Origin of the sequence: Acidovorax sp. NO-1 (assembly GCF_000238595.1) — a bacterium.
GTDB lineage: Bacteria > Pseudomonadota > Gammaproteobacteria > Burkholderiales > Burkholderiaceae_C > Acidovorax.
This window is the reverse complement of sequence record NZ_AGTS01000078.1, coordinates 55,770-113,440: the sequence shown is the minus strand read 5'-3', so window position 1 is coordinate 113,440 and position 57,671 is coordinate 55,770. Positions and strand designations below refer to the sequence as shown.

43 protein-coding genes (1 of these 43 only partly in view) are annotated in these 57,671 nt (G+C 65.9%); 19 read left to right on the top strand and 24 right to left on the bottom strand.

From position 1 onward, the window contains the following. The first annotated feature begins 98 nt into the window (after window positions 1–98). The 3 genes from KYG_RS11380 (at window position 99) to KYG_RS11370 (ending at window position 5,856) form a co-directional block, all read left to right on the top strand. Entirely contained in the window at window positions 99–3,722 is a 3,624-nt protein-coding gene (locus KYG_RS11380; RefSeq protein ID WP_034694342.1) for an ATP-binding protein, read from the top strand. Next, window positions 3,722–4,792, top strand: coding sequence for a response regulator (locus KYG_RS11375; RefSeq protein WP_008905048.1), 1,071 nt, complete (start codon window positions 3,722–3,724; stop codon window positions 4,790–4,792). The genes KYG_RS11380 and KYG_RS11375 overlap by 1 nt, the downstream gene beginning before the upstream one ends. 125 nt (window positions 4,793–4,917) lie before the next feature. Next, complete coding sequence (locus KYG_RS11370) at window positions 4,918–5,856, top strand: DMT family transporter (RefSeq protein ID WP_008905047.1); 939 nt, start codon at window positions 4,918–4,920, stop codon at window positions 5,854–5,856. A gap of 85 nt (window positions 5,857–5,941) precedes the next feature. Here KYG_RS11370 and KYG_RS11365 read toward each other — a convergent pair whose 3' ends face one another. Further along, on the bottom strand, window positions 5,942–6,628 hold the full coding sequence (locus tag KYG_RS11365) for a DUF3334 family protein (RefSeq protein WP_008905046.1): 687 nt from the start codon (window positions 6,626–6,628) through the stop codon (window positions 5,942–5,944). 329 nt (window positions 6,629–6,957) lie between these two features. Between KYG_RS11365 and KYG_RS11360 the strand changes: the two genes are divergently transcribed. Next, window positions 6,958–8,019: a sensor domain-containing diguanylate cyclase gene (locus KYG_RS11360; RefSeq protein ID WP_008905045.1), complete on the top strand. Its 1,062-nt coding sequence runs from the start codon at window positions 6,958–6,960 to the stop codon at window positions 8,017–8,019. Between the two features lie 15 nt (window positions 8,020–8,034). On the opposite strand, the gene KYG_RS11355 is transcribed toward KYG_RS11360, so the two are convergent. The 3 genes from KYG_RS11355 to KYG_RS11345 all read right to left on the bottom strand — a co-directional run bounded on the left by KYG_RS11355 (window position 8,035) and on the right by KYG_RS11345 (window position 12,883). Then, window positions 8,035–9,336 carry a UDP-N-acetylglucosamine 1-carboxyvinyltransferase gene (locus KYG_RS11355; RefSeq protein ID WP_008905044.1) on the bottom strand — a complete coding sequence of 434 codons (1,302 nt, stop codon included), beginning with the start codon at window positions 9,334–9,336 and terminating at the stop codon, window positions 8,035–8,037. A gap of 798 nt (window positions 9,337–10,134) precedes the next feature. Then, entirely contained in the window at window positions 10,135–10,593 is a 459-nt protein-coding gene (locus tag KYG_RS11350; RefSeq protein WP_008905043.1) for a (2Fe-2S)-binding protein, read from the bottom strand. Between the two features lie 19 nt (window positions 10,594–10,612). Continuing rightward, a complete protein-coding gene (locus KYG_RS11345; RefSeq protein ID WP_008905042.1) occupies window positions 10,613–12,883 on the bottom strand; it encodes a xanthine dehydrogenase family protein molybdopterin-binding subunit in 2,271 nt (756 codons plus the stop codon). Between the two features lie 349 nt (window positions 12,884–13,232). On the opposite strand from KYG_RS11345, the gene urtA reads away from it, so the two are divergent. The 5 genes from urtA (at window position 13,233) to urtE (ending at window position 19,943) form a co-directional block, all read left to right on the top strand. Continuing rightward, the gene (gene urtA / locus KYG_RS11340; protein WP_008905041.1) at window positions 13,233–14,504 is read left to right on the top strand and encodes an urea ABC transporter substrate-binding protein; all 1,272 of its coding nucleotides are present in this window, start codon (window positions 13,233–13,235) and stop codon (window positions 14,502–14,504) included. Window positions 14,505–14,663: 159 nt separating this feature from the next. Further along, window positions 14,664–16,244 carry an urea ABC transporter permease subunit UrtB gene (gene urtB, locus KYG_RS11335; RefSeq protein ID WP_008905040.1) on the top strand — a complete coding sequence of 527 codons (1,581 nt, stop codon included), beginning with the start codon at window positions 14,664–14,666 and terminating at the stop codon, window positions 16,242–16,244. A 21-nt stretch (window positions 16,245–16,265) separates the two neighbouring features. Next, on the top strand, window positions 16,266–17,405 hold the full coding sequence (urtC, locus tag KYG_RS11330; RefSeq protein WP_034694225.1) for an urea ABC transporter permease subunit UrtC: 1,140 nt from the start codon (window positions 16,266–16,268) through the stop codon (window positions 17,403–17,405). Continuing rightward, window positions 17,402–18,277, top strand: a complete 876-nt coding sequence (gene urtD / locus KYG_RS11325) for an urea ABC transporter ATP-binding protein UrtD (RefSeq protein ID WP_008905038.1) — start codon at window positions 17,402–17,404, stop codon at window positions 18,275–18,277. The genes urtC and urtD overlap by 4 nt, the downstream gene beginning before the upstream one ends. Before the next feature lie 973 nt (window positions 18,278–19,250). Next, entirely contained in the window at window positions 19,251–19,943 is a 693-nt protein-coding gene (gene urtE, locus KYG_RS11320; protein WP_008905037.1) for an urea ABC transporter ATP-binding subunit UrtE, read from the top strand. Window positions 19,944–19,947: 4 nt separating this feature from the next. Here the strand turns inward: urtE and KYG_RS11315 are convergent, their stop codons facing one another. After that, window positions 19,948–20,793 (bottom strand): phosphatase PAP2 family protein, encoded by an 846-nt coding sequence (locus KYG_RS11315; protein WP_008905036.1) that lies wholly within the window; start codon window positions 20,791–20,793, stop codon window positions 19,948–19,950. Window positions 20,794–21,130: 337 nt separating this feature from the next. On the opposite strand from KYG_RS11315, the gene KYG_RS11310 reads away from it, so the two are divergent. The 3 genes from KYG_RS11310 to KYG_RS11300 all read left to right on the top strand — a co-directional run bounded on the left by KYG_RS11310 (window position 21,131) and on the right by KYG_RS11300 (window position 24,304). Continuing rightward, window positions 21,131–22,201, top strand: coding sequence for a diacylglycerol kinase family protein (locus KYG_RS11310; protein ID WP_034694223.1), 1,071 nt, complete (start codon window positions 21,131–21,133; stop codon window positions 22,199–22,201). A 40-nt stretch (window positions 22,202–22,241) separates the two neighbouring features. Then, the gene (locus tag KYG_RS11305) at window positions 22,242–23,033 is read left to right on the top strand and encodes a metallophosphoesterase (protein WP_034694221.1); all 792 of its coding nucleotides are present in this window, start codon (window positions 22,242–22,244) and stop codon (window positions 23,031–23,033) included. Window positions 23,034–23,221: 188 nt separating this feature from the next. Beyond that, window positions 23,222–24,304, top strand: coding sequence for an adenylate/guanylate cyclase domain-containing protein (locus tag KYG_RS11300; protein ID WP_008905033.1), 1,083 nt, complete (start codon window positions 23,222–23,224; stop codon window positions 24,302–24,304). A gap of 21 nt (window positions 24,305–24,325) precedes the next feature. Here KYG_RS11300 and KYG_RS11295 read toward each other — a convergent pair whose 3' ends face one another. From KYG_RS11295 to KYG_RS11270, 6 genes are all read right to left on the bottom strand, one after another. Continuing rightward, entirely contained in the window at window positions 24,326–25,072 is a 747-nt protein-coding gene (locus tag KYG_RS11295) for a haloacid dehalogenase type II (protein WP_008905032.1), read from the bottom strand. Between the two features lie 59 nt (window positions 25,073–25,131). Continuing rightward, complete coding sequence (locus KYG_RS11290) at window positions 25,132–25,977, bottom strand: urease accessory protein UreD (RefSeq protein ID WP_008905031.1); 846 nt, start codon at window positions 25,975–25,977, stop codon at window positions 25,132–25,134. A 135-nt stretch (window positions 25,978–26,112) separates the two neighbouring features. After that, complete coding sequence (locus KYG_RS11285; protein ID WP_008905030.1) at window positions 26,113–26,880, bottom strand: ABC transporter permease; 768 nt, start codon at window positions 26,878–26,880, stop codon at window positions 26,113–26,115. Between the two features lie 17 nt (window positions 26,881–26,897). Next, window positions 26,898–27,722: an ABC transporter ATP-binding protein gene (locus tag KYG_RS11280; RefSeq protein WP_008905029.1), complete on the bottom strand. Its 825-nt coding sequence runs from the start codon at window positions 27,720–27,722 to the stop codon at window positions 26,898–26,900. A 96-nt stretch (window positions 27,723–27,818) separates the two neighbouring features. Next, window positions 27,819–28,850, bottom strand: coding sequence for an ABC transporter substrate-binding protein (locus KYG_RS11275; RefSeq protein ID WP_008905028.1), 1,032 nt, complete (start codon window positions 28,848–28,850; stop codon window positions 27,819–27,821). Window positions 28,851–29,098: 248 nt separating this feature from the next. Then, window positions 29,099–31,405, bottom strand: coding sequence for an NADP-dependent malic enzyme (locus KYG_RS11270; protein WP_008905027.1), 2,307 nt, complete (start codon window positions 31,403–31,405; stop codon window positions 29,099–29,101). Between the two features lie 367 nt (window positions 31,406–31,772). Between KYG_RS11270 and KYG_RS11265 the strand changes: the two genes are divergently transcribed. Further along, window positions 31,773–33,107, top strand: a complete 1,335-nt coding sequence (locus KYG_RS11265; protein WP_008905026.1) for a glycerate kinase — start codon at window positions 31,773–31,775, stop codon at window positions 33,105–33,107. A gap of 180 nt (window positions 33,108–33,287) precedes the next feature. Here KYG_RS11265 and KYG_RS11260 read toward each other — a convergent pair whose 3' ends face one another. The 4 genes from KYG_RS11260 to KYG_RS11245 form a co-directional block, all read right to left on the bottom strand. Further along, a complete protein-coding gene (locus tag KYG_RS11260; RefSeq protein ID WP_008905025.1) occupies window positions 33,288–34,529 on the bottom strand; it encodes an ArgE/DapE family deacylase in 1,242 nt (413 codons plus the stop codon). Next, the gene (gene uraD / locus KYG_RS11255; RefSeq protein WP_008905024.1) at window positions 34,526–36,304 is read right to left on the bottom strand and encodes a 2-oxo-4-hydroxy-4-carboxy-5-ureidoimidazoline decarboxylase; all 1,779 of its coding nucleotides are present in this window, start codon (window positions 36,302–36,304) and stop codon (window positions 34,526–34,528) included. The genes KYG_RS11260 and uraD overlap by 4 nt, the downstream gene beginning before the upstream one ends. A gap of 64 nt (window positions 36,305–36,368) precedes the next feature. Next, window positions 36,369–37,343 carry an allantoinase PuuE gene (puuE, locus tag KYG_RS11250; RefSeq protein ID WP_008905023.1) on the bottom strand — a complete coding sequence of 325 codons (975 nt, stop codon included), beginning with the start codon at window positions 37,341–37,343 and terminating at the stop codon, window positions 36,369–36,371. Window positions 37,344–37,356: 13 nt separating this feature from the next. Further along, the gene (locus KYG_RS11245; RefSeq protein WP_008905022.1) at window positions 37,357–38,025 is read right to left on the bottom strand and encodes a GntR family transcriptional regulator; all 669 of its coding nucleotides are present in this window, start codon (window positions 38,023–38,025) and stop codon (window positions 37,357–37,359) included. 109 nt (window positions 38,026–38,134) lie between these two features. Here KYG_RS11245 and uraH point away from each other — a divergent pair, with 109 nt between their 5' ends. Beyond that, a complete protein-coding gene (gene uraH, locus KYG_RS11240) occupies window positions 38,135–38,485 on the top strand; it encodes a hydroxyisourate hydrolase (protein WP_008905021.1) in 351 nt (116 codons plus the stop codon). 106 nt (window positions 38,486–38,591) lie between these two features. Here uraH and KYG_RS11235 read toward each other — a convergent pair whose 3' ends face one another. Next, a complete protein-coding gene (locus KYG_RS11235) occupies window positions 38,592–39,074 on the bottom strand; it encodes a hypothetical protein (RefSeq protein ID WP_008905020.1) in 483 nt (160 codons plus the stop codon). A gap of 147 nt (window positions 39,075–39,221) precedes the next feature. Here KYG_RS11235 and xdhC point away from each other — a divergent pair, with 147 nt between their 5' ends. Both xdhC and KYG_RS11225 read left to right on the top strand, forming a co-directional pair. After that, window positions 39,222–40,046 (top strand): xanthine dehydrogenase accessory protein XdhC, encoded by an 825-nt coding sequence (gene xdhC, locus KYG_RS11230; protein ID WP_034694218.1) that lies wholly within the window; start codon window positions 39,222–39,224, stop codon window positions 40,044–40,046. Window positions 40,047–40,240: 194 nt separating this feature from the next. Further along, complete coding sequence (locus KYG_RS11225; protein ID WP_008905018.1) at window positions 40,241–41,479, top strand: urate hydroxylase PuuD; 1,239 nt, start codon at window positions 40,241–40,243, stop codon at window positions 41,477–41,479. 32 nt (window positions 41,480–41,511) lie between these two features. Here the strand turns inward: KYG_RS11225 and KYG_RS11220 are convergent, their stop codons facing one another. Beyond that, window positions 41,512–43,338, bottom strand: a complete 1,827-nt coding sequence (locus KYG_RS11220; RefSeq protein WP_008905017.1) for a phosphodiesterase — start codon at window positions 43,336–43,338, stop codon at window positions 41,512–41,514. 262 nt (window positions 43,339–43,600) lie between these two features. Between KYG_RS11220 and KYG_RS11215 the strand changes: the two genes are divergently transcribed. Together KYG_RS11215 and KYG_RS11210 are read left to right on the top strand one after the other, a co-directional pair. Further along, window positions 43,601–44,224, top strand: coding sequence for a Crp/Fnr family transcriptional regulator (locus KYG_RS11215; protein ID WP_008905016.1), 624 nt, complete (start codon window positions 43,601–43,603; stop codon window positions 44,222–44,224). Window positions 44,225–44,444: 220 nt separating this feature from the next. Continuing rightward, a complete protein-coding gene (locus KYG_RS11210; RefSeq protein WP_034694216.1) occupies window positions 44,445–46,547 on the top strand; it encodes a diguanylate cyclase domain-containing protein in 2,103 nt (700 codons plus the stop codon). A gap of 78 nt (window positions 46,548–46,625) precedes the next feature. Here the strand turns inward: KYG_RS11210 and KYG_RS11205 are convergent, their stop codons facing one another. From KYG_RS11205 to KYG_RS11190, 4 genes are all read right to left on the bottom strand, one after another. Next, complete coding sequence (locus tag KYG_RS11205; protein ID WP_008905014.1) at window positions 46,626–48,278, bottom strand: Na/Pi cotransporter family protein; 1,653 nt, start codon at window positions 48,276–48,278, stop codon at window positions 46,626–46,628. 432 nt (window positions 48,279–48,710) lie between these two features. After that, complete coding sequence (gene lspA, locus KYG_RS11200) at window positions 48,711–49,223, bottom strand: signal peptidase II (protein WP_008905013.1); 513 nt, start codon at window positions 49,221–49,223, stop codon at window positions 48,711–48,713. Beyond that, complete coding sequence (gene ileS / locus KYG_RS11195) at window positions 49,224–52,091, bottom strand: isoleucine--tRNA ligase (protein ID WP_008905012.1); 2,868 nt, start codon at window positions 52,089–52,091, stop codon at window positions 49,224–49,226. Between the two features lie 109 nt (window positions 52,092–52,200). Continuing rightward, window positions 52,201–53,250 (bottom strand): bifunctional riboflavin kinase/FAD synthetase, encoded by a 1,050-nt coding sequence (locus KYG_RS11190; RefSeq protein ID WP_008905011.1) that lies wholly within the window; start codon window positions 53,248–53,250, stop codon window positions 52,201–52,203. A gap of 257 nt (window positions 53,251–53,507) precedes the next feature. Between KYG_RS11190 and KYG_RS11185 the strand changes: the two genes are divergently transcribed. Next, window positions 53,508–54,065: an HNH endonuclease gene (locus KYG_RS11185; protein ID WP_008905010.1), complete on the top strand. Its 558-nt coding sequence runs from the start codon at window positions 53,508–53,510 to the stop codon at window positions 54,063–54,065. A gap of 115 nt (window positions 54,066–54,180) precedes the next feature. On the opposite strand, the gene KYG_RS11180 is transcribed toward KYG_RS11185, so the two are convergent. The 3 genes from KYG_RS11180 to KYG_RS11170 form a co-directional block, all read right to left on the bottom strand. Then, window positions 54,181–55,491, bottom strand: coding sequence for a tetratricopeptide repeat protein (locus KYG_RS11180; protein WP_008905009.1), 1,311 nt, complete (start codon window positions 55,489–55,491; stop codon window positions 54,181–54,183). A 127-nt stretch (window positions 55,492–55,618) separates the two neighbouring features. After that, complete coding sequence (locus tag KYG_RS11175; RefSeq protein WP_008905008.1) at window positions 55,619–57,013, bottom strand: hypothetical protein; 1,395 nt, start codon at window positions 57,011–57,013, stop codon at window positions 55,619–55,621. Window positions 57,014–57,101: 88 nt separating this feature from the next. Then, window positions 57,102–57,671: the 3' portion of an acyl-CoA dehydrogenase family protein gene (locus KYG_RS11170; protein ID WP_008905007.1), read on the bottom strand. Its footprint extends 546 nt past the window's final position; the window shows 570 of its 1,116 coding nt (coding positions 547–1,116); the start codon falls outside the window, past its right edge; the stop codon is at window positions 57,102–57,104.

Sequence of the window (57,671 nt, the reverse complement as noted above, 5' to 3'; positions counted from 1 at the left end):
CCGTGCCCGCCATACGTCATCTGGCGCAGGGCCGTGCTCGCTGGCGTGCGCAGTGGCATGGAAACTGCACCTGCAGTGCTTGTTGTCATCCCATGCCCATGCCACTTTCCACTGCGCCCCTTGCTCCCGCCGATGCTGCGCCGGTGCAGCCGTCGGGGCAGGACGTAGATGCGCAGGCCCCCCAGCAGGTCGTCAAGGTGCGCCGCGACTACAACAGCTGGGTAGCCACCGAGACCATGGAGGACTACGCGCTGCGCTACACGCCCCAGCGCTTTCGCAAATGGTCTGAATGGCGTGTGGCCAACACGGCGTTTGGTGCGGCCTCCTTCCTGATCCTGGAGGCTGTGGGTGCCACGCTGCTGGTGCAGTACGGCTTCATCAACGCCTTCTGGGCCATCGTGGCCACGGGGCTCATCATCTTTCTGGCGGGGCTGCCCATCAGCGTGTATGCGGCGCGCTACGGGGTGGACATGGACCTGCTCACGCGCGGCGCGGGGTTTGGCTACATCGGCTCCACGCTCACCTCGCTGATCTACGCCAGCTTCACCTTCATTTTCTTCGCGCTGGAGGCCGCCGTGATGGCCTATGCGCTGGAGCTGGCGCTCGACATCCCGCCCACCTGGGGCTATCTGATCTGCGCCGTGGTGGTGGTTCCGCTGGTCACGCACGGCGTGTCGGCCATCAGCCGCCTGCAGGTGTGGACACAGCCGCTGTGGCTGGTGATGCTGGTGGTGCCGTTTGCCTATGTGCTGCTGCGCGATCCTGGTGCGTTTGCGGGAGTGATGCACTACGGTGGTGAATCGGGGCGCCATACGAGTTTTCAGTTGCCCTTGTTTGGTGCGGCGCTCACGGTGGGCATTGCACTCATCACCCAGATGGGGGAGCAGGCCGACTACCTGCGTTTCATGCCCGCATCCACCCCCGCCACGCGCGGGCGCTGGTGGCTGGGCGTGCTGGTGGGCGGGCCGGGCTGGGTGGTGCTGGGGGTGCTCAAGATGCTGGGCGGCGCGCTGCTGGCCTGGCTGGCCATCTCCCACATGGTGCCGGTGGACCGCGCGGTGGACCCCAACCAGATGTACCTGGTGGCGTACGAGTATGTGTTCCCGCATTACGGCTGGGCGGTGGCGGCCACGGCGCTGTTCGTGGTGGTCTCGCAGATGAAGATCAACGTGACCAATGCCTATGCGGGGTCGCTGGCGTGGTCCAATTTCTTCTCGCGCCTCACGCACAGCCACCCGGGGCGCGTGGTGTGGGTGGTGTTCAACACACTCATCGCCTTCATGCTGATGGAGATGAACGTGTTCCGCGCCATGGGCGAGGTGCTGGGGCTGTACTCCAACATCGCCATCGCCTGGATCATGGCCGTGGTGGCCGACCTCGTCATCAACAAGCCGCTGGGCCTGTCGCCCAAGGGCATCGAGTTCAAGCGCGCGCACCTGTACGACATCAACCCCGTCGGTGTGGGGTCGATGGCGCTGGCGTCCATCGTGTCCATCAGCGCGCACCTGGGGTTTTTTGGCCCGCTGCCGCAGGCGTTCTCGGCCGTGATCGCGATGGCCGTGGCGTTTGTGGCCGTACCGCTGATTGCCTGGGCCACGCGGGGCAAGTACTACATCGCACGGCAGAGCGAGCCGGTGGCTGTGCCCATGCAAGGCCCCGTACCATGCGGTCGGGCTTCAGACATAGGCAGCTACCAGCGCCTCACGGTGCACCGCTGCGTGATCTGCGAGCGCGAATACGAGGCGCCCGACATGGCGCAGTGCCCCGCCTACCGGGGCGCCATCTGCTCGCTGTGCTGCACGCTGGACGCGCGCTGTGGCGACCTGTGTAAACCCCATGCGACCATGGCCGTGCAGTGGTCTGCCGCGCTGCGGTGGGTGCTGCCGCGTGCCGTCTGGCGCTACCTTGACACGGGCCTCGGCCACTTCCTGCTGCTGATGCTGGTGATTGCGCCGCTGCTCGCGGCCGTGATGGGGCTGCTCTACCACCAGGAGCTGAACACGATTGCCCAGGCCATGACGGACACCGAAGTGGCAGCGGCCCCCGAGGTGGCGTTGCGCTCCGGCTTGCTCAAGGCCTATCTTGCGCTGCTGGTCATCTCGGGCATCGTGGCCTGGTGGCTGGTGCTGGCGCACAAAAGTCGCCAGGTCGCCCAGGAGGAATCGAACCGGCAGACGGGCCTCTTGGTGCGCGAGATCGACCTGCACCGCCAGACCGACGAGGCCCTGCAGACTGCGCGCAGCGTGGCCGAGCAGGCGCGCCAGGTGGCCGAAGAAGCCAAGCGCGCCGCCGACCAGGCCAACCAGGCCAAGAGCCGCTACATCAGCGCCATCAGCCACGAGATCCGCACGCCGCTGAACTCCATTCTGGGCTACGCGCAGCTGATGGGAGAAGACGCAGGCGTGCCCCCGCACCGCAAGCAGGCCGTGCACGTGATCCGGCGCGGAGGTGAACATTTGTTGTCGCTCATCGAAGGCACGCTGGACATCGCGCGCATCGAGTCCGGCAAGCTCACACTGGATGTAGCGCCCATGCGCTTTGCCGACGGGCTGCACGAGATGGCAAGCCTGTTCGAGCTGCAGGCTGCCGCCAAGGGCTTGGCGTTCACGTTCGATGTGTTGGGGGTGATCCCGGAGGTGGTGCGCGCCGACGACAAGCGCCTGCGCCAGATCCTCATCAACCTGCTGGGTAACGCCGTCAAGTTCACCGCGCACGGCACCGTCACGCTGCGCGTGCGCTATGCGCGCGAGATGGCACGCATCGAGGTGCAGGACACCGGGCCGGGCCTGACCGCCGACGAGATCGAACGCATCTTCGAGCCGTTTACGCGCGGTGGATCGGGCGGTAACGGGTCCGCCGCAGCCCCTGGCGCAGGGCTGGGCCTGACCATTGCCAAGATGCTCACGGCACTGATGGGCGGGGAGCTGACGGTGACCAGCACGCCGGGCGCGGGCTCGGTGTTTCACGTCAAGCTCTTCTTGCCCGAGGTGCATGCCGACGCTTTGGGTAAAACCGCCCCGCCGCCCGCCGCATTGGCTGCCCTTGCACAGCGCGCCCGCAAGGGCTACGCAGGCGAGCGCCGCCGCATCCTGGTGGTGGACAACGAAGAGCCCGACCGCGAACTGCTGGTGCAACTGCTCGAACCCCTGGGGTTTGAGTTGCGCCAGGCGGCCAGCGGGCACGACGCGCTGGACCTGCTGGCCACCGGCTACCGGCCTCACGCGATCTTCATGGACCTGGCCATGCCGGGCATTGATGGGTGGGAGACGCTGCGGCGCGTGCGGCAGATGCATTTGCCTGAGGTCCACAGCGCCATCGTGTCTGCGAATGCCTTTGATAAAGCATTGGACAACGACGTGAACATCCGCCCCGAGGACTTCATCGTCAAGCCCGTGCGCCACAGTGAGCTGCTGGGCTGGCTGGAGCGCCGTCTTGGCCTGCAATGGTTGTATGAAGAGCCACCCGCCGCACACTTGCCCGGCGCACCTCAAGCCACTGCGGCGCCCGCCACTCCCGCACCGCTGACCTACCCCGACGCCGCCGCACTCGCGGCGCTGGCGCAGGTGGTGGCGCTGGGCTATTACCGTGGCATCCTCAACACCCTGGACGACATCGAGCGCAGCCAGCCCGCGCACAGCGCTTTTGTGGGCACCATGCGGCAGCTGGCCAAGCAGTTCCAGTTCGATGCCATGGGCCAGATCCTGGAGCAGGCCCCCTCTTGATGACCACCGCCAACCCATCTTCCTTGCACGCGCCTGCAGCGCCCGGTGCAGCGTTGGACCGCACCGACAGCGACGTGGTGCTGATCGTGGACGACGTGCCGGACAACCTGGCCGTGCTGCATGACGCGCTCGACGAATCCGGCTACACCGTGCTGGTGGCCACGCATGGCGAGGCCGCCTTGTTGCGCGCCGCGCAGGCCCTGCCCGACATTATTTTGCTCGACGCGATGATGCCCGGCATGGATGGGTTTGAAGTTGCACGGCGGCTCAAGGCCAACCCCGCCACCGCGCACATCCCCATCATCTTCATGACCGGGCTGACGGAGACCGAGCACCTGGTGGCCGCGCTGGAGGCCGGCGGCATCGACTACGTCACCAAGCCCATCAAGCCGCGCGAGGTGATGGCCCGCATGGGCGTGCACCTGGGCGCAGCCCGCAAGGCCCGCCAGGACGCGCGCCAGGCGCGCGAGGCGCGCAATGCACTCGATGCGTTTGGCTACGCCAGCATCACCGTGCGTGCGTCGGACGGCCGCATCGTGTGGCAGACCCCGCTGGCGCGCGAGCTGCTGCAAAGCTACTTTGGCGAGGTGGGGTCCGATGGCGCGCCCACCGCATTTGGCCAATGGGCGCCCGAGCCCGTGCAGGCCTGGCTGCGCCGCCACGTGCTGGCCGACAACGCCGCCGAGCTGCTGGCTGCATCGCTGGCCGAGCCTCCCCGCCTGGCCGTGGAGCAGGGCGCGCGCCGCCTCACCTTCCGCCTGCACCAGCAGGCAGGCGACAGCGAGGGCGGCGGTGACTGGCTGCTGGTGATGCGCGAGGTGTCCGACGCCAAGATCATCGAATCCATGAGCCTGTCGTTCAAGCTCACAGCACGCGAGGCCGAGGTGCTGTACTGGGTGGTCAAGGGCAAGATCAACCGCGACATCGGCGACATTCTGGGTGCCAGCCCCGCCACGGTGAAGAAGCACCTGGAGCGCGTGTTTGCCAAGCTGGGGGTGGAGACGCGCACTGCGGCGGCGGGAATGGCGATGAACCGTATCCGGCAGTTGCACCCGCAGTTTGAGGGGTAGGCGGCTGCGCGTGCGGAGCCGGGCGCATGACGGCATGCCCGCCTGCGCGGCGGGCCGGCAGCCTGTCTGGCGGTGTGTGGTGGCGCGGGATCGGGTGTGCTGTGGCGATTTGCTACGCTCAGCCCATGTCCGCATCTCCCTCTGTTGCTGCGCGCGGGGCCTTCCTGCGCGGGCTGTACCGGCGCCCGGCGCTGCTGCTGGTGGTCACCACCCTTATCTGGGGTAGCAATGCGGTGGCGGCGCGCCTGGCCGTGGGCCATGTTTCTCCGATGATGCTCACCACGGCGCGCTGGGGCATTGCTTGTATCGCGCTGTGGTTTGTGGCGCGCCAGCAGGTGGCACAGCAGTTGCCGGCGCTGCGCGGCCGCTGGATGTATCTGGCGCTGATGGGCGTGAGCGGGTTCACCGCTTTCAACGCGCTGTTCTATGCAGCGGCACACCACACCACGGCCGTCAACCTTTCGCTGATACAGGGAATGATCCCCGTGCTGGTGTTGCTGGGCGGTGTGATGTTTTTCGGGTTGCGGGTCACCGCTCTGCAGATGGTGGGTGTTGTCATCACGCTGGCGGGCGTGGCGGTGGTGGCCTCGCGCGGCTCCTGGGCTGCGCTGGCAGCGCTGGACATCAACCTGGGCGACGCCTGGATCTTGCTGGCCTCGCTGCTGTACGCCGGCTACACGCTGGGGCTGCGCTCCCGGCCTGCGGTGCCGCCGCTGGTTTTTTTCTCGGCCGTGGCGGGTGTTGCGGCACTGGCATCTTTGCCGCTGCTGGCGGCCGAAGTGCTGTCGGGGCGCTTTTTCTGGCCTACGCCGTGGGGCTGGGCCATTCTGGTCTACATCGGTCTGCTGCCATCGTTTGTCTCGCAGATCCTCTTCATCCGCGCTGTGGAAATGATCGGCCCCGCACGCGCCAGCGTGTTCCTCAACCTCAACCCTGTCTTTGGCCCCGCACTGGCCGTGGGCGTGCTGGGCGAGCCGGTGGGCTGGTACCACGCCGTGGCACTGGCAATGGTGCTCGGCGGCATCTGGATCGCGGAGCGGCTGGGCACGCGGCGCCCGGTTTGAGGGCTGCCGAACCGCATGGTTTCAGGTATTTTTGGCCGCTTGCGCTTGCCAGTAAAGCGCCAGAAGCTATTATTTTGATAGCTATTTACATCCCCAGCGACTTGAGCAGCGCATCGGTATCGTCCTGCCCCGCAGGCGGTGGCGCAGGCACCGGGGGCGCGGCCTGCGACTGGGCCATCAGCGCGTCGGGGTCGGGTGCTTCCTGCGCTTCAAAGTCATAGAGCTTGATGAACTCGGTGCGGTCGATGGCGAGTTCCAGGTAGAAGATGTTGTTGTTGCTGGTGTAGAAGGTCACGCGCCGGGCTTCGGGCTTGTCAAGGTTGGCGTCCACGCTCAGCTGCACCTGCTTGTTCAGCACCAGCATCTTGGGCTGGTTCTGGGTGATGTGGGTCTGCAGCTCGCGCCGCACCTTGCCGGTGAAGTCGCCCACCACCTGGTTCATCAGCTCGCCCATCACGTTGCTGACCTCGTCCGAGGTGTACGAGCTGACCAGGTCGTCCTTGGACATGCCCATGTTCAGCAGGTAGTTGGCATACAGCTCCATCGCCGCCTGGCCCGAGAAGTTGATGATCACCAGCCCCGAGAAGCCGCCGTCAAACAGCACAAAGCAGCCGATGTCGGGCTTCAGGCAGGTCTTGCTGATGCGCTGCACCATGCCGGAGTAGTGGATCTGGCTGTGGGTGGCCACGCCCAGCACGCGGGTGACGGAGTTGCACAGGCTGATCAGCAGGTCTTCGGTGCCGTAGACGGTGGATTTTTCGGGGGTACTCATGGTGCGTTCAGGAGATGATGGTGGCAGGTTGACGTGGTGCAGAGCATAGGCGAAGGCGCCGAGACCGGCCAGCGTGCTTTCCCGTGCCGTTACCGACGTGTCGCCCACAGTGCGTGGGAGGCTGAGAGGGAAGCCGTCGATTGACAAGGAGGCGCGTGGGCGTATCGTGCCAGGGAGGCGGCAGAGGTGGTGCCAGGCGCATCCATCACCGTGGGCAGGACGGGTGCGACATGGCAGGGGGCCACGTTGCCATGGCTTTGGGCGGCGGTGGCCTTTGCCACCACTGGGGGCTTTCAACAGGGCGGGGCTGACACAAGGTGCCAATGGCGATGGGCGACACTGAAAAAGACCTGAACAAGGACCGTCTGGCACTGGTGCTTGAAGCCGCCGGTCTTGATCTTTGGGAGAACGACCTGGTCACTGGCCAGGTCACGTACAAGGCGACCAAGACCTTCCGGGAGCTGGGCTTTGCCGAGGACGAAATGGCGTCCGGCCTGGAGGATATCTTTGCCCTGTTTCATCCCGGTGATCTCGAAAGGGTCCGGCAGGCGGTGGCCGACCATGTGGCGGGCGCCACGCCGCAGTACCGCGCCGAGTTCCGGCTGCGCTCCAAGGCGGGCGAGTGGATCTGGTTTGCCAACTACGGCCGCATCATGGACCGCAACACGGACACGCCGGGCAAGCGCCTGATCGGCGTGACGTTCAATATCCACGACCGCAAGCAGCAGGAAGACGAGATCGCGCAGATCAACCGGCAGCTGGTGGAGCAAAACCAGCTGCTGCAGGAACTGAATGCGGCGCTGGAACTGCTGGCCGCCCATGATGCGCTGACCGGCCTGTCGAACCGGCGCACCCTTATGAACCTGGGCGCGAACGAGTGCAAACGCTCCGAGCGGTTTGGGCACCCGGTGTCCGTGCTGGTGGTGGACATCGACCTCTTCAAGGCCGTCAACGACGCGTGGGGCCATCTGGCAGGCGACCGCGTGATCTGCGCCGTGGCCAGTGCCTGTGCAGCGCGCAAGCGCAGCGGCGTGGACATCGTGGCGCGGTTTGGCGGGGAAGAGTTCGTCATCGTGCTGCCCGAGACCGGGGGCACCAGCGCGCTGCATGTGGCCGAGACGCTGCGGCGCGAGATCGCCGCAATGCGAGTGCCCGTGAACGACGCAGGCGCATGCGTTTCCGTCACCGTGAGCATTGGCGTAGCCACGCTGCAGCAGGGCTGCAGCTATGACTTTGAAGCGCTGATCAACCGCGCCGACACGGCCCTCTACCGTGCCAAGGGCACGGGGCGCAATGCCGTGTACTGCGCCGATGCGCCGCCGGGTGTGCCCGCTGCAGTGCACGTGCTCAGTGAGCCAGACAATGGCGTGGGCGGCGGCCTCACGGCGTGAGGCGCGCAGGCCCGCTCATTCCTCGCTCGTCCACTCCACCTGCACGCCCAGGCTGCGCAGGTTCTCCACAAAGTGCGGGTGGGCGCGGCGGATGGGTGCGGCGTTGCGGATCTCCGAGCGCCCGGGCGTGCTCGCCGCCACCATGAAGAGCGCAATCGCCACGCGGATGATGTAGGGGCTCTCCACCACCGCTGGCGTGAGCGCATTGCCGCCAAAGGTGACCAGCCGGTGCGGGTCGGACTGGAACACATGCGCGCCGAATTTGGACAGCTCGCCCGCCCAGCCCAGGGCGCCGTCGTACACCTTGTTCCAGAACAGCGCATTGCCTTCGGCCCGCACACCCAGGGCGATGAAGATGGGCAGCAGGTCCACCGGAAAGTACGGCCAGGGCGCCGCCTCCACCTTGGTCAGCACGTTGCTGGTGAACGGCGTCTGCACCTTGAGGGGCCCCGCGCAGTGCGCGCGCGACCAGCCGTCCTCGTGCGCGATCGTGACGCCGAACTTGGCAAACGTGCGGTCGATGAGCGGAAAGTTCTCGGGTGCGCTGTTCTTCACCACCACGTCGCCCCCCGTGATCGCACCTAAGGCGAGGAAGGTGGTGATCTCGTGAAAATCTTCGTCAAAGCGGAACTCGCCACCGCGCAGGGTGGTGCCGCCGTGCACCGTGATGCGCGACGTGCCCATGCCCTCGATGCGCACGCCGATCATGGTCATGAAGCGGCAGAACTCCTGCACGTGGGGCTCCGACGCGGCGTTCGTCAGCACCGACGTGCCCTCGGCCGTGGCGGCGCACAGCACGAAGTTCTCGGTGGTGGTGACCGATGCGTAGTCCAGCCAGTGGTGGTTGGCCTGCAGCCTGCCGTCGCAGCGGATCAGCAGCGAGCCCTCGGCCCGCTCCACGCGGCCACCAAAGCGGTAGAACACCTCCACATGCGGATCGATCTCGCGCACGCCCAGCGTGCAGCCCTTGACGTTGTCCTCCAGCCGCGCCACGCCAAAGCGCGCCAGCAGGGGCGGCACCAGCATGATGGACGAGCGCATCTCCTCGGGCAGGCGGTGGTGGGCTGCGTCAAACGTGGTGGCGTGGTGGTGCAACTCCAGCGTGCCGGTGGTGTGGTCCATCTGCACATCGCTGCCCAGCGTGCGGAAGATGTCGAGGATCTTGCGCACATCGGTGATGTCGGGCACGCCCAGCAGCCTGAGTGGCTCGTTGGTGAGCAGCGTGGCGCAGAGCACGGGCAGCACGGCGTTCTTGTTGGCAGATGGCGTAATGCGGCCCTTGAGCGGGGTGCCGCCGTGGACGACGAGGTTGGACATGGGGAGGGAGGAGAAGAGGCCTGGGCGGGCGAGGGGTTGCGCGAGGTCGATACTCTAACTGGGTTGGCGTTTTGGGTACTTGCGTGCGGCCTGCCTGTGCCGAGGGCGGAGGCCGGGAGTCGCCCGGCGTGCGAGTAACTTTCTTTTGCTTCGCCAAAAGAAAGTCACCAAAGAAAAGGCGACCCCCAGTCTGCGACCCCAACGCCTTGCGGCGTTGGGGCAAACCTGCGTCGGGGCGCTTGCGGGGTGCGCCGTGGAACTCACTGCGCGCCGTTGGCGCTACGTTCGATCAGCCCCGGCGAGCTAGACAACGAGGCATGCGCGCTTCGACGCGCATGCTCACCCCGCAACCGCCCCGCCGCAGGCGCAGCCAGCAGGGGTGGGACAGCCGAACATCCGAACAGCCACACGGGCCATTGCTTCGCTCGGCCCAGTCTGCGCAGCGAGGCGCTTGCGCCCGCGCGTTTGGGGCCGAGCGCAGCGCAGCGAAGCAATGGCCCGGGTGGATGTCCGATCCCCGGGTTCCCTTCAGGATGCGCCGAGGAGCGGAGGTTTTGGCGGATCAGGGCTCGCGTCTGTTTGAGTGACGCGAAGCGGCACGAGTTTAGCGAGATCCCGCCAAAACCGAGCACCGCAGGTTGCCCGCAGCGAAGCGAAGGGACGCAGCGTGTAGGGTCGCCTTCTTTTTGGTGACTTTCTCTTGGCGAGGCAAGAGAAAGTTACTGCGCCGCCGGGCGCACACCCCGGCTCCCGCCCTTCAATTAGTCATGCAGCTCAGATCAGCGAGCGAACCAAAAATCAACCCCGCCCCTCAGCCGCCCGATGAATCGCCGCCCGAATCCTCGGATACGTCCCGCACCGACACGCATTCCCGCCCATCGCCGCATCAATGTCCGCATCGCTGGGCTTCGGGGTTTTCTTCAGTAGCGCGCAGGCCGACATCAGCTGCCCGCTCTGGCAGTAGCCGCACTGCGCCACATCCAGCACCGTCCACGCGCTGCGCAGGGCGGTGGCCTCGGGGCCTTGCAGGCCTTCAATGGTGGTGATGTCGGCGTCACCCACGGCCGACAGGGGCGTGATGCAGGCGCGCACGGGTTCGCCGTTCAGGTGCACGGTGCAGGCGCCGCACAGCGCCATGCCGCAGCCAAACTTGGTGCCGTTGAGGTGCAGCTCGCCGCGCAGCACCCACAGCAGCGGGGTGTCGGGTTCGGCGGTGACGGAGATGGCTTTGCCGTTGATGCGCAAGGTCGTGGACATGGTGGTTCCTTGAATCGATTCAGGCCAGCTTCAGCGGCAGGGCGCGCAGGCGCTGGCCGGTGAGTGCGAAAAGGGCATTGGCCACGGCGGGCGCAATGGGCGGCACGCCCGGCTCGCCCACGCCCTCGGGCGGCTCGGCGCTGTCGATGATGTGCGTTTCCACACGCGGGCAGTCGGCCATGCGCAACAGCGGCACGTCGTGAAAATTGCTTTGCTGCACCTGCCCGTCCTTCAGCGTGATCTCGCCATACAGCGCCGCCGTGAGGCCAAACACCACGCCGCTTTCCATCTGCTGCGCAATCAGGTTGGGGTTGATGGCGGCGCCGCAGTCGACAACGCACACCACGCGGTGCACGCGGATGGTTTTGTCGGCCCCCACCGACACCTCGGCCACCTGCGCCACGATGGAGCCGAACGACTGGTGCAGCGCCACGCCGCGCGCACGCTTCTCGCCCGCTGCACCCGGTGCCAGCGGTTGGCCCCAGTCCGCCAGCTCGGCCGCCTTTTGCAGCACCTTCAGATGGCGCGGGTGCTTTTGCAGCAGTGCGGCGCGAAACGCCACCGGGTCCTGCTTGGCCGCTGCTGCGGCCTCGTCCACAAAACTTTCCTTGAAAAATGCCTGGTGCGAGTGCCCGACCGAGCGCCAGAAGCCCACCGGCAGCGGCAGGTCAACGATCTCGTGCGCAAGGCGCGCATGGGGCCATTCGTAGGGCTGGTCGAACGCGCCTTCGGACGTGGTCTTGTCCGGCCCTGCGCCTGCGAGGCCAAAGGTGCGCACCAGCACCTGCGGCACGATGGCCTGGCCCACCGACACGTTGTGCCACGCCACCAGCTGGCCCTGTGCGTCAAAGCCCGCTTTGAAGCGGGCCATGCAGGCCGGGCGGTAGAAGTCGTGCTGCGTGTCCTGCTCGCGGCTCCACAGCGTTTGCACCGGCGCACCACCCGCCGCCTTGGCAATGGCGGCGGCCTGGGCCACGTAGTCGGCCTCCAGCCGGCGGCCAAAGCCGCCACCCAGCAGCAGCTGGTGCACGGTCACTTTTTCATCGTCGATGCCCAGCGCCTTGGCCGCCGCGCGGCGCGCCAGGCCCGGCACCTGGGTGGATGTCCACACGGTGGCAGCGCCGTCTTTGAACTGCACTGTGCAGTTGATCGGCTCCAGCGCGGCGTGGGCCAGGTAGGGCGCGCGGTAGTCGGCGGTGATGGTGGTCGCAGCGCCTTGCATGGCCGCGTCCACATCGCCCGCGCTGTGGTAGCCAAAGCCCTTGGCTTCGTCCAGCGCCTGGGCCAGCCGCGCCATCACGGTATCGCTCGACAAGGTGGCGGCGGGGCCGTGGTCCCATTCCACGGTGATGGCCGCAGCGGCCTTTTTGGCGTGCCAGGGCGTGTCAGCAATCACCGCCACTCCGCCCGTGCCGCCGTGGTAGGGCGCCACTTCCACTACGTGCTTCACGCCGGGCAGCTTCTGGGCGGCGGCCGCGTCAAAGCGGGCCACCTTGCCACCGCGCGTGGGGCACATCACGAGGCTAGCGTGCAGCAGGCCGGGCGGGTTGGCGTCGATGCCGAACACGGCCGTTCCATCGAGTTTGGACGGCGCCTCGATGCGCGTGAGCGGCTTGCCGATCAGCTTGAACTGTGCGGGTTCTTTCAGCACGACCTTGCCCGGCATTTGCTGCTGCGCGGCCAGAGCGGCCAGTTCGCCAAAGGTGGCGCGCTGCCCTGCGGTGTGTTCCACCCAGCCTGCGTTGGCCGTGCACTCGGTCGCCTGCACGCCCCACTGCGCGGCAGCGGCGCGGATCAGCATCGCACGCGCATGGGCGCCAGCTTCGCGCATGGGCAGCCACAGGTCCTTGATGCTGCTCGATCCGCCCGTCATCATCACGCCCACCTCGCGCATCGTCTTGGCGGTCAGCCAGCCCGCCACGGCCTTCATCGAGCCGTCGTTGTCGGGGTGAAAGGGCAGGCCGTCCACCACCGTGGCCAGGTTGTTGTAGATGTCGTCGATGGGCGTCATCTCGATCCGCACCTGCGCCCAGTCAGCGTCCAGCTCTTCGGCCAGGATGGCGGCCAGCCCGGTGTGTGCGCCCTGGCCCATTTCGGACTTGGCCATCATCACCGTCACGGTGTTGTCGGCCCCCACTTTGACCCAGCCGTTCAAGGCGGCCTGCCCGCTGGTCTGCGGCAGGGGGTCGGCGGGGTGCAGGCGCTGGCGCGGCGGCATCACGCCCCAGCCAATGACCAGCGCGCCCGCCGTTGCGGCGCCGCCGAGGAGCACTGTGCGTCGTTTCACCATCGTCTATTCCTTTTGGGGTGAGCGGGGGAGGGCCGTTGCTGCCCATCGTAATTCCCAGGGGCGTTTGTCCACCACCGGGATTGCCGCAGATTTTGAGTGTTTTTGGCCTCTAGCGCTTATATATCAAGCGCTATTAGCTACTAATTGCATAGCGTTTCGCCTACCCGACACAACGCGGGTGAACAGGCTCTGCGCGTTCGCGCCGGGCCGCCGTGTACGCCACCCGGCGTATTTCCGAAGCAGGCCCCGCTCTCCAGAATCCATTCCATCGCTCGATCACCCAGGGCCCTGCAAGGGACCGGCGAGCGAAGCGGTTTGATTGATTGAAACCACCACCGGAGAAGCACACATGCAACGTCGTTATTCCCTCAAGGCCCTCGCGGCCGTCGCTACGCTCGCTGGCCTGTCTGCGCTGCCAGCCCACGCCCAGGACACGATCAAGGTCGGCATCCTGCACAGCCTGTCGGGCACCATGGCCATCTCCGAAACCGTGTTGAAAGACACCGTGCTGATGGCCATCGACGAGATCAACGCCAAGGGCGGCCTGCTGGGCAAGAAGCTCGAACCCGTGGTGGTGGACCCGGCCTCCAACTGGCCCCTGTTCGCTGAAAAAACCAAGCAGCTGCTGGGCCAGGACAAGGTTTCGGTCATCTTCGGCTGCTGGACCTCGGTGTCGCGCAAGTCGGTGCTGCCCGTGGTTGAAGAAATGAACGGCCTGCTGTTCTATCCCGTGCAGTACGAAGGTGAAGAGCTGTCCAAGAACGTGTTCTACACCGGCGCCGCGCCCAACCAGCAAGCCATCCCTGCGGTGGACTACCTGATGAGCAAGGACGGCGGCTCTGCCAAGCGCTGGGTGCTGCTGGGCACCGACTACGTGTACCCCCGCACCACCAACAAGATCCTGCGCGCCTACCTCAAGTCCAAGGGCGTGAAGGATTCCGACATCGACGAGAAGTACACCCCATTCGGCCACTCTGACTACCAGACCATCGTGGCCGACATCAAGAAGTTCAGCCAGGGCGGCAAGACGGCCGTGGTGTCCACCATCAACGGCGACTCCAACGTGCCCTTCTACAAGGAATTGGGCAACGCGGGCCTGAAGGCCAAGGACGTGCCAGTCGTCGCATTCAGCGTGGGTGAAGAAGAACTGCGCGGCGTGGACACCAAGCCACTGGTCGGCCACCTGGCTGCCTGGAACTACTTCCAGTCCATCAAGAGCCCTGAAAACACTGCCTTCATGAAGAAGTGGGGCGACTACGCCAAAGCCAAGGGCATTGCGGGCCACAAGGACAAGCCGCTCACCAACGACCCGATGGAAGCCACCTACATCGGCATCAACATGTGGGCGCAAGCCGTGACCAAGGCCAAGAGCACCGACACCGACAAGGTGATTGCCGCCATGGCCGGTCAGACCTTCAAGGCACCATCGGGCATCGTGAGCAAGATGGACGAAAAGAACCACCACCTGCACAAGAGCGTGTTCATCGGCGAGATCAAGGCCGACGGCCAGTTCAACGTGGTGTGGAAGACGCCGGGCCCGGTGAAGGCCAAGCCATGGTCTCCATATATCGAAGGCAACGACAAGAAGAAGGACGAGCCGGACGGCAAGTCGAAACTCTGAGCACCCCCCTGAGGCGCTTGCGCGCCTTCACCCCCTCTCTCACGCTTGCGCGTGGGAGGGGGGACGCCGCCAGCGCGGCGGGGCGGCCCTTGCGCGGCGGCCCTCGCTCTTAGATCGCGCCTGCTCTGCGGCCCACTGCTTTTTCACACAGCCCTCGTCATGCTTGCTTCCATTTTTTCTCGCCTGATCGCCTGCCTGCTGCTGTGTGCAGCCGTGCAGGCGCACGCACTCACGGCCGAGGCGGCGCGGGCCATGGCCAGTGGCGATACCGACGAGCGCATCGCCGCGCTGCAGCAGGCCATTGCCACCCCCGACGACGCCACGCTGGCCTTTATCCGCGCCATGGGTGAAGACGCCGTCAAGATCGCAGGCGACAAGGCCATCGTCATGAAAGACGACAAGGGCTACGACCCGGTGAGTGGCGCCGAGGTGCCCGTGCCCGACGATGCCGAAGACATCGTCAACAACAACCGCATGCGGGGCGAGTTCGACGCAGCACTGGCTTCGCTGCAACTGCTGTCGCCCGATGTGGCCCAGCGCCGCACCGCCATCGACGCGCTGCGCGAAGAGACCGACGAGGCGCGTCTGCCCCTCATCGAGAAGGCCCTGGCCGCCGAGAACAACGCCGACCTGCAAGCCCGGCTCGAAGCCATCCGCGCGCGCATCCTGCTGGCCAGCAGCGACGCGTCGCAGCGCCTGAAGGCCGCGCAGTATCTGGCCACCAGCGGCAACCCCGGCACGCGCACCGTGCTGCTGGAGCAGCTGCGCAATGAACAGGATCCTCAGGTCAAAGCCGCCATCCAGGCCGCGCTGACAGCGGTGGAAGGCCGCCTGCAGTGGGGCGAAAAACTGGCCGCGCTGTTCACCGGCATCAGCCTGGGCTCCATCCTGCTGCTGGTGGCGCTGGGCCTGGCCATCACCTACGGGCTGATGGGCGTGATCAACATGGCCCACGGTGAGCTGATGATGATCGGCGCCTATGCCACCTATGTGATGCAGGGTGTGTTCCAGCGGTACTTTCCGGGTGCGTTCGACTGGTACCTGGTCGCGGCCGTGCCGGTGGCATTCATGGCGTCGGCCCTGATGGGCGCGGTGCTGGAGCGCAGCGTGATCCGCTTCTTGTATGGCCGCCCGCTGGAGACGTTGCTTGCCACCTGGGGCATCAGCCTGATGCTGCAGCAGCTGGTGCGCACCGTGTTCGGTGCGCAAAACGTGGGCGTGGAAAACCCCGCGTGGATGAGCGGCGGCGTGCAGCTCATGGAAAACCTGCAGCTGCCCTGGAACCGCGTGATCATCGTCGCCTTCGCGCTGGCGGTGCTGGCCGGTGTGGCCTTCCTCATCAGCAAAACGCGCCTTGGCCTGTTTGTGCGCGGCGTGACGCAGAACCGGCCCATTGCCTCGTGCATGGGCGTGAACACGGCTCGGGTGGATACCTATGCCTTTGCACTGGGCTCGGGCATCGCGGGTCTCGCGGGCTGCGCGCTGAGCCAGGTGGGCAACGTGGGGCCCGACCTGGGGCAGAGCTACATCGTGGACTCGTTCATGGTGGTGGTGCTGGGCGGCGTGGGTCAGCTGGCCGGCACCGTGTATGCCGCGCTGGGCCTGGGTGTGCTCAACAAGTTCCTCGAAGGCTGGACGGGCGCCGTGCTGGCCAAGATCGCCGTGCTGGTATTCATCATCATCTTCATCCAGAAGCGACCGCAGGGCATCTTTGCGGTCAAGGGGCGTACGGCCGATTGAGGCCGATAGAGACAGACTGATATGACTACGCCATCTCCTATCCAACTTCCTGCTCCGGCACCGCTGCTTACCCGCAGCGGCTGGTCAGCCTTTATCGTGGCGCTCATCGTGGTGTGCGCCGTGGCGCCCGTACTCAATCTGTGGGTGCCCGCAGGCAGCGCTTTCCACCTCAGCGACTACGCCGTGGCGCTGCTCGGCAAGATCATGTGCTACGCCATCTGCGCACTCGCCATGGACTTGATCTGGGGCTACACCGGCATCCTGAGCCTGGGCCACGGCCTGTTCTTCGCTTTGGGTGGCTATGTGATGGGCATGTACCTCATGCGCCAGATCGGCCGCGACGGCAACTACCAAAGCGACCTGCCCGACTTCATGGTGTTCCTCGACTGGAAGGAGCTGCCCTGGCACTGGGCGCTGTCCGACAGCTTTGTGGCCACCTTAATCCTCATCGTGGCGGTGCCCGGCGTGATCGCGTTTGTGTTCGGCTACTTCGCCTTCCGCTCGCGCATCAAGGGTGTGTATTTCTCCATCATCACCCAGGCCATGACCTATGCGGCCATGCTGCTGTTCTTTCGCAACGAGACGGGCTTTGGCGGGAACAACGGCTTTACCGACTTCAAGCGCATTCTGGGCATGCCACTGGCCACACAGAACATGCGCATGACGCTGTTCGTGCTCACGGGCGTGACGTTGCTGGTGTTCTTTTTGCTGGCCCGCTGGCTGGTGCGCAGCAAGTTTGGCCGCGTGCTGCAGGCGGTGCGTGATGCCGAAACGCGCGTCATGTTCTCGGGCTACTCGCCGCTGCCCTACAAGCTCACCATCTGGACCATCAGCGCCATGATGTGTGGCGTGGCGGGCGCGCTGTATGTGCCCCAGGTCGGCATCATCAACCCCGGCGAGATGAGTGCCGCCAACTCCATCGAGATCGCGGTGTGGGCTGCAGTGGGTGGCCGCGCCACGCTGATCGGGCCCATCGTGGGGGCGTTCATCGTCAATGGTGCCAAGAGCTGGCTCACCGTGACGGCGCCAGAGTTCTGGCTGTACTTTCTGGGCGCGCTGTTCATCGCCGTCACGCTGTTCCTGCCCGATGGTGTGGTGGGCCTGGTCAAGAAATTGAAGAAGAACAACAACCAAAAGAAGACCGAAGGAGCCGCGCCATGACGCCTGATCTGATGGACGAAGGCGCGCGGCGCATTCAGGCCAAGCTGGCACCTGCTGCCCTGGGCCAGACCGAATCCGGTGGCCGCACTGCAGGCTTCTCGCGCATCGCCACGCCCGGCGAGGTGGATATCACGCACGGCCGCATCCTGTATTTGGAAGACGTGAACGTGAGCTTTGACGGCTTCAAGGCCATCAACAACCTGAGCCTCGATATCGCACCCGGCGAGTTGCGCTGCATCATCGGCCCCAACGGTGCGGGCAAGACGACGATGATGGACATCATCACCGGCAAGACGCGGCCGGACAGCGGCACGGTGTATTTCGGCTCGACCATCGACCTGCTGCGCCACAACGAGCCGGAGATCGCCAGCCTGGGCATCGGCCGCAAGTTTCAGAAGCCCACGGTGTTTGAGCAGCTCAGCGTGTTTGAAAACCTGGAACTGGCCTTGAAGACGCACAAGGGTGTGACGTCGAGCATGTTCTTCCGTCTCGATTCAGCGCAGTCGGACCGGCTGGCCGAGATCCTGCACACGATTCATCTGGCGGACAGCGTGGCGCGTATGGCGGGGAATCTGAGCCATGGGCAAAAGCAGTGGCTCGAGATGGGCATGCTGCTGATGCAGGACCCCAAGTTGTTGTTGCTGGATGAGCCGGTGGCGGGGATGACAGATGAGGAAACTGCGCGCACTGCGGAGCTGTTTTTGACACTCAAGGGCAAGCACTCGCTGATGGTGGTGGAGCACGACATGTCTTTCATTCGCACCATTTCTGAGATCGTGACGGTGTTGTGCGATGGGTCTGTGCTGGCGCAGGGGACGCTGGACCAGGTGCAGGCGGATGAGCGGGTGATTGAGGTTTATTTGGGGCGGTGATATGGTGGTCTGCCGCTCTTCGCTTTGTGGTCGTGCAACTGAACCCCATCCGTTCGGGCTGAGCCTGTCGAAGCCTGGGCGCTCCCCATCCGTTCTGGCTGAGCTTGTCGAAGCTGGGGCGTGCTGGTTGAGAAAGCATGCCCGTGTTGAGGGCGGAGGCCGGGAGTCGCCCGGCATGCGAGTAACTTTCTTTCGCTTCGCCAAAAGAAAGTCACCAAAGAAAAGGCGACCCCCAGTCTGCGACCCCTTCGCTGTGCGAAGGGGCAAACCTGCGTCGGGGCGGTTGCGGGGTGCGCCGTGGAACTCGCTTTGCGCTGGCGCGCGCCGCTCGGACAACCACGGCGAGTCAGATTACGAGGCATGCGCGCTCCGACGCGCATGCTCACCCCGCAACCGCCCCGCCGCAGGCGCAGCCAGCAGGGGTGGGACAGCCGAACAGCCGAACAGTCCACACGGGCCATTGCTGCGCTCGGCCTCGCGGTCGCGGCGCGCAGCGCCTGCGCCTGCGCCATCCAGGCCGAGCGCAGCAATGGCCCGTGGGGTTGTCCGGTTGCGGGTTCCCTTCTGTGCGTGCCGAGAAGCGCAGGGCAGGGGGTGCGTGCGTGTGCCGAAGGACACACGCACTTCGTGCACTGACTCGCCGCAGTTGTCTGAACGGAGCGCGCAGCGCGCAGTGAGTTCTGCGGCGCACCCCCTGACCGAGCATCGCAGGTTGCCCGTAGCGCAGCGAAGGGACACGCACAGTAGGGTCGCCTTCTCTTTGGTGACTTTCTCTTGGCGAGACAAGAGAAAGTTACTGCGCCGCCGGGCGCACACCCCGGCTCCCGCCCTCAAACCAGGCATGCGGCTTATCCAGCACCCGAGCCCCGGCTTCGACAAGCTCAGCCCGAACGGTCAGTGGAAACTATCAAAAACATAGCTGCTGGCGCTTACTGAATAAGCGCTAGAGGCCAAAAACACCCAAAAAACCACCATGCTCACCGTCCAAAACATCAACCAGTACTACGGCGGCTCCCACATCCTGCGCGACGTGAGCCTCACCGCTGCCCCCGGCAAAGTCACCGTGCTGCTCGGTCGCAACGGCGTGGGCAAGACCACGCTGCTCAAAAGCCTCATGGGCCTCGTCCCCATCAAGAGCGGCACCATCACCTTCGACGGCCAGCCCATCGATCAGGCCAAGCCCTACGACCGCGCCCGCGCAGGCATCGGCTTCGTCCCCCAGGGCCGCGAGATCTTCGGCCGCCTCACCGTGGAAGAAAACCTGCGCATGGGCCTGGCCTACAAAAGCGGCTCCACGCCTGTGCCCCCGCACCTGTACGAGCTGTTTCCCGTGCTCAAGCAGATGCTCAAGCGCCGTGGAGGGGACCTGTCAGGTGGCCAACAGCAACAACTGGCCATCGCCCGTGCCCTGGCCCCCGGCCCGCGCCTGCTGATCCTCGACGAGCCCACCGAAGGCATCCAGCCCAGCATCATCAAGGACATTGGCCGTGTCATCCGCATGCTGGCCGACAAGGGTGAGATGGGCATCCTGCTGTGTGAGCAGTACTACGACTTTGCCGAGGAGCTGGCCGACGAGTACCTGGTGATGGAGCGCGGCGAAGTCATTGCGCGTGGGCCCGGCACCGAGATGCAAGCCAAGGGGATCCGCGGTCTGGTCGCCATTTGACGCATCAGGCCAGCTTCATGTGGCGACCCACAGTGCTGCGCCAGCGCGAGACGCTTTCCATGACCACCACAGTGCACACCATCCAGGTGGCGCCCAGCAGCCAACCCGCCAGCACGTCGCTGGGGTAGTGCACCTGCAGCACGACGCGGCTCCACCCGGTGGTGAAGATCAGCATGCCAGCTGCCACCACGGCGGGCAGGTGCCAGGCGCGTGGCAGGAGCCGCGTTGCAAGGTAGGCCAGCATGGCGTAGGCCACCATCGATGCACTGCTGTGCCCGCTTGGAAAGCTGTAGCCATCCGCCTGCGCGATGCCATGCAGATGTTCGGGCCGCACGCGTTCAAAGACATTTTTCAGAATCTTGGTGAGTGCGCCGTTGCCGGCCATGGCCACCAGCCAGCCCGTGGCCAGCAGTCGGCGCCGCTGCCGCCACAGGGCCCCCGCCACGGCCAGCGTTAGCGCCGTCAGCACCCAGGTGTCCCCCAGGTGGGTGAGCATGGCAAACCCCTGCAGCACGGCGGTGTCGGCCCGGTCGCGCAGGGCCATGGTCACTGCGTCGTCCAGTGCCCCCCAGGGGCCCTGGGTGCGCCCGCTTTCGGCCAGCGCTGCCATCGTTGCGCCCGCCATCACCAGGGTGCAGGCCGAGGCGCCCATGGCCACCAGCATCAGCCACCGTGCCTCCAGGCGCGGCAGCAGCCGATGCAGCGGCGGACTTGCACGCCGCAGGGCGCGCAGGCCTTGCAGTGCCACCATGCCCAGCAGGGCGAAAGCACCCATGCCAGCGAGCCACCAGCCCACAGGGTGCTGGGCCAGTACGGCGCCAAAGTCGGCGGCGGCGGTGTTCGTCGTCATCAGGCGGGTCTTTCTCTGCGGTCGGTTGGTAAACAGCAAGGGAGCCCAGGCTGCAGCCTGAGTTCCCGCATTCGGTACAGCGCAGAGCGTAGCGTCGCAGTTGTCGGCGGGTGCTGACAACGCAAAGGCGCGACTGCTGGCTGAACGCTGACGCAGCGGCCGTAACGATAGGCAGGCTGGCGTGCGTTGCCACGGCATGCGAGGGCCGAGATTCGGCCTTCATCTGCATCTGCATCTGCATCTGCTTCTGCATCTGCTTCTGCTTCTGCTTCTGCTTCTGCTTCTGCTTCTGCTTCTGCTTCTGCTTGCCAGGCCACACGCGCTTTGCCCGCTTTTTATGACCACTTCGAACCCACCGCTTTCTTCTGCCAAACCCCACGGTCCCATTCATCTGGTGGTACCCCGGCGCCCGGGTGCCGACCTGGACGCACTGCGCGCCAGGCTGGAGGGTATTGCCCCACTGCAGGACCACGACGTGGTGTGGCATGTTCCCGACCAGCGTGGCGACATCGTGCAACTGGCCCGTGATGCGGCGTATGCCGCGCGCGCCGATGGGGGGCTGCTGGTGGCCGCTGGCGGAGATGGCACCATCAATGCCGTTGCCGCCGCAGCGTTGCGCGTGGGCGTTCCCATGGGCGTGGTGCCCATGGGAACGTTCAACTATTTCAGCCGCGAGCATGGGCTGGCGCTGGAGCCTGAACAAGCCGTGCAAGAGCTTTTGCAGGCACTGCACGATGGGGATATGCGCCCGGTGCAGGTAGGGCATGTCAACAACCGGCTGTTCATGGTGAACGCCAGCGTGGGGCTGTACCCGAAGCTGCTGGCCGAGCGTGAGAAGGCCTCCCGGCGGTTTGGCCGGTCACGCCTGGTGGCTGTTGCGTCGGCCGTGTGGAGCATGTTCCGGCCGGCAGCCGGCCGCCGCTGGCGTGTGGTGATGAAAACCCACCGCGATGCCACGGCCCAACCGGAGGAGCATCTGGTGTCCACCCTTTTTGTGGGCAACAACCCGCTGCAGCTGGACCGCATGGGCCTCCCCCAGGCGCAGATGGTGGCCGATGGCGGCAAGCTGGCGGTGGTACTGCTCAAGCCGCAGGGCCGGTGGGCTGTGGCGCGCACGGTGTGGCATGCCGCCACCGGCCAGCTCGACAAGGACACTGCCGTGCTGAGCATGGCATGCGCGGAGCTGACCGTGGAGCCTGCCAGCTGGCGGCCCCCGCAGGTCAAGGTGGCGTTTGATGGAGAGCGCGAATGGATGGAGCCACCGCTGCATTTTCGCCTGAGCGACCGCCCCCTGTGGCTTGTGGCGCCCAGCCCCCTCGTGCGTGAGGATGCGCTGACGCATCTGCAGGCCAGCGAGCCGCCCACCGAGGCGCTCGCGACCGCATCGGGCGGCCTGGTGCCCGCCTGAGACGGCTCTGACCCCGTCGGTCTTGTAGCGACTGCCCGCCATGAATGTCCTGATGCACCTGTCGGACCTGCACTTCGGGGCACACGACCCGCAGGTGTGCACTGCGGCGCAGCGGCTGGCGCAGCGCCTCGGCGTGGAGATGGTGGTGGTGTCGGGCGATCTCACCCAGCGCGCCACCGCTGCGCAGTTTGAGCTGGCCGCCCGGTTTTTGCAGGGGCTGCATGCCCGGTCCACGCTGGTGCTGCCCGGCAACCACGACTTGCCACTGTTTGCCTGGTGGATGCGCTGGGGGCGTTCGTATGAGCGCTTTGCGCAGCAGTTTGGGCTGGACCAGGAGCCCGTGCGGCAGATGGGGCCCTTCTATGTGGTGGGGGTCAACACCACCAGGCCCTGGCGCCACGAACGCGGCAGCCTGTCCGCCGCGCAGATCGAGGAGGTGGCGCGAAGGCTGGCGCACGCGCCACCCGGCGCGTGGCGCATTGTGGCCAGCCACCATCCGTTGGTACCCCGCGATACGGCCGACCAGGCCCACCGCCCCCGTCGAGCCGATGTGGCGCTGCAGCGTTGGCAAGCGGCAGGGGCGCAGATGTTGCTGTCCGGCCATGTGCATGAGCCGGGCCTGGTGCAGCCTTCGCCGGGCCTGTGGGCCAGCCGCGCGGGCACCGCGGTGTCCCGGCGTGTGCGGCACGGCAGCCCCAACAGCCTGCTGGTGCTGAGCGTGGAAGCCACTGGCGCCGTGGCGAGCGGCCAGGCCCGTTTTGCCGCGCGGTGGGACTACGACCACCCCAAGGGCGAGTTTGCTTGCGTGAGCCGCACGCTGCTGGCCCCGTGACTCCGGGAAATTGGAGGCACCAAGGTGCCGCAACGGCGCAGCAGCGCGCGCAACCGGCACATCCGGGCCCCCGCGTTTCACCGGCTTGACCGGCTGCAGGCCCCCGTCTATTCTGGGTTGAACTGCCCCAACCCGCACGCCCACGGGGCTGCGCGGCACAAATGCCCCTTTTGGTTTTCACCGCTCTTATGCACAAAGAATTTCACAACGACGCCGTGCAGCGCCTGCAGGCCCTGATCGAGCGGGAGACAGGGGCGCCTCTTGGCGAAAACGCGCAGGCCGAGATGGAAACCATCCTGCGCGGCCCCGATTGGCCCCATGGCACGGCCAGCGATGGGCTGGGCGTTGCGCCGCGTGAAGTCACCATCCTGCTGGCAGACCTGCGCGGGTTCACGGCGCTGGCGGGCTCGCTGCCGGCGGCGGTGGTCATCGCAGCGCTCAATCGTTGCCTTGCCCGGCTGAGCGAGGTGGTTTTCAAGTACCAGGGCAGCATCGACAAGTTCATGGGCGACTCGATCATGGTGCTGTTCGGCGCCCCCGTGGCCCGCGACGACGATGTGGACCGTGCCCTGCTGTGCGCCGTGGAGATGCAGATGGCCATGCGCGAGCTCAACCTGGCGCACCTGCAGGAGCGGCTGCCAGAGGTGTTCCTGGGCATTGGCGTGAACACCGGCACGGTGATGGCCGGGCGTTTTGGGTCGGATGTGTATTCCGAATACACCGTGATCGGCGAGGCCGTCAACCTGGCCTCGCGCATCGAGGCGCTGAGCCTGCGCGGCCAGGTGCTCATCAGTGACTCCACCTACCAGCGCTGCTGGGGTCTGGTGTCGGCATCGGCGCCCATGCAGGTCTATGTCAAGGGCCGCACACAACCTGTCAACCTGCGCGAGCTGATCGCCATACCCTCCCACAAGCTCAAGGTGCCGCGCCAGGAGTTCCGGCGCAGCCACCGGGTGGATGCGCGCCTGCCCTGCCTGTGCCAGCGTGTGCAGGACAAGATCGTGGTGCCCCACATCGTGCATGGCGCCATCCAGGACATCGGCTATCACGGCCTGCTGGTGGAGCTGGTCGAGCCGCTGGAACCCCACAGCGAGATCAAGCTGGAGTTCGAGCTGCCGCTGGTGGACTACCGCGTGGCCGATGTGTATGCGCGAGTCATCACGCTCAAGCGCGATGGCGACGAATGGGTGGCCGGGCTGGAGTTCACCTCCATCAGCCCGGAATGCCGCGCCAAGGTGCAGATGTTCGTGCAGCTGCTGGTGGCGCGTTGAGGCAGCCGCGCGCGGAGCGCCTCAGCATCCCAGCATCTGAGCGAGCGCGTTGAGGTCTGTGGCATGCAGGTCATTGCCCGGCTGGGGCGACACATCCTTGGGCTGTGCCGCGCCAAACTCATGCGGCCGCTCAATGTACGCCGTGCGCAGACCACAGCCCCGCGCAGCAGCCAGGTCATCGTGGTGTGCGGCCACCAGCGCCACCTGGTGCGGCGCCAGGTCAAACACCCGCGCCACGCCCAGGTAGGTGTCGGGATGCGGCTTGTAGGCCTTGAACACCTCGGCGCTCAGCACGCAGTCCCAGGGCAGCCCTGCGCGTTTGGCCATGGCGGTCAGCAGACCGATGTTGCCGTTCGACAGCGTGGTGATGGTGTAGCGCTGCTTGAGCCGTGTGAGGCCCTGCACGCTGTCGGCCCAGGCATCCAGCCGGTGCCACACGCGGTTGAGCTGGCGGCGCTCGGCCTCGCCCAGGTGTGCGAGGCCAAAGCGCGGCAGGATTTCGTCCAGTATTTGCCGGTGCAGTGCATCGATCAGCGTCCAGCCCTGTTCGCCGCGCATCACGCGCGCCATGGCCGGCTGGTAGCCCGCGCGCCACGCCAGAGCGAAAGCGTCGGCATCCACCTGGGGGTACAGCGCCCGCACCTCGCGTGCGATGCTGCCGTGCCAGTCCACCACCGTGCCAAAGATGTCGAAGGCCAGCACCTGCACCTGGGCAAAGGGGTGGTCGGCGGGCAGGGCGGACGGATTGGCGGGTGTGTGCGGGTTCATGCGGCATCGTACGGGGCCGGGACCCCTCCCGCTGTCGCGTGTGCAGCAAGGACAACGCCCTACATCGCCCAGATCCTGGGCGCCTCCCCCTCCAACCCCCACAACACCTCCCGCCAAGCCACCCGCACCGCCTTGAGCAGCTTCATCGCAGGCTCCACCTGCGGCGCCAGCACGCGCACCACCACCATGCGGTCGTTGGGGCTGGTGGCGCCTGCTGTTGCCTTGACCTGGGGGTGTTGCTCCATCACAGCACGTGCGGCGTCCAGGGCCGCATCGCGGCGCGTGCGGTTGAGGGACGTGCCTGCGGCAAAGAACATGCTGGCCATGCAGCGGTGACCTGCCAGGCCCGAGGGGCTGGTCAGCAGCCGGTCATCGGCGGCGTCGATCACGCCGCGCTCCAGCCAGAGGCCCGGCACTTCCACGTGCTGGGTGAATCGGCCTTGGTCAAACGGCTGGCCCGCGTGCGGCAGGCCCAGTGCCGTCACGTCCCAGGCGATGCATTCGGCGCCGGGGGCGAGGTTCAGCGTAAGGTGGTTTTCGGCGTGGCAGGCGCTGTAGCACAGGGCTTCGAGCGGCAGCCATTCCAGCCGAGCGCCTTCAGCCAGGGTGAGGTGGCTGCGCTGCAAAGCCAGCGGGCCGGTGGAGCGGTAAAAGCGTGTGGCGCCGGGCGTGGTGACCAGGCCATGGGCGCCGGGGCCCACGGTGGTGGTGATGTCCAGCGTGTCCCCGCCCACCAGGCCGCCAGGCGGGTGCACCAGCACGTTGTGGCAGATGCCGTCGCCCTCGGGGTACAGGCTTTGCAGGATGCGCAGCGGCCCGTGGTGTGCATAGCGGGCCACGGTGCGGGAGCTGCCAGCGGGGGGCTCTGCCGTGTAGTCGAGTTGCAGGCGGGCGTGCCAGGACATGGGTGGGGGGCGGTCGATATCAGTGTGCAGGTGCCTGGGGCCTGGGGCCAGGTCATCGTGACTGCCCGGTGTGCCCGCTGCCAAGGCGGGCGCGGCACCAGGCGCGGCATCCCAAGGCGCTCAGGATGGTTGTGGTTACTCGCCCTGCGAGCCCCGGTGCGCCCACCCTGTGGTGCGCTTCTCGATGGCGCTGAACAGCTCGTACATCACCATGGCCATGGCGCCCACCACCATCAGGCCGGCAAAGGCCAGGCCCATCTGCATGGACGAACCCGCGCTGATGAGCAGGTAGCCGATGCCTTCATTTGCGGCCGTCATCTCGCTCACCGTAGTGCCCACAAAGGCCAGGGTGATGGCCACCTTGAGCGAACCGAAGAAATACGGCATGGAGCGGGGCAGGCCCACCTTGGTCAGCACGTCCCAGCGCTTGGCGCCCAGCACGCGCAGCACGTCTTCGAGCTCGGGCTCCAGCGTGGCCAGGCCCGTGGCGATGTTGACCATGATGGGGAAGAAGCTGATGAGGAAGGCCGTGAGGATGGCCGGGCCCACGCCAATGCCGAACCACACCACCAGGATGGGCACGAACGCGGCCTTGGGCAGTGCGTTGAACGCGGTCATCAGCGGGTACACGGCGGCATAGGCCAGGCGTGAGCTGCCGATGACGAAGCCCAGCAGCACACCTACCACGATGGCAATGCCAAAGCCCGCCATGGTGACCCAGTAGGTGCGCCAGGCATGGGCGGCGATCACACCACTGAACTCGACCAGCTGCGTGGCGATGACCCAGGGGCTGGGGAAGAGGTATTCAGGGACGCTGAAGGCCGAGCAGATGATCTGCCACAGCAGGATGATGGCCACCAGCAGGATCCACGGTGACCAGCGTTCTACGGTTTTCTTGTGCATGAAAAATGGAGTGGGCTCTATTGCGAAATGGGTGCACCGACTTTGCGCAGGGCGCCGATGTGGCCCCGCAGCTCGTGCACGATGTCCGTGAATTCCTTGGTGTAGGTGACTTCCAGCTCGCGCGGGTGGGCAAGCTCGATCTCCTTCTTCACCACAAAGCGGCCCGGGCTCTTGCTCATCACGTACACGGTGTTGGCCAGAAACACCGATTCGCGCAGGTCGTGCGTGACCAAGATGACGTTGAATTTCTGTTCGGCCTGCAGGTCGCGCAGGATGCACCACAGCTCTTCCCGCGTGAAGGCATCCAGCGCTCCGAAGGGCTCGTCCAGCAGCAGCATCTTGGGTTCGTGGATGAGGGCGCGGCAGATGCTGGCGCGCTGCTGCATGCCGCCCGACAGCTGCCAGGGGAACTTGTCCTCATAGCCCGCCAGCCCCACCTTTTGCAGCAGCTTGCGGGCACGGTCTTCGTATTCCTTGCGCTTTTGCTTGAAGTTGCTGCGGTAGGGCTCGACGATTTCGAGCGGCAGCAGCACGTTATCGACCGTGGTGCGCCAGGGAAGCAGCGAGGGCGCCTGGAACGCCATGCCCGAGATCTTCAGGGGCCCGGTCACCGGCTGGCCGTCGATCAGGATCTTGCCCATGGACGGCATCTTCAGGCCCGTGGCCAGCTTCATGAAGGTGGACTTGCCGCAGCCCGACGGGCCTACGATGGCAATGAACTCACCCTGGCGGATCTGCAGGTCGATCGCCTCGACAGCGAAGTGGTTCTGCGCGCGCAGCTCGTCGTTGTAGGCGAGCCAGACATCGCGGAAGTCCACAAAATAGGAATCAGCAGCCTGCATGAAGAAAATTTGACTAAAAATGGCCGCCAGCGCTTTTACGGTAAGCGCAAGCAGCTATAAAAAATATAGTAAACGTGCCGCGGCGCGCGGAGCCGTTTACTTCTTCGGCAGGATGTTCAGCTCTGCGGCGGGCGGCAGGAAGCTGCCGTTCCACACATCGTCGGCGTTCACGCGCGTCTTGGTGTTGAACGCGTCCGACACCTGCGAGGCCATCAGGGACAGGCGAGCGGGCTTGACCTGGCCAAAGCCTTCGGCGCGCGCGTCGGCACTGTTGATGACGGTGTCGATCGCCAGTTGCAGGCGGCGGGTTTCCAGCGGCACGTTGACGATGCCGTCGCGGGCCTTCACATGCTCGATGGACGCGGCCGGATTGGCCAGCACTTCCTTGGCGCCCTTGGTAAAGGCCGACAGGAAGGCCTTGATGGCGGCCGGGTTCTCCTTGATGAGCTTCGGAGACGCGATGATCACGTTGCCATACAGCTTCACCCCAAAGTCTGCATAGGGCAGCACCACCACGTCGGCCGCCTTGGCGCCGCGGGCCTCCAGGTTCAGCAGGCTGGTGAAGGTAAAGCCCGTGATGGCGTCCACGTCACCGCGCACCAGCATGGTTTCGCGCAGCGGCGGGTCCATGGCGGTCCAGGTCACGGCGCCCACGCCGTTGGCCTTCTGGAAGATGGGGAAGGCGCGGCGGCCGGCGTCAAACACGGGTGCGCCCAGCTTTTTGCCTGCCAGGTCGGCGGGCTTGGCAATGCCGCTCTTCTTGAGCGCCATCACCGAGGCAGGAGTGTTGTTGTAGACCATCATCACCGCCACGGGCTTGTTCTGCGCGTTGGGGTTGTTGGCGTGGAATTCCATCACGGCGGCCAGGTCGGCAAAGCCCATGTCATACGTGCCCGAGGCCACGCGCTGCACGGCGCCGCCCGAGCCGTTGCCGGCGTCCACCGTCACGTCCAGCCCTGCGGCCTTGAAATGGCCCTTGGCCACAGGCTGCAGAAACAGCGCTGCAGGGCCTTCAAAGCGCCAGTCGAGCTGGAACTTGATGGGCGTGGGGGTCTGCGCTTGCGCCAGCGAAAAGGTACTGGCAGCGGCCAGCAGTGCGGCGGTCTGCAGGAACGAACGTTTTTTCATGGGGGCTCCTGTCGGAAAAGGCTGGGGAAGGTGCCGTTGGCACAGCGGGGTGTCGCCATGGACTCAGCAAAATCGATGCCTGCTTTCGCGCGGACGCGGTCAGGCATGCAGCCATTGTTCCCTGAAGTGGTGCGTGCGGGCATGCAGGGTTTCCCCACATGGTGCACGCCCGGGCGGCGGTGCACCACCCGGGGGATACGGCCGGGGCGCAGGCGGGTTGGTTGCCTGCCGCGCCCCTCCCGGCGCCCTTACTTGGGGCGCGCCGCTGCGCTGGCCACGGCCAGGGCCGTCATGTTGAGCACACGGCGCACGGTAGCAGCAGGCGTCAGGATGCAGGCCGTGGCGGCGGCGCCCATGAGGATGGGCCCCACCGTGACACCGCCGCTGGTGGTCGTCTTGAGCACGTTGTAGAGGATGTTGGCGGCATCCAGGCTCGGGCAGATCAGCAGGTTGGCCGAGTCCGTCAGGGTCGAATCCGCCATGTAGGCGCTGCGGATGTTCGGCTCCAGCGCGGCATCGCCATGCAGCTCGCCATCGCACTCGATCTCGGGGTGGGCGGCCACGAACAGGTCGCGCGCCTCGCGCATCTTGCGGGCCGATGCGCGCTTGGACGAGCCATAGCTCGAATGCGACAGGAAGGCCACCTTGGGTGGGATGCCGAAGCGCTGCACCTCCTGCACCGACATCCAGGCGATGTCTGCCAGCTGCTGGGCCGTGGGGTCTTCGTTCACGTAGGTGTCGGCAATGAACAGCGTGCCCCGGTTGGTCATCAGGGCGTTCAGGGCCGCGTAGTCGCTCACGCCGCTCTGGCGGCCGATGATGCTGTGGATGCGTTCCAGGTGCGTTTCATACGTGCCCACCAGGCCGCAGATCATGGCGTCGGCATCGCCCAGCTTGACCATCAGTGAGGCAATGATGGTGTTGGAGCGGCGCACGGCGGCCTTGGCCACTTCGGCCGTTGCGCCATCGCGCTTGAGCAGCTGGTGGTAGTGCTCCCAGTACTGGCGAAAGCGTGGGTCGTCTTCGGGGTTGCAGACCTCCACGTCCTTGCCCAGCTGCATGCGCAGGCCGGCCTTGGCAATGCGGGCGGCAATCACTGCGGGGCGGCCGATCAGGATGGGCACGGCGATCTTGTCGTCGATGGCCATCTGTGCGGCGCGCAGGGCGCGCTCGTCTTCACCATCGGCATAGGCCACGCGCTTTTGCGCGTCGGGCAGGGCCTTGGCGGCCATGATGACCGGGCGCATCAGCATGCCGGTCTGATAGACAAAGCGGGACAGCGTGTCCTTGTAGGCCTCCATGTCCTCGATGGGACGCGTGGCCACGCCCGATTCCGCAGCCGCCTTGGCTACCGCAGGCGCAATCTTGAGGATCAGGCGCGAATCGAACGGCGTGGGGATGAGGTAGTCGGGGCCGAAGGTGAGTTCCTTGCCCGCATAGGCGTTGGCCACTTCCTCGCTGATGTCGGCCTTTGCCAGGTCGGCAATCTGGCGCACGCAGGCGAGCTTCATGGCCTCGGTGATCTTGGTGGCGCCGCAGTCGAGCGCGCCGCGGAAGATGTACGGGAAGCACAGGACGTTGTTCACCTGGTTCGGGTAATCCGAGCGGCCCGTGGCGATGATGCAGTCGGGGCGGATGGCCTTGGCCAGCTCGGGGCGGATTTCGGGCTCGGGGTTGGCCAGCGCCAGGATGATGGGCTTCGGCGCCATGGTTTTCACCATCTCGGCCGTGAGCACGCCGGGGGCCGAGCAGCCCAGGAACACGTCGGCGCCATTGACCGCATCGGCGAGCGTGCGGGCGTCGGTCTTTTGCGCGTAGATGGCCTTCGATTCGTCATAGCCGCCGGGGCGGCCTTCGTAGATCACGCCCTTGGAGTCGCACACGAAGATGTTCTCGCGCTTGACGCCCAGGCCCACCATCACGTTCAGGCAGGCAATGGCGGCGGCACCCGCGCCGGACACGGCCACCTTGACCTCGCCGATCTGCTTGCCCACCAGCTCCAGGCCGTTGAGCAGCGCCGCGCTGCTGATGATGGCCGTGCCGTGCTGGTCGTCATGGAACACCGGGATGTTCATGCGCTTGCTGAGTTCGCGCTCGATGTAGAAGCACTCGGGCGCCTTGATGTCTTCCAGGTTGATGCCGCCCAGCGTGGGCTCCAGTGCCGCAATGATCTCGATGAGCTTGTCGGGGTCGCGCTCGGCCAGTTCGATGTCGAACACATCGACACCGGCAAATTTCTTGAACAGGCAGCCCTTGCCTTCCATCACCGGCTTGGCGGCCAGCGGGCCGATGTCGCCCAGGCCCAGCACGGCCGTGCCGTTGGTGATCACGGCCACCAGGTTGCCGCGCGAGGTGAAATCGAACGCCTTGGAGGGATCGGCCGCGATGTCCAGACACGGATAGGCCACGCCCGGCGAATACGCCAGCGACAGGTCGCGCTGGTTGGACAAAGGCTTGGTGGGGGTGACGGCAATCTTGCCCCGGGTGGGGTTGCGGTGGTACTCGCGCGCGGCGTCGCGCAGGGCCTGCTCGGCGGCGGAAATGTTTTGGGTCATACGGAAATCCTGGAAGTCCTGGGCGGAAAGCAAAAACAAGGGTACCCGATGGCGTGGCGGGCTGGCATGCACGTTTATGCGTATGCAGCATGGGCCGCAACCCCAGGGGCCGCAATGGCACACGGGGCGTGTGGTCACGCAGGTTGTGGCCCGGGGGCGGGCCGGGTAACGGGTTCCTGGCAGCGCGCAGGCGGGACGCTCGTGGGCGTCGGCCTGGCGTGGGGCGTGGACAGCGGCGGAAGGTGTCGCGGCTGGCGCCATGGAAGCAACGTTCAGGGCCACAGCCTTGATCGAGGCCCGCAGGATACCGGATTCGGCGCCGTGCAGGAGAACGCCACGCGTCACAATCGCCACCGGAGAAACGCCCATGACCACCCCTGCACCCGATCCTGCCCGCCAGCCCGGCGAATTCCTGCAACACCTCTACCGCGTGGCCGTGCGCCGTGCGCTGCCGCTGCACAACACGGCGGCATTCCTGCCAGCGCCACCTACCCCGGATAGTGGTGGCCGCACCCTGGTGCTGGGCGCGGGGAAGGCGGGTGGCGCCATGGCGCACGCGGTGGAGGCGCTGTGGCCCGCCGATGCGCCCCTGTCGGGCCTCGTGGTCACGCGGTACCACCACACGCCGCCGCGGCCTGAAGGGCTGGTGCAGCGCATCGAGGTGGTGGAAGCGGCGCACCCCGTGCCCGACGCGGCAGGGCTTGCCGCCGCGCAGCGCATGCTGGCGCACACGCAGGGCCTGACCGAAAACGACCTGGTGCTGTGCCTGATATCGGGCGGCGGCTCGGCCCTGCTCACCTTGCCGGCCGATGGCCTCACGCTGGAGGAAAAGCAGCGCATCAACCAGGCGCTGCTGGCCAGTGGCGCCGCCATCGACGAGATGAACTGCGTGCGCAAGCACCTGTCGCGCATCAAGGGCGGGCGGCTGGCCGCGGCCTGCGCGCCGGCGCGCGTGGTCACGCTCACCATCAGCGATGTGCCGGGGGACGACCCTTCCGTGATCGCCAGCGGCCCCACGGTGCCCGACGCCACCACCTGCTCCGATGCGCTGGCGATCCTGGACCGCTATCGCATCGAGGTGCCCGCCGCGGTGCGCTCGGCGCTCGAAGCCGGCACGCTGGAAACACCCAAGCCCGGCGACGCCGTGTTCGCTGGCCACGCCGTACACCTCATCGCCACGCCCCGGCAGGCGCTGGAAGCGGCGGCCGAGGCTGCTCGCGCGGCGGGCGTGCAGGCGCACATCCTCTCCGACGCTATGGAAGGGGAATCGCGCGAGGTGGGCAAGGTGCACGCCGCGCTCGCGCGGGCCGTGGCACAGCATGGCCAGCCCTTCGCGCGGCCCTGCGTGATCCTCTCCGGTGGCGAGACCACGGTCACGGTGCGGCCGCAGCCGCCCGGTACACCCCGGGGGCGGGGCGGCCGCGCGGGCGAGTTCTGCCTGGGGCTGGCGCAGGCGCTGCAGGGGCAGCCGGGCGTGTGGGCGCTGGCGGCGGACACCGATGGCATTGACGGCGTGGAAAACAACGCCGGCGCCCGCGTGGCGCCGGACACGCTGGCGCGGGCCGAGGCGGCGGGTCTGCGCATCGCCGCCCACCTGGACCGCAACGACGCCTACGGCTTCTTTGACGCCCTGGGAGATCTGGTGGTGACGGGGCCTACCCACACCAATGTGAATGACTTCCGGGCGATCTTGGTTTTGTAGTTGTCAGCGTGTGTTTTTTGTGGGTGGCAGCAGCTATTTTTTGATGGTTTGCCTGTTTTGCGGGCGGGAGCCGGGATGTCGCCCCGGCCTCCGCCCTTCAATACATGCACGGCGAAGACTATAAAATCGATAGCGCATAACGCTTTATAGGTAAGCGCCTGAGGCGGGTTTTAACCAGATCTACGCCATCAAATCATGCAACGACCGCGCAATCACCTTGGTGGCGCGGCGCAGGTCTTCCAACTGCAGGCGCTCGTCCGCCCGCTTGGCGTGCGACTCCAGCACCGTGCGCGGCCCGGCGCCGTAGATCACGCCGGGAATCCCACGCTCCACATACAAGCGCACGTCGGTGTACAGCGGCGTGCCCACGGCGGGCACGGGCTCGCCGATCACGGCCTCGGCGTGTTTCTGGATCGCATCGACCAGCGGTGCATTGCCCGCCAGCGGCGTCATGGCGTTGGCCAGCAGCAGGCGCTTGATGTCCACGCGGATACCGGCGCGTTCGCCCGCTGCCTGCTCGATCACGCGGCGGATGTTGGCTTCGACCTCCGCCGGGTTCTCTTCGGGGATCATGCGGCGGTCGAGCTTGAACATCACCTTGCCTGGCACCACGTTGGTGTTGGTGCCGCCTTCGATGCGGCCCACGTTCAGGTAGGGGTGCTTGATGCCCGTGACGTTGGACGTGACCTTCTTGTATTCGTCGTTCTGCGCGTACAGCGCGTTCAGGATGTGTACCGCGCCCTGTAGCGCGTCCACACCCGTGTGCGGCACGGCGGCGTGTGCCATCTTGCCGTGCACGGTCACTTCCATCTGCAGGCAGCCGTTGTGGGCGGTGACCACTTCGTAGCTGAAGCCTGCGGCGATCATCAGGTCGGGCTTGGTCAGGCCTTTTTGCAGCAGCCAACCGGGGCCGAGTTCACCGCCAAATTCTTCGTCGTAGGTGAAGTGCAGTTCCACCGCGCCTTTCGTGGGCTTGGCTATGGCTTCCAGCGCACGCACGGCGAAGGTGAACGATGCAAAGTCGCCCTTGCTCACGGCGGTGGCGCGGCCGTACATGGCGCCATCCACGATCTCGGCGCCGTAGGGGTCGTGCGTCCAGCCCTCGCCGGGGGGCACCACGTCGCCGTGCGCGTTCAGCGCAATGGTCTTGCCGCCACTTCCATACGTGCGGCGCACGATGAGGTTGGTGATGGACTCCATGCCGTAGGCCTGCACCTCGGCGGCGGGCACGGCATGTTTTTCGGCTTCGTAGCCAAAGTCCTTGAGCAGCTCTGCCGTGCGTTCGGCATGGGGCGCGTTGTTGCCGGGCGGTGTGTCGGTGGGCACGCGCACCAGGGCCTGCAGAAAGCGCACTTCCTCGTCAAAGTGCTGGTCGATCCAGGCGTCGAGGGCGGCGTACGAGGGCTGTGTGGGTGCGGTCATGTTTGGTGTTCCTTGGCGAGCTGCTCCAGGACCTGGGCAAAGGCCTCGATGGTCAGCTGGATGTCGTGGTTGGTGGTGGATTCGAGCGGGTTGTGGCTGATGCCGGAGTTCTGGCCGCGCACGAACAGCATGGCCTGCGGCATGATTTCGTGCAGTTTCATCGCGTCATGCCCGGCGCCGCTGGGCATGCGGAACACGGGCAGGCCCAGCGCGTCCACGGCGCGCTCCCAGTGGTGCTGCCAGGCGGGTGCGCTGGGTGCGGCCGCTGCGCGCATGGATTCTTCCAGCGTGTAGCGTAGGCCCCTGCGCCCTGCAATGCGGGCCAGTTCGTCCAGCACGTCCGTCACCATCGCGTCGCGCTGCGCGTCCGTGGGGGCGCGCAGGTCCAGTGAAAAAAGACAGCGCCCCGGCACCACGTTGATGGAGCCGCCGGGCACGTTCAGCAGGCCAATGGTGCCCACCGAGTCGCCGTCTTGCGCTGCGCGCTTTTCGATGTACAGCGCCAGCTCGGCCACGGCCACGGCGGCGTCGCGGCGGCGGTCCATGGGGGTGGTGCCGGCGTGGCTGGCCATGCCGATCATCTCGCCCAGGTAGCGCACACCGCCGTTGATGGAGGTGACCACGCCCAGGGGCAGGTCCAGCTCGTTGAGCACGGGGCCCTGCTCGATGTGCACTTCAAGGAAGCCCAGGTACTGCGCCGGGTCGCGCTGGAGTTTTTCTATGTCGTCAATGCAAAGCCCCGCGTGCTGCATGGCACTGCGCATGGTGATGCCGTCGGCGTCCTTCTGGTCGAGCCAGGCGGGGTTGAAGTGGCCGATGAGCGCGCCCGAGCCCAGGAAGGTGGCCTTGTAGCGCTGGCCTTCTTCTTCAGCAAAGGCAATCACCTCGATGCCGAATGGCAGGCGGCGCCCGGCGCGGTGCAGCTCGCGCACGCAGGCCATGGGCACGAAGATGCCCAGCCGCCCGTCGTACTTGCCGCCGTTGCGCACGGTGTCGTAGTGGCTCCCCGTCATCAGGTAGCGTGCACCGCTGGTGGCCGGGTGGTAGCGCCCCACCACGTTGCCCACGGCGTCGATCTCCACCTCGTCAAAGCCGCAACCGTGCATCCAGTGGCTGATGCGCTGCGCACAGGCGCGGTGCGCGTCGGTGAGGTAGGTGACGGTGAGCTGGCCTTTTTCGGCAAAGCCGGGGTCAGAGTGTTCGGCCAGTTGCTCGTGCCAGTCCCACACGTCGTTGCCCAGCACCGGCTCGGCGGCAAACTTGTTGGCCAGGCGGATCTCGGCAATGCGGTGGATGTTGCGCAGCGCCTCGGCCAGCTCGAACTCGGGGTGGTTGTCCAGCCGCCGGGCAAAGGTGTCGATGATCTCGCGCTTGCTGAGGCCCGTGCCGCGCGGGCCGCGCACGGCCAGGATGAACGGGAAGCCAAAGCGCTCGTTGTACGCGGCGTTGAGCTGCTGGATGCGCTCGAACTCCTCGGGCGTGCACTGCGTGAGGCCCGCCTTGCTCTGCTCGTTGGTGGACTCGGCCGTGAGGCTTTTGGCCACCATGGCCTTGCCTGCCAGTTCGGGGTGGGCGCGGATCAGGGCCAGCTTGGCGTCCAGCTCCGCGGTGCGCACCACCTGCGCCAAGGCGTGCTTGAGGTGCGCCAGCGTTCGGAAGGGCCGCTGCGCCAGGGCCTGCTCGGCAATCCAGGGCGAGTGTTCGTACAGGCTGTCCAGCAGCGCCAGGGCCTCGGCGGCGCTGGCGGTGTTGAGTTGTTCCAGTGTGAGGGACATGGTATTTGCTTCTAAAAAGTGAGCTGCTGGCGCAATACAGATAAGCGCTGGAGGCCAATTTGGCTTAAAAAACTGGGGCAGGAAAGTGCTGCTTCCAATGGCGTGCGATGTCGATCCGGCGGGCCACCCACACGTGGCTGTGCTGCCCGATGTGGTCCAGAAACCGCTGCAGCGCCGTGATGCGCCCGGGCCGCCCCAGCAGGCGGCAGTGCATGCCGATGCTCATCATCTTGGGCGCGTTGTCACCAGCCGGGTCGCCTTCGGCATACAGTGCGTCGAAAGTGTCCTTCAGGTACTGAAAGAACGGGTCGGCGTGCGAATAGCCCTGCGGCAGGGCAAAGCGCATGTCGTTGCAGTCCAGCGTGTAGGGCACGATGAGCTGGGGCACCACGCTGCCGTCGGTCTTGCGCACCTTCATCCAGAAGGGCAGGTCGTCGCCGTAGTAGTCGCTGTCGTATGCAAAGCCACCGTAGTCGGCCACCAGGCGGTGGGTGTTGGGGCTGTCGCGGCCGGTGTACCAGCCCAGACCATGCACATGGTCTTGCGAGCTTCCGCGTTCTCCCGTCATGCGCTGGAGGATTTCCATGGCCTCGCGCATGTGGGCGCGCTCCACGTCCTCTGGCACGTTCTGGTAGTGGATCCATTTCAGGCCGTGGCAGGCGATCTCGTGGCCCAGCTCCACGAAGGCGGCCGTGAGCTCGGGGTGGCGCTGCAGCGCGGTGGAGACGCCAAACACCGTCAGCAGCAGTTGGCGCTTTTCAAACTCGCGCAGTATGCGCCACACGCCCGCGCGCGAACCGTATTCGTAGATGCCTTCCATGCTCATGTGCCGCTCGGGGTAGCTGGCGGGGTTGAACATTTCAGATAAAAACTGCTCGCTGCCCGCGTCGCCATGCAGCACGGCGTTCTCCCCGCCTTCCTCGTAATTCAGCACAAACTGCACCGCAATGCGGGCGCCGCCGGGCCACTGCGCGTGGGGCGGGTTCGGGCCGTAGCCGATCAGGTCGCGGGGGTAGGGGGCGGTGGCGTCGTAGGTCATGGTGGTGCTGTGTTCAAGAGGTCAGCGCGGCGGCCAGGTCGCTGGCGGGGCGTTTGCGGTCGAAGGCCAGGCTGGCCTCCACATGTTCAAGATGGCTTTGCATCAGTTGCACGGCGCGCTCTTCATCGCGCGCGGCCAGAGCGGCCACGATGGCGGCGTGCTCCTCGTGCGAATGTTCTGCCGCGCTGGCCGACTGGTACATCAGCGTGATGAGCGCGCAGCGCGAGATCAGGTCGCCCAGCATCTGCGCCAGCACCTCGTTGCCCATCAGCTCGGCCATGCGCACGTGGAAGTCGCCCAGCAGCTCGGTGCGGCTGCTGGCATCCTGGCTGCCCACGGCGGCCTTCTCGGCGGCGACATGGGCGCGGAGGGCGCGCAGCTTGGCGGGCGTCACCTGGCGCACAAAGGCGCGGGTCATTTCGCTTTCCAGCATGCGTCGCACCGCAAACACCTGGCGGGCCTCTTCGGCTGAAGGCGTGGCCACAAACGCGCCGCGTGCGGGCTCCAGCGTGACCAGCCGGTTCTGCGCCAGCTGGAACAGCGCCTGCCGCACCAGCGTGCGCGACACGCCAAAGTGGTCGGCCAGCTTCTGTTCGGCCAGCTTGGTGCCCGGCTGCAGGCGGTGCTCCACGATGGCGCGGGTCAGCGCTTCAACAATCGCGCTGGTGGATGAGGATTCCATGGCGGCATGATAGGGTAGATGGCGAAAAGTGTATACACTTTTGGTCTACACACTGTGGTCTGGCAATCGCCGCCGATTGGACAGCCTCTTACCTTGCAGGAGATTCACCATGGGATTGAGCACCCACGTTCTGGACACCATGAACGGCTGCCCCGCCGCTGGAATGGAGGTGGCCCTGTACTCCACCGATGGCGACAACGCCACCCTCATCAAGCGCCTGGTGTTGAACCACGATGGCCGCACCGATGTGCCGCTGTTTGACAACGCCAGCTTGCGCACCGGCACCTACCGGCTGCGGTTTGATGTGGCAGGGTACTTCAAGGCCCGGGGCGTGCAGCTGCCCGAGCCGAACTTTCTCAACCAGGTGAGCCTGGACTTCGGCATTGCGCACGCCGACCAGCACTATCACGTGCCACTACTGGTTAGCCCCTGGAGCTATTCGACCTACCGCGGGTCATAAGGAGTCCGGCTGCGAAGTGCGGCAAGCGACATGGCGGTGACAGGGGCGCGGCCCAGGCCAAGGATGCCAGGCAAGGGCCGCCCCGCAGCGCCTCAGGGGGAAGTCCCTACAGCTGACCTTCGGTCAACGTGTCGAGCTGGAAGTTGCCGCTCTTGTCCCAGAGCCAGGTGTCGGTGTACGTGACCTTGCCCATGCGCGTGGGCGCCGGGAAGGGGCCCGCAGCGCGCACGGTGCGTTCGATTTCGGCGATCACCTCGGGGGCGTGTTTGGGCGCCCGCATCCAGTGCAGCCGGGTGACCTTGCCCGTGCGGTCGATATCGACCTCCAGCACGCCGATGGCATACAGCAGCGGTGGCAGCTTGCCTTTGAAAATGCGGTTCTTGTTCAGTCCATACAGGTGGGTGGCGGCGTCCTGGCGGTAGGCGCGGGGCGTGCTGGCCGCGGATGCACGGGCCGAACCCGCGCTGCCGGGCACGGGGCCTTTGACGCCCGTGGACGGGTCGGTGCTGGGCGCGCGGCTGTCCTGCACGGGGGCAGGGGGCTCGGGCGCCGATTTGCAGGCGGCCACCAGTGCCGCCACCGAGGCCATGAGCCCGGCAAGCAGCCAGTGGCGGCTGCGGGTACTGGAAGGGCGTTCGGGGGCTGGAGACGGCATGATGGTGGATGGGTAAAACTGGCTGGGCGAGGCGCCGGTCTGAAGGCGCCACGCGGTGGTGTCAGCGATAAAGGATCTGGATTGACTGATTTGCGATTGTTGATGGAGGCCCTGGCGGGCGCCAACGCTTGCCTCGTGCGGGTGGAGTCTACCGAAGGCTCGGCCCCGCGTGAAGCAGGCGCGTGGATGGCCGTGCTGGCCGATCGCACCGTGGGCACCATTGGCGGTGGCCATCTGGAGCTGCAGGCCATGGCCGAAGCGCGCCGCCAGCTGGCCGGTGTGCCCGGTCCCGCGCGGCAGCGCCATGCGCTGGGCCCGGCGCTGGGGCAGTGCTGCGGGGGCGTGGTGTACCTGACATTTGAGCTGCTGACCGCGGCCGACCTGGCCCCCGCCGCCGGCCTGGCCGCGCGCCTGGCGCCCCGCCAGCACCCGGTGGCGCTGTTCGGCGGCGGCCATGTGGGCCACGCGCTGGCACGGGTGCTGGCGCCGCTGCCCTTTGCGCTGACCTGGATCGACAGCCGCGATGGCATCTTCCCCACCCCGGCGCCCGAGGGCGTGGTGTGCGAGCACTCCGAGCCCGTGCAGTTGGCCGTGCCGAGCCTGGCCCCGGGCAGCCGCGTGCTGATCATGAGCTTCAGCCACGCCGAAGACCTGGACGTGGTCGCCGCCTGCCTGCGCCGCCAGCGCGAGCAGGGTGACCTGCCGTTCATCGGCCTCATTGGCAGCAAAACCAAGTGGGCTACATTCCGCAATCGCCTGCACGGCCGTGGCTTTGCGCAAGACGAACTCGCGCAGGTCACCTGCCCCATTGGCATCCCCGGCATTGAGGGCAAGGAGCCCGAGGTGATCGCCGTGGCGGTGGCGGCGCAGCTGCTGCAGACCTTGAAGGGGTCAGGCCGAGGGTAATTCCGGGCCAGCAATCCCACAGCCGGGGCTGGAATCTGGAACAAATCCTGCATACACTTTTCACCGATTCATGGGTCGCAGCGGTGCCCCGGCCAACACTCCGTGTTTGGCCAAGGTGCGCGACCAAAATTTCTGCTCAGAGCGCCCGCAGTGGTGAGCAGGTTTGCAGCGCCCCGCGCTGCCAAGGTTGAGATATGGAAAGCTACTTTCTCGACTGGGCCAACCTGCTGTTGCGCTGGGTCCACGTCATCACCGCCATCGCCTGGATCGGCTCGTCGTTTTACTTCGTCTTTCTGGATAGCAGCCTCACGCCGCCAGAGGACGAAGACCTGAAAAAACAGGGCGTCAGCGGCGAGCTCTGGGCCGTGCACGGCGGCGGGTTCTACCACCCCGTCAAGTTCGCCGTGTCGCCACCGCAGTTGCCCAAACACCTGCACTGGTTCTTCTGGGAAAGTTACAGCACCTGGATCAGCGGCTTTGCGCTGTTCACCGTGTCGTACCTGTACAGCGCCAGCACCTACCTCATCGACAAGTCGAAAATGGACTGGGCACCAGCCACCGCCATCGTGGTGGCGCTCGCGTTCTTCGTCGTGTTCTGGCTGCTGTACGACGCCATCTGCCGCATCTTCGGCCAAAAGAAGAACGGCGATGCCATCGTCGGCGCGCTGGTGTTCGTGCTGGTGTGCGTGGCCTCATGGCTGGCCTGCCACTGGTTTGCAGGCCGTGCAGCCTTCTTGCTGGTGGGCGCCATGATCGCCACCGCCATGAGCGCCAACGTGTTCTTCTGGATCATCCCCGGCCAGCGCACCGTGGTGGCGCAGATCAAGGCCGGCCAGCCCGTGGACCCCATCCACGGCAAACGCGGCAAACAGCGCAGCGTGCACAACACCTACTTCACGCTGCCCGTGCTGTTTGCCATGCTCAGCAACCACTACAGCTTTACCTGGAGCCACCCGCAAAACTGGCTGGTGCTCATCCTCATGATGTTTGCCGGCGCCGCCATCCGCCAGTTCTTTGTGATGCGCCACGGCTACAAGCTGGGCCGCAATGGCAACCCGCTGCCCTATGCGCTGGTGGGCGTGGCTGTCATCGTCGGCGCCATCGTGTGGATGCGGCCAGTACCACCAGCCAATGCGAATGCTACTGTTTCAGGAGCTGCTGACGCAGGTGGGGTAAGCGCTGGTGGCCAAAATGACTATAAATCAGTGCAAGCGGTGCTGGAGCAGCGCTGCTACCTGTGCCACGGCGAGGCGGTGCAGATGAAGAACCTGCGGCTCGACTCGCCGGAGCTGGTCAAGCAACACGCCCAGGCCATCTACCAGCAGGTGGTGGTGCAAAAGCTGATGCCGATGAACAATTCCACGCAGATCACTGATGCGGAGCGGGCGCTGATCGGGCGCTGGTTTGAGGCGGGGGCGCCCACAGCCCCGTGACGGGGTGCGCAGACTCAGGCGGCCAACACATCCTACAGCGCCCGCGTCGCCGCCAACGCCCCCAGGCTCGACTCCGTAAACCCGCCGTGCAGCACCACGCCAGCGGCCGCCTGCTTGGCCTCATGCTTGGCCACTGCCGCCAGGTTGGCCACTTCCTCGGCGTGCCGAAAACGCCCCGGCATGACGCGCACCGCACCGATAGCCAGCGTGGTGCACGGGAAGAACCGCTGCACGCCGTGCCGGTCTTCGGCCTGGATGCCGCCCGCCAGCCGCGCGGGTTCGTCGAACAGCGCGATAGCCTCGCGCGCAAACTCATCCACGATGTTCTTGCAGCGCTGCAGCCAGTTGCTGCTCTGAAAGATCAGCATGAAGTCGTCCCCGCCCACATGGCCCACAAAGTCGCGCCGCGCGTCGCAGTGGGTGGTGGCCAGGCGGGCGACGAGGCGGATCATCTGGTCGCCGCGCCAGTAGCCGTAATGGTCGTTGAAGGGCTTGAAGTTGTTCAGGTCGGCGTAGCACGCGACAAACTCGGTGCCGCTCTCCAGCAGGCGCTGCATGTGCAGGCTGATGGGGATGTTGCCGGGCAAAAACGTCAGCGGGTTGGCGTGGCGTGCCGCCTCGATGCGGGTTTCGGTCACGGCGCGCACGAGCTGGTCGCCCGTGCCCAGGCCCAGGTAGCGGCCGTTGTCGGTGACGATGTAGCCGTCATTCAGGTAGCGCTGGTCCTGCGAGGTGAGGATGCCCACCAGCTGGTCCACATCACAGTCGAGCTCCACCACGCGGGGCGCTGTGTTGGCGAACGCCAGGCAGGGTTTGCGGCCGTGCACCTCGCGGAAGTACAGCGTGGCGTAGTGGTTCATGAACTGCTGGCGGTTGATGAGTGCCACGGGGCGGGAGCCCTCCACTACCGGCAGGGCGTGCAGGTCCGGGTGTTTGTGGAACAAGGTCGCCACGGCGTCGTTGCTGGTGCCCGGCGACGCAAAGGGCGCCTGCACCACCATCAGGCTGCGCAGGATGCCGGGGCGCGCCGTTTGCCCCAGGTGCGGCAATACGGCCACGCGGCGGTCCTGCATCACTTCTTGCGCCAGCCGCTCCACACTGTCCCGTGGCAGGGCGGCGGGGCGGCCCAGAAGCCAGCCCTGGCCGTAGGGGATGTCCAGGTCCCGCAGCGCACGCAGGTCGTCCTGCGTCTCGATGCCTTCGGCAATGAGCTGGGTGCCAAATACCTGGGCAATGCCCTTGATGGCCTGCAACATCTGCAGATTGGCGGGGTGGTTGCTGATGTCGTGGACGAAGTACTTGTCGATCTTCACGAAGTCGGGTTTCACCTCGGACCACAGCCGCAGGCTGGAGCGGCCGTCGCCAAAGTCGTCCAGTGCCAGCCGTGCGCCGCAGGCGTGCACGGCCTTGATGGCTTCGCGCAGTTCGGGCATGTCGGTGACGCGATCGTGCTCGGTGATCTCCAGCACGAGCATGCGGGCATGCATGCCAAAGCTGCGTATGGCCTCGCCCAGCATCCGTGGCCCGATCAGGGCCACGCCATGCACCAGCGCGTCGGCGCTGATGTTCACAAACAGCCGCCCCTGCGCCTGCTGTGCGCCCCACTGCTGCAGGGCTGTGAAAACGCACAGCAACTCGAAGTCTTGCAGGATGTGCTCGCGCCGGGCCACCTCCAGCAAGGCGTCGGGTGTGTGCAAAGGCGTGCCCTGGGGGCCCCGGATCAATGCTTCGTGGGCGTAGATGCTGCCTTCGCGCAGGTCGGCCAGGGGCTGGAACACGCAGTGCAGCCCGCCCTCGCGCATAAGGCGTGCCAGAGCGCCGGTGCCCTGGCGCGCCGCCGGTGACAGCAAGGACATCATCGCCGCCTGTCGGCTCCCAAGGGTGTTGTACGTCACGGTGGATCGGAGGTCTCTGAGCAAGGGGGCAACGATATCGGCCGGGTGTGACACGGTTGTTACACGTTGTTTCCGTGATTCGATGTGCAGCGTGGGGCATCCCGTGGCGGCGTGATCGAGCCGTTTGTGCTTTGGCTCAACCCCGGCGCAGCGCGAGGGCTGCCGCGAGGGTTCGGTTTGATCTTGCTCAATGCCTGGGGGGGCTCGGCGCGGCACAGTCCGTTCCATGCTGCCCTCTAACTACTTCTCACTGCCCGCCGAAACCGAGTTGATTGCCGCCGGCGAAGTGCTGCGCAGGCGCAACGAGGTGCTGACGTCTGTGCTGCACCTTGAAAGTGGCCGCGTGCTGCGCGGCGTGCTCGACGATGGCTACCTGCGCCACCAGCTGGGGGCCGTCGAAGGCCCGTTCTGGCTGGATGCCGCGTCGGCCCTTATGGGCATGCCGCTGCCGGTGGACATGGTGGCCGACACCCGTGTCCAGGTGCGGCGCCTGCCTATCGAGGAGTTTCGCCGCAGTCTGGCGGAAATGCCCGAGGGTGCGCGGGGGCTGCTGCTCGACATGGCGCAAGGCTACCGCCAGCAGTCGGAGCTGGCCGTGAGCCGGCTGGCGCAGGATGCCGAGTCGCGCTGCGCCCAGTGGCTGCTGAACCACGCCCAGCCGGACCACAGCGGCGCCATGCAGGTCACGCTGCACCAGCGCAAGCGCCTGATTGCCGCCCAGCTCGGGATTGCGCCAGAAACTTTCTCGCGCGTGCTGCGCCACCTGCGGGAGCTGGGCCTTATCCACGGCACGGGGAACGTGCTGAACCTGCCGCAACCCCGGGCGTTGCAGTCGATGGCCGGCTGCTGAGGCGTTCAGAAGGTGTAGGTGAATCCGCCCCACTCGGGCAGGGCGGGTGGGTTCACACCTTCCCGGGCCTCAGGGTTTTTCCTTGGGGTTGACTGAGGGTTCCACCCAAGCCCGGGCAGGGGGGGGCTGCGTATATTTGTTGGGACCAGTCCGGTTTGACCTGTCCCATGCCCATCGCCTACTTCCTGCGCCTGCCGGGCGCTCCTGTTGCGGAGTGTCCATGACGCTCCCGCCCCCACCCGCGCCCAATCAGGAAGCGCAGGGCTGGTGGATGCCGGGCCCCCTGGTGTTGCGTCTCGTACTGGTGGCCGTGCTGGCGGTGGGGCTTTCGGGGGCGGTGTCGGCCTGGCTGGTCACGCGGGCCTCCGGGCAAGAGGCCATGCGCCGGGTGGTAAGCCAGCAGACCGACGAGGTGGAGGTGGTGGCCCGCCTGTTGGCCAGCAAGATCGAGCAGAGCCAGAAGGTGCTGCGCACCGTGGCCGCCGGTATCACACCGGGCATGCTGGAATCCCCCTCGGCTCTGGAATGGCTGCTGCAGCAGGGCCTGCCGGCAGTTCAGTTCTTTGATGCGATACAGGTGGCCCGTGACAATGGCGAGCTGCGCCTGAACCTGCGGGCCGGGCGGCTGGACAAGGCCTCCAATCTGGACCCGGCCGAACGCGATGCGCTGCGCCGAACCCTGGTGGACGGAAAACCGCTGGTTTCCGAGCTGATTGCGGGCCGCACCAGCGACGCGCGCGTGATGTTCACCATGCCGCTGCACCGTGAAGACGGTACCGTGCTGGGCGTGGTGGCCGGTGCATTGCGCCTGCAGTCGCAGGGCCTGCTGCCGCCCTCCATGACGCTGCCCACGCGTGAGGATTCGCGGCTCATTGTCTTCACGCGCGACGGCACCATCCTGGCGCACTCGGACCCTACCCGCATCATGGGCAAGGTGGGCGACGAGGCGGGTCTGGCCCCTGTGTATGAGCGCTGGCATGCACAGGCGCAGCCGATATCCGGACGCGGCACGACCCACATGGAGGCCGAGCACATCGTGAGTCTGGCCGGCATGCCGCTGCCGCAATGGATCGTGGCTCGGGTGAGCCCTGCGCAGGCGCTGCTGGCGCCCCTGGAAGGCGCGCAGCGCGAGGCGTGGTGGATTGCTGCCGCCAGCATGGCGCTGTGCATGTTGCTCGCCGCGGTGGCCATGGGCTGGATGGCTCAGCCCCTGGCCCACCTGGTACACAGCGCGCGAAAAATGCTCCGGCGTGACACGCCTGCCGGTGCTCGGCCGACCATCACTTGGCCTGGCGCCGGCGGAGAGGTGGGCCAATTGGTCAAGGTGTTCAAGGGGCTCGCCCTGCAAGGCAGCCAGGAGCAGTACCAGCGGGAGACGTTGCGCGGGCAGTTCCAGGCCGTGCTGGACAACGCCTCGGTTGGCATCGTGATCTCCCGCAACGGGGTGCTGGAGGTGGTGGGGCGCCAGGCCTGCACCATGCTGGGTTACTCGCTGGCCGAGCTGCAGGGCCACCCAGCGCGCATCCTGTACGCCAGTGATGCGGACTACCAGCGCATCGGCGAGCGCGTGCAGGCCGAGTTTGCAGCGCACGGCGTATTTGACGGTGATGTGTGCTTTCTGCGCAAGGACGGCAGCCCGGTCTGGGCCCGTGTCCAGGGCCGTGCGGTGCAGCCCGACGAAATGCAGGGGGGCACGGTGTGGATTCTGGAGGACATCACCGCTGCGCGCGAGGCGCAGGCGCAACAGGCGTGGGAGCATGCCCACGACCCGCTCACCCAGCTCTACAACCGCAATGCCTTTGACGAACGCCTGGGTGCGTTGCTGGCCGAGCGTTCAGGCCGCACGCGCCCGTCCGATGCGGGCGGCGACACGGCAGGTGACGGCGTGGTGCTGTTCCTCGATCTGGATCACTTCACCGTAGTGAACGACATTGCGGGCCACGATGCGGGTGACGATGTCCTGCGGCACGTCGCCCGGCTGCTGGAGTCGCAGGTGCGCCAGATAGGCTGGGCCGCGCGGCTGGGCGGGGATGAGTTTGCCGTGGTGTTGCCCGGCTGCGCCCTGGCCCGCGGGCAGGCGGTGGCCGAGCAGCTGCGCGCCTCGGTGCAGGCCTGGGAGCCGTCGTACCAGGGGCGAAGCTTTACGCTGGGCGTCAGCATCGGGCTTGTGGTGCTGGATGCAAGCTTGCAGGATGTGCCCTCGGTGCTTTACGCCGCCGACATGGCCTGCTACGACGCAAAGCGTGCGGGCCGCAACCGGGTCGAGACCCGGCATGCAGGCCAGGCGAGCGCCTCCGGGAGGATGGCGCTGGGGCCTGCTTGAGGGACCGCCGCCGGGCTCAGCCGCAGGCCGCGGGGCAGCGGCAGTCAAAAAGGGCGTTGTATCGGGGCAGCCTGGGCGTCAACCCTTGTCCACCATGGTCTTGAGCCGGCTCGGTGCCAGGGCCCCGGCCGATTCCAGAATGGGGTAGGCCACCGAGCACAGCAGCGAGTTGATGCGCTTGAGTTCGCTGATCAGGTCGATGTGCAGCGAACTGGTCTCGATGCTTTGCACCGTGTTGTCCGACAGGCGTGCCAGGTGGGTGGCCGAATACGCATGCTCCAGGTCGCGAAAGCGGGCTTTTTCCTCCAGCAGCTTTTGCGCATCGCGCACGCTGCCGTTCAGGAACACGCTCATCGCCAGCCGCAGGTTGTCGATCAGGCGGGCATGCAGTTCGTTGATCTCTTCCATGCCTGCCTCGGAGAACTGGCGGCCCTTCTTGATCTTCTTGTCTTCAATGTCGATGAGCACGCGCTCGATGATGTCGCCAATCTGCTCCATGTTGATCGTGAAGCTGATGATGTCGGCCCAGCGGCGGCCTTCGCGCTCGTCCAGCGCCTCGCGCGAGATCTTGGTCATGTAGTACTTGATGGCCGAGTACAGGCCGTCCACTTCATCGTCGAGCTTGCGCAGGTCCTCGGCGAGCTGCAGGTCATCGGTGCGAATCACCTTGTGAAGCCCCCGCAACATCGATTCCACCACGTCCGCCTGGTGCAGCGCCTCGCGCGCGGCGCAGGAAATGGCCAGCGATGGCGTGGCAAGGGCCGAGGGGTCGAGATGCTGGGGCCGGGCGCCTGCCGCCTGAGCCTTCTGTGGCGGCATAAGGCGCTGCACGGCCCGCGCCACAGTGCCGGTCAGGCCGATGCATACGATGCCCACCACCATGTTGAAGGCCAGGTGAAACAGCACCACCAATGTCGCGACATCCGGCACGTGTGGGCGCGCATGCTGGAGCCAAAGGCCGGTGAGGGGCGTCATGATGACGACGCCGATGATCTTGAAGAACAGGTTACCCAGCGGTACCTGGCGCGTCTGCACATCGGCCTTCATCGTGGTCAGTACCGCCAGTACGCCACTGCCCAGGTTGGCCCCCAGCACCAGGCCCAATGCCACATCGGCAGGTATGCCCCCGGAGCCCGCCAGCGCGGCGGTCAGCAGCACGGTGGCCAGGCTCGAATACGACACCACGGCCAGCACCGCGCCGGTGAAGATTTCGAGCAGGAGGTCGCTGGTCAGCGCGCCCAGCAGGGTGCGCACCGTCGGTGACTGGGTGAGTACCGTGGTCGATTCGGTAATGAGGCGCAGCGCCAGCAGCATCAGTCCCAGGCCGATGAGCACGCGTCCCACGCGGCCAATGGCCGTGTCCTTGCGCGAGATGAACAGCACCACCCCGACAAAGATGAACAGCGGCGACAGCCACGACAGGTCCATCGAGAACACCACCGCCATCACGCTGGTGCCCACGTCGGCTCCCAGCATCACGGCCAGCGCGGCGGGCAGGCCCACCAGGCCCTGGCCCACGAAGGAAGACACGATGAGCGCCGTGGCCGTGCTCGACTGCACCACGGCGGTCACCCCGATGCCCGACAGCACGGCCGTGAACCGGTTGCTGACGCTGTGCGCGATCAACTGGCGCAAATTGGCGCCGAAGACACGCAGGATGCCGGTGCGCACCAGGTGGGTGCCCCAGATCAGCAGCGCCACGGCTGCCAGCAGGTTTAAAAGGTGCTTCATGAAAAACCGTGTTCTTTTTCTTGTTGAATGCAAAAAGCATGCGCCGTACCGCTCGTGCACGCAAGCAGCGACGCTAGCGCACGCCCAAGGCGGCAGGTGCTCTTCATTTCTGTGCCCGTGGGCGGAGGCAGGCGGGGCGAGCGGGGGGCGGAGCCGGGCTGCGCGAGATCCGGGGATGAGAGGAGCCTGCGAAAAAAATGCAGCACCCTGACCATTTGTCACAAAACTGACACATAAGCATACTCCTGAATGGGGAGCATCGCAGCGATGACCCTGTGGCGCCCGGCGTCAATGGAGCGGCGGCCCCCTCATGGAAACGGAAAGCTGCCGTGCATCGCCTGCGGCCCGAGAGGAGGAGGGGGGCTTGCGCTGCCACCCCCAAAAGCAACAGCCCGCGTGGGCGGGCTGTTGCAGTGCGACAGTGAGGCGGTTTCAGCGCTCCCGCCGAACACGCAGCAGTTCATCCAGAATCAAACACACCGCGCCTACCGTGATGGCCGAGTCCGCCAGATTGAAGGCTGGAAAGTGCCAGCCATTCGCATGGAAGTCCAGGAAGTCCACCACGTAGCCGTGCATCAGCCGGTCCACCACATTGCCCACGGCGCCGCCCAGGATGCTGGACAGTGAAAAGCAGAACAGCTTTTGACCCGGGTGCGCACGCAGCTGCCACACGATGAAGATGGTGGCCACCACGCCGATGCCGGTGAACAGCCAGCGCTGCCAGCCGCCCGCGTCGGACAGGAAGGAGAACGCGGCCCCGGTGTTGTGGGCGCGCACGATGTTGAAGAAGCTGGTAATGAACGTGGAGTCGCCGAGCCGGTAGTGCTGCAGGATCAGCGTCTTGGTGACCTGGTCTGCGATCAGGATGACGACGGCCCAGGCGAGCCACGGCCACATGCTGGCGCCCGCGCGCGCAAAGGATGAGCTTGAAGAAGTGCGCGCCATTTATGCAAACACCCGCTGTTCTCCGGCGCCGTGCAGGTTGCTGGTGCAACGGCCGCAGATGGTGGGGTGTGCCGCATCCTGATCCACATCGCTGCGGTAGTGCCAGCAACGTTCGCATTTGGTATCAGAACTGGCGCTGACGCTTATCTGTAAAGCGCTACCAGCTACCAATTCAATAGCGGATGTGATGAACACGAACTTCAGGTCGTCCCCCAGGCTGGCCAGCAACGCATGGTCTTCGGGTGCTGCGGCGAGGGTGACGACAGCCTGCAGCGACGAGCCCACCTGGCCGGCGGCTCGCAGGGTCTCGATCTCCTTGTTCACCGCGTCGCGGATCTCGCGCAGGCGGCCCCACTTGGCCAGCAAGCCTTCGTCCGCACCCGCGATGGAGCTGTACGTTTCGAGGAAGATCGAATCCGAGCTGCCAAACACCTTCCACGCCTCTTCGGCCGTGAACGACAGGAACGGCGCCATCCAGCGCAGCATGGCGTGCGTGATGTTGTAGAGCGCGGTCTGGGCACTGCGGCGGGCCAGGCTTTTGGGCGCCGTGGTGTACAGGCGGTCCTTGAGTACGTCGAGGTAAAAGCCGCCCAGGTCTTCCGAGCAGTACAGCTGCAGCTTGGCGACCACGGGGTGGAACTCATACACCTTGTAGTGCGCCAGCACCTCGGCCTGGAACTCGGATGCGCGGGTGAGCGCGTAGCGGTCGATCTCCAGCATCTGGTCAAACGGCACGGCGTCCTTGGCCGGGTCGAAGTCGCTCACGTTGGCCAGCAGGAAGCGCAGTGTGTTGCGGATGCGGCGGTAGGCGTCCACCACGCGCGCCAGGATCTTCTCGTCGCCCGCGATGTCGCCCGAGTAGTCGCTGGCGGCCACCCACAGGCGGATGATCTCGGCGCCCAGCTTCTTGTTGATCTCCTGCGGGTCGATGCCGTTGCCCAGCGACTTGCTCATCTTGCGGCCCTGGCTGTCCACGGTGAAGCCGTGGGTCAACAGGCCGCGATACGGCGCGCGGCCTTCCAGCGCCGATGCCAGCAGCAGCGAGCTGTGGAACCAGCCGCGGTGCTGGTCGTGGCCTTCCAGGTAGAGGTCGGCCTCAGGGCCGGTGTCGTGGTGCACCTCGGGGTGCGTACCGCGCAGCACATGGCTGAAGGTGGAGCCGGAGTCGAACCACACTTCCAGGATGTCGGTGCTCTTGGTGTAGTGGGGCGCGTCAGCCGCACCCAGGATTTCTTCGGTCGTCACGCGGCTCCAGGCCTCGATACCGCCCTTTTCCACGATGTCTGCGGCCTGGTCCATGATTTCCATGGTGCGCGGGTGCAGCTCGCCCGAATCCTTGTGCAGGAAGAACGGGATCGGCACGCCCCAGCTGCGCTGGCGCGAGATACACCAGTCCGGCCGCCCGGCGATCATGTCGTGCAGGCGGGCCTTGCCGTTCTCGGGGTAGAAACTGGTGTGCTCGATGGCATCGAGCGCGATCTGGCGCAGCGTCTTGGCGGGCTTCATGCCTGCTTTAGTGAACACGCCTTCGCCTTCGTCCATGCGCACAAACCACTGGGCGGCCGCGCGGTAGATCACCGGTGTCTTGTGGCGCCAGCAGTGCGGGTAGCTGTGCGTGATGTCCTTGGTGGTCATCAGGCGGCCTGCGTTGCGCAGGGCTTCGATGATCACAGGCACGGCCTTCCAGATGTGCTGGCCGCCGAACAGCGGGAAGTCCGCCGCATAGGTGCCATTGCCTTGCACGGGGTTCAGGATCTCGTCCAGCGCCATGCCATGCGCGCGGCAGGAGTTGAAGTCTTCCAGGCCGTAGGCAGGGGAGGAGTGCACGATACCCGTGCCGTCGTCGGCCGTGGCGTAGTCTGCCAGGTACACGGGCGAAAGGCGCTTGTAACCCTGGGTTCCGTCCTCGCTCTTCACGTCGTACAGCGGGTGTTCAAATTCCAGGCCGCCCAGGTTCTTGCCCAGGGTGGTAGCCAACACGCTGCCCGTAAGGCCGTAACGCTCCAGGCACGAGGCCACCAGCGGCTCTGCCACGAGCAGGATGCGTTCACCCGCGTCCACCAGCGCGTAGCTGATCTCGGGGTTCAGGTTCAGCGCCTGGTTGGCAGGGATGGTCCAGGCAGTGGTGGTCCAGATGACCACAAACGCGTCCTTGGTCAATGCGGGCAGGCCAAAGGCGGCTGCCAGTTTGGCCGGGTCGTGCGACTTGAAGGCCACGTCCAGCGTGGTGCTCTTCTTGTCCTGGTATTCGATCTCAAACTCGGCCAGCGACGAGCCGCAGTCAAAACACCAGTACACGGGCTTGAGGCCCCGGTACACGAAGCCACGCTCCATCACGCGCTTGAAGGCGCGGATTTCGCCCGCCTCGTTGGCGGGGTTCATGGTCTTGTAGGGGTTGTCCCATTCGCCCAGCACGCCCAGGCGTTTGAAGTCCACCATCTGCTGCGCGATCTGCTCGGTGGCGAACGCGCGGCTCTTGGCCTGCATGTCGTCGCGGCTCAGGTTGCGGCCGTGTTTCTTCTCGATGGCGTTCTCGATCGGCAGGCCGTGGCAGTCCCAGCCGGGCACGTACAGCGCGTCAAAGCCTTCCAGCTGGCGCGCCTTGGTGATCATGTCCTTCAGGATCTTGTTGACCGCGTGGCCCATGTGGATCTGGCCATTGGCGTAGGGCGGCCCGTCGTGCAGGATGAACTTGGGCGCACCCCGGCGGGCATCCCGCAGGCGCTTGTAGATGCCCTGGTCTTCCCAGTCCTTCACCCAGCCCGGCTCGCGCTTGGGCAGGTCGCCGCGCATGGGGAAGGGGGTATCGGGCAGGTTCAGGGTGCTGCGGTAATCCGTGGAAGGAGTGCTGGCGTTGTCGTCGGACATGAGGGAGCCTTAAAAACGGGGCATTCCGGGGCAAGGCCCGGAGCAAGAACGGGGTTGGAGCGCGAAGGATGGCGGGCCCGTCAGGCGGGCGCTGCGAGAAGCAGCGCCCTCAAATTCGGTCGCGCGTGGTCTGGCGCCGGGTCTCGGTGTGGTTGGGCGCATGGGCCGACGCAAAGTAGGCGCGTGCGTCCGCGCAGTCCTTGGCGATGCCCTTCGTCAAGGCATCCAGACCGTCGTATTTCAGCTCGTCGTGCAGTTTGTGTAGCAGTTCCACGCGCACGATTTTACCGTACGCCCCCTCGGGCCCCAGTTCGGCGGGCCAGTGCAGGCAATGGGTTTCGAGCAGCACGCGGCCGCCGTTGACGTCATTCGGGTCCAGCGAGGGGCGCACGCCCAGGTTGGCCACGCCCGGCAGCGGTGCGTCTATGAGTCCATGCACCAGCACGGCAAAGATGCCGCTGGCGGCGGGCTTCCAGTGCGCAAAGCGCAGGTTCAGGGTGCGAAAGCCGTCGCCTGCACCGGCGGCGGTAGCACCCAGTTCGCGCCCGAGCTTGCGGCCATGCACCACATGGCCGCTGATGGTGTAGGGCCGTCCCAGCAGGCGTGCCGCGGCTTCCATGTCGCCTGCAGCCAGCGCCTGGCGCACGGCGGAACTGGACACGCGCAGCCCATGCACCTCGTAGCTGTTCATGCGCGCTACGTCGAAGCCCTTGGCTTGCCCGGCCGCGTCCAGCATGGCGTAGTCGCCCGCTCGCTGGCGGCCAAAGCGGAAATCGTCGCCCACCAGCACGTACCGGGCCCCCAGGCCACGCACCAGCACCTCGTCGATGAAAGCGTCGGGCGACTGGGCGGCCAGCCGCGCGTCAAACGGCAGCACCACGGTCTGCTGCACACCGCAGCGGGCCAGTTCGGTGAGCTTGTCGCGCAAGGTGCCGATGCGTGCGGGTGCCAGCTCGGGCTTGTGGTGGGCGCCCGCGAAGTAGTCGCGGGGGTGGGGCTCGAACGTCAGCACGCAGCTTTCCACGCCCCTGTGTGCAGCCTCGCTGTTCAGCAAGGCCAACATGGCCTGATGGCCCCGGTGCACACCATCGAAATTGCCGATGGTCAGCGCACAGGCATTGGCAATGCCAGGGTGGTGGAATCCGCGAAAGATCTTCATCGGTTTGTTATCTTTTTGATAGCAGCATGCGCAAGTCCATCAAGCGCAGGACGCCAATTTGTCATGAAAACGGAGTATATTGTGACCCACGGCTGGCCCCGCGCAGGGCTGCCCGCGAGACATCTGCGTTCAGAATCCTTTGGGACTTGCGCAAATCGGGATGCGGCAAACGCCTTTTCATTGGGGCCGACCATTTGCCAGAGTCCTGTTTTGCGTAAGTCATGTCCTTGAGTACTTTGTGTTCCAGGAGGCGTGTTTTGAAGGTCTTGAAGCTGTCAGCCCAGGGGCTGCCCCAATCGTGGATTTCACTCGAACAGGCGGTGCTTCACTACGCCGCTGGCGAGGTGCGCTGGGAGTCCGGCGCACAGGTTGCCCGGTTTCGGGGTGGGCACAACGCCATCACGGGGGAGCAGTCGGTGATCGCCATCAACAGCATCATCGGCACCAAGGGCGTGCCCAGCATCAATCCGTTCGAGCTCAAGCCCAGCCTGACCAACAGCAAGCTCTTTGCCCGCGACCGCAATGTGTGCGCGTACTGCGGTGGGCACTTCCATGAGGAACACCTTACGCGCGAACACATCGTGCCGTTTGCGCGCAACGGGCAGGATCACTGGATGAACGTGGTGACAGCCTGCCGCCCCTGCAACCACCGCAAGGGGCCGCGTACGCCGGAGCAGGCACACATGCCGCTGCTGTATGCGCCCTATGTGCCCAGCCTGTGGGAGGACTTCATCCTGCGTAACCGGCGCATATTGGCCGACCAGATGGAATTTTTGATGGCGCACGTTCCAAAGTCGTCACGCCTGCTGGCGTGACGGACCGGACGATGGGATGCGCTGACCGGGCAATCGCACTAAAGCTCTGACAGGTGAGCAGTTGCGTGTCTCGGGAAGGCGAGGCTACCTCCCGCGGTGACCGCGGAATCCCGGATCAAACGGGCTTGTGGGCCGTGACGACAAAGCCTTGCACGGGAAGGTGGTTTTCATGGCGCAGCACGGTTTCTTCCACTTCCACCGCAGCAAAACCGGCGGCCTTGCAGATGGACTGAATGTGGCTGAGCTTGTGCGCGTAACGTCCAGCCGGCAGCAGCACGAGATCCGGTCCTGCCTCGGGGGCCGTTTCGCAGGAGAAGATCAGGACCCCGTCCGCCGCAAGCACGCGGAAAGCATTGGGAATCGCCTCGGTCAGATCGCCTGCGTAAATGAACACATCCAGCGCGGCGATCACCTGATACAGGCCATCAGGCGTTTCACGCAGGGCGTCGTGCAGATTGACGGTGTGAAAGCGGTCATACACGTTGTGGCGCGCCGCCTGCTCCACCATCTTCATCGACAGGTCCACGCCGATCAGTGCACCGTCCAGGCGGCCCAGGCATACGCCCAGCAGGCCGGTTCCACAACCGAGGTCCAGCACATTGATCTTCTTGTCGGGGTGACGGGCAAGAATCTTGTCTGCAACCTGTTTGGGCAGCTGGTACTTCAGGCTGCGCACCATGTGCATGTCGTAGAACTCGGCCATGCCGTCAAACAGCGGGCGCATCAGCTCCGCAGGTTGCTGTGCAGGAGTCTCGCCACGGGTCACCTGTGCGTAATATTGGTAAACCGCGTCGCCGGGAGCCAGCTTCAGCAGTGCTGCTGCGTCCTTGTCGGCGTCGGTGGGCTTGCCTGCGGCGATGCACGCCTGGACACGTCCTACCAGTGATTGGGGGTCTTGCGGATTCTCATCAACCAGTGCGCCCCACAAGGCCAGAGATTCTTCGTGCTGGCCCAGTTCGCTCAGATCGCGTGCCAGCAGGCGTTGCAACATCACATCCCCCGGGACCAGCTCCAGGCCGCGGCGCAGATGGCGGATCGCCATTTCAGAATGGCCCGCGCGGTGGGCAATATCCACCACGCCCGCCAGCACCTGCAGGTTGCTGGGTTCAATCAATGCCACTTTTTCAGCGGTTTCAACGGCTTCCTTGAACTGGTTCTGCCGGGCCAGCAAAAGCGCCAGCTCCAGCAGGCCCGGTCCCCAGTCGGGGGCCAGCGCCACGGACTTGCGCAGTGCCTCAAAAGCACCCTTGATGTTGCCCGCCTTCTCCGCCAGCAGGCCGCCCAGCATGAAGACACGTGGGTCCTGGGGCCACTGGGCGTTGGCTTTGTTGAGCGTGAGGGCTGCGTTCTTCAGGTCGCCCTTGGCAATCTGTTCACGGGCTTTGGTGAGGTGCTTGAGGTTGGGGTCGTTGGCAATAGCGCTCATGGGCAGAAACAGAATAGGCAAAAGCGGGGATCGGGCGTGTGGCCCGAACTGCGGTGGCTGCCGCAGGCGAACTGCGGATTATCCGGGATTTGGAGGCAGCGCTTTTCACCCATTTCGTGGTTTGCGCTCAGTGGCTGAGCTCCAGCATCACCGCCCGCCCCTCGGCCGCAGGCCACGTCTGTCCCACCACACGCTCGCCGTTGAACTCACCCGCAATGCTGCGCACGCCGCCCGAGGGCTTGACCTTGGCTGACGCCACGCCCGCGCCTGGCGGCACACCGGCAGGTACCACCCCATCCAGCAGCATCTTGTCGCGTGCCGGGTCCAGGTAGCCGCGCGGGCGGGTCAGGGTCACCACGCTGTCGGCGCCCTTGTCGGCCTCGGCCATGCGCTCTGCGCGCAGGTGGATGAGGTTGCTGCTGCGTGGAAAGCCGCTGCGGTAGATATGGGTGGTGGCATAGCCGGGTGCGCTGATCACGAACTCGACGGGCGCGCCGTTGGGCACCGCCAGTGGTCCCCATTGGCCATCCGCACCCACGGTCTTGCGCAGCAAGGCATTGCCCGCGCGGGCGCCCGTGGCGGGGTCGGTGGCATACACCTCCAGCTGCGCGCCCGCCAGGGGCAGGTTGTTGCTGAAGTTGCCGGTTTTGGGGTCGGCCGGGTCCACGCCCAGGCCGGTGACCTTGCCGTTGAGCACCACCTGCTTTTCAGCCGCAATGGTGGTGACCTGTGGTGCCTTGCGGGTGATGAAGCGGTAGGTGGCTTCAAACGCAGCGGGGGAGTACGACGTCTCGCGGTGGTCGATGCGCGGAATCACCACGTTGGTGGCGCCCTTGAGTTCGGGGCCTGCGGCGGTCACGTAGGTGGGCTTGCCTTTCTGGCCTATCCACAGACCGTCGGGCTGGGCGAACTTGTCGTTGTTGTCCGAGCGGATCGTCATCCATTTCACGGGGCCGCTCACCTCGTCGCCCGCCGCGTTCTTGGGAGCATTCAGCGCTTTGAGGAAAGGGCCCGTGCCCGAGAACTCGTTGCCTTCTCGGAACCCCGGTATCGCCCACACGCCGTGGTTGGGCGTGCCGCCGAGGATCGCGTGGCTCACCGTCTTATCGCCGCCGCCGTTGTAGATGTGGTTGCGGATGGCGTTGCCGCCGCGCGAGTTGCCCACCAATACCACTTGGCTTGCACCCGTGGCCTTGAGCACCTTGTCCACTTCGGCCTTGAGGTAGGCCATGTGCTCTGCGGCCGAGGTGCGGCCCGCCTGGGGTTTGGCGTCCTCATCACGCGACAGGGGGTAGGGCACGTCAATGGTGTGCAGGCGTTCGCGCGGCCAGCCGTTCGATTCAAACCGCCACACGGTGGTTTGCCACAGTGCGGCGGTGTCGCCGTTGCCGTGCACAAAGACGATGGGCGGCGCTTCGGACAGGCTGGGACCCTTGGTGGCGCAACCGGCCAGGGCCAGGGTAGCTGCTGCAGCGGTTGCCAGCAGAAGAGATCGGCGTTGCAGCCAGAATTTGTTGTTCATGAAGGTGTCTCCGACAAGAAAAAATGCCCGTGGATCGGTGAATCCACGAGCATGGCATGCGAGCGTTACATGGCTGCGTCAGTTCACATCAGGCAAACACGCCTGCGGTGTCTTGCATGCGGGCGGACACTTCGCCCAGATGGTGCAGCGTGTCGCCAAAGGCCACTTCCAGCTGGGTGAGCTTCTTGAAATAGTGGCTCACGATGTACTCGTCCGTCACGCCGATGCCACCATGCAGTTGCACGGCCTGCTGGCCGACAAAGCGCATCGATTGACCCAGTTGCACCTTGGCGCGCGCCATGGCGGCGCGGCGCTCTGCGGCAGGGGCGCCCAGCTTGAGGCTGGCGTAATAGCTCATCGAGCGGGCCAGTTCCAGCTGCATCTTCATGTCGGCCACGCGGTGGCGCAGCGCCTGGAAGCTGGCAATGAACACGCCAAACTGCTTGCGCTGGTTCATGTATTCGACGGTGATGGCCACGGTCTTGTCCATCACGCCCACGGCTTCGGCGCAGGTGGCGGCGATGCCGGTGTCCACGGCCAGTTCCAGCGCGGCCAGGCCATCGGTGGTGATGAGCATGGCGGGGGCGTTGGTGAACTTCACCTCGGCGGCGCGGCTGCCGTCTTGTGTGACGTAGCCTTGGGTGGTCACGCCAGTGGC

What these genes read in the sequence shown, in the direction of transcription:
- KYG_RS11380 (WP_034694342.1), top strand. Translation starts at nt 99, where the DNA reads ATGCCACTTTCCACTGCGCCCCTTGCTCCCGCCGATGCTGCGCCGGTG.
- KYG_RS11375 (WP_008905048.1), top strand. Translation starts at nt 3,722, where the DNA reads ATGACCACCGCCAACCCATCTTCCTTGCACGCGCCTGCAGCGCCCGGT.
- KYG_RS11370 (WP_008905047.1), top strand. Translation starts at nt 4,918, where the DNA reads ATGTCCGCATCTCCCTCTGTTGCTGCGCGCGGGGCCTTCCTGCGCGGG.
- KYG_RS11365 (WP_008905046.1), bottom strand. Translation starts at nt 6,628, where the DNA reads ATGAGTACCCCCGAAAAATCCACCGTCTACGGCACCGAAGACCTGCTG.
- KYG_RS11360 (WP_008905045.1), top strand. Translation starts at nt 6,958, where the DNA reads ATGGGCGACACTGAAAAAGACCTGAACAAGGACCGTCTGGCACTGGTG.
- KYG_RS11355 (WP_008905044.1), bottom strand. Translation starts at nt 9,336, where the DNA reads ATGTCCAACCTCGTCGTCCACGGCGGCACCCCGCTCAAGGGCCGCATT.
- KYG_RS11350 (WP_008905043.1), bottom strand. Translation starts at nt 10,593, where the DNA reads ATGTCCACGACCTTGCGCATCAACGGCAAAGCCATCTCCGTCACCGCC.
- KYG_RS11345 (WP_008905042.1), bottom strand. Translation starts at nt 12,883, where the DNA reads ATGGTGAAACGACGCACAGTGCTCCTCGGCGGCGCCGCAACGGCGGGC.
- urtA (WP_008905041.1), top strand. Translation starts at nt 13,233, where the DNA reads ATGCAACGTCGTTATTCCCTCAAGGCCCTCGCGGCCGTCGCTACGCTC.
- urtB (WP_008905040.1), top strand. Translation starts at nt 14,664, where the DNA reads ATGCTTGCTTCCATTTTTTCTCGCCTGATCGCCTGCCTGCTGCTGTGT.
- urtC (WP_034694225.1), top strand. Translation starts at nt 16,266, where the DNA reads ATGACTACGCCATCTCCTATCCAACTTCCTGCTCCGGCACCGCTGCTT.
- urtD (WP_008905038.1), top strand. Translation starts at nt 17,402, where the DNA reads ATGACGCCTGATCTGATGGACGAAGGCGCGCGGCGCATTCAGGCCAAG.
- urtE (WP_008905037.1), top strand. Translation starts at nt 19,251, where the DNA reads ATGCTCACCGTCCAAAACATCAACCAGTACTACGGCGGCTCCCACATC.
- KYG_RS11315 (WP_008905036.1), bottom strand. Translation starts at nt 20,793, where the DNA reads ATGACGACGAACACCGCCGCCGCCGACTTTGGCGCCGTACTGGCCCAG.
- KYG_RS11310 (WP_034694223.1), top strand. Translation starts at nt 21,131, where the DNA reads ATGACCACTTCGAACCCACCGCTTTCTTCTGCCAAACCCCACGGTCCC.
- KYG_RS11305 (WP_034694221.1), top strand. Translation starts at nt 22,242, where the DNA reads ATGAATGTCCTGATGCACCTGTCGGACCTGCACTTCGGGGCACACGAC.
- KYG_RS11300 (WP_008905033.1), top strand. Translation starts at nt 23,222, where the DNA reads ATGCACAAAGAATTTCACAACGACGCCGTGCAGCGCCTGCAGGCCCTG.
- KYG_RS11295 (WP_008905032.1), bottom strand. Translation starts at nt 25,072, where the DNA reads ATGAACCCGCACACACCCGCCAATCCGTCCGCCCTGCCCGCCGACCAC.
- KYG_RS11290 (WP_008905031.1), bottom strand. Translation starts at nt 25,977, where the DNA reads ATGTCCTGGCACGCCCGCCTGCAACTCGACTACACGGCAGAGCCCCCC.
- KYG_RS11285 (WP_008905030.1), bottom strand. Translation starts at nt 26,880, where the DNA reads ATGCACAAGAAAACCGTAGAACGCTGGTCACCGTGGATCCTGCTGGTG.
- KYG_RS11280 (WP_008905029.1), bottom strand. Translation starts at nt 27,722, where the DNA reads ATGCAGGCTGCTGATTCCTATTTTGTGGACTTCCGCGATGTCTGGCTC.
- KYG_RS11275 (WP_008905028.1), bottom strand. Translation starts at nt 28,850, where the DNA reads ATGAAAAAACGTTCGTTCCTGCAGACCGCCGCACTGCTGGCCGCTGCC.
- KYG_RS11270 (WP_008905027.1), bottom strand. Translation starts at nt 31,405, where the DNA reads ATGACCCAAAACATTTCCGCCGCCGAGCAGGCCCTGCGCGACGCCGCG.
- KYG_RS11265 (WP_008905026.1), top strand. Translation starts at nt 31,773, where the DNA reads ATGACCACCCCTGCACCCGATCCTGCCCGCCAGCCCGGCGAATTCCTG.
- KYG_RS11260 (WP_008905025.1), bottom strand. Translation starts at nt 34,529, where the DNA reads ATGACCGCACCCACACAGCCCTCGTACGCCGCCCTCGACGCCTGGATC.
- uraD (WP_008905024.1), bottom strand. Translation starts at nt 36,304, where the DNA reads ATGTCCCTCACACTGGAACAACTCAACACCGCCAGCGCCGCCGAGGCC.
- puuE (WP_008905023.1), bottom strand. Translation starts at nt 37,343, where the DNA reads ATGACCTACGACGCCACCGCCCCCTACCCCCGCGACCTGATCGGCTAC.
- KYG_RS11245 (WP_008905022.1), bottom strand. Translation starts at nt 38,025, where the DNA reads ATGGAATCCTCATCCACCAGCGCGATTGTTGAAGCGCTGACCCGCGCC.
- uraH (WP_008905021.1), top strand. Translation starts at nt 38,135, where the DNA reads ATGGGATTGAGCACCCACGTTCTGGACACCATGAACGGCTGCCCCGCC.
- KYG_RS11235 (WP_008905020.1), bottom strand. Translation starts at nt 39,074, where the DNA reads ATGGCCTCGGTGGCGGCACTGGTGGCCGCCTGCAAATCGGCGCCCGAG.
- KYG_RS11225 (WP_008905018.1), top strand. Translation starts at nt 40,241, where the DNA reads ATGGAAAGCTACTTTCTCGACTGGGCCAACCTGCTGTTGCGCTGGGTC.
- KYG_RS11220 (WP_008905017.1), bottom strand. Translation starts at nt 43,338, where the DNA reads ATGATGTCCTTGCTGTCACCGGCGGCGCGCCAGGGCACCGGCGCTCTG.
- KYG_RS11215 (WP_008905016.1), top strand. Translation starts at nt 43,601, where the DNA reads ATGCTGCCCTCTAACTACTTCTCACTGCCCGCCGAAACCGAGTTGATT.
- KYG_RS11210 (WP_034694216.1), top strand. Translation starts at nt 44,445, where the DNA reads ATGACGCTCCCGCCCCCACCCGCGCCCAATCAGGAAGCGCAGGGCTGG.
- KYG_RS11205 (WP_008905014.1), bottom strand. Translation starts at nt 48,278, where the DNA reads ATGAAGCACCTTTTAAACCTGCTGGCAGCCGTGGCGCTGCTGATCTGG.
- lspA (WP_008905013.1), bottom strand. Translation starts at nt 49,223, where the DNA reads ATGGCGCGCACTTCTTCAAGCTCATCCTTTGCGCGCGCGGGCGCCAGC.
- ileS (WP_008905012.1), bottom strand. Translation starts at nt 52,091, where the DNA reads ATGTCCGACGACAACGCCAGCACTCCTTCCACGGATTACCGCAGCACC.
- KYG_RS11190 (WP_008905011.1), bottom strand. Translation starts at nt 53,250, where the DNA reads ATGAAGATCTTTCGCGGATTCCACCACCCTGGCATTGCCAATGCCTGT.
- KYG_RS11180 (WP_008905009.1), bottom strand. Translation starts at nt 55,491, where the DNA reads ATGAGCGCTATTGCCAACGACCCCAACCTCAAGCACCTCACCAAAGCC.
- KYG_RS11175 (WP_008905008.1), bottom strand. Translation starts at nt 57,013, where the DNA reads ATGAACAACAAATTCTGGCTGCAACGCCGATCTCTTCTGCTGGCAACC.